Origin of the sequence: Paracoccus sp. SSJ (assembly GCF_030234105.1) — a bacterium.
GTDB lineage: Bacteria > Pseudomonadota > Alphaproteobacteria > Rhodobacterales > Rhodobacteraceae > Paracoccus > Paracoccus denitrificans.
On sequence record NZ_JASSPE010000002.1, the window covers coordinates 218,023 to 273,595 of the forward strand.

52 protein-coding genes and 3 tRNA genes (2 of these 55 running past the window's edge) are annotated in these 55,573 nt (G+C 67.6%); 14 read left to right on the plus strand and 41 right to left on the minus strand.

What is annotated here, in order from left to right; all coding sequences use genetic code 11:
• Positions 1–424, minus strand: partial view of a DMT family transporter gene (locus QPR87_RS03325; RefSeq protein WP_285048310.1) — the start only. The gene continues 491 nt to the left of window position 1, outside the view; 424 of the gene's 915 nt are visible here — the first part of the coding sequence; it begins with the start codon at positions 422–424; its stop codon lies beyond the left edge, outside the window.
• 39 nt (positions 425–463) lie between these two features.
• Positions 464–1,063: a LysE/ArgO family amino acid transporter gene (locus QPR87_RS03330; RefSeq protein ID WP_011748195.1), complete on the minus strand. Its 600-nt coding sequence runs from the start codon at positions 1,061–1,063 to the stop codon at positions 464–466.
• An 81-nt stretch (positions 1,064–1,144) separates the two neighbouring features.
• Between QPR87_RS03330 and QPR87_RS03335 the strand changes: the two genes are divergently transcribed.
• Positions 1,145–2,014 (plus strand): LysR family transcriptional regulator ArgP, encoded by an 870-nt coding sequence (locus QPR87_RS03335; protein WP_285048311.1) that lies wholly within the window; start codon positions 1,145–1,147, stop codon positions 2,012–2,014.
• 39 nt (positions 2,015–2,053) lie between these two features.
• On the opposite strand, the gene QPR87_RS03340 is transcribed toward QPR87_RS03335, so the two are convergent.
• From QPR87_RS03340 to QPR87_RS03380, 9 genes are all read right to left on the minus strand, one after another.
• Positions 2,054–2,794: a YebC/PmpR family DNA-binding transcriptional regulator gene (locus QPR87_RS03340; protein WP_011748197.1), complete on the minus strand. Its 741-nt coding sequence runs from the start codon at positions 2,792–2,794 to the stop codon at positions 2,054–2,056.
• A 64-nt stretch (positions 2,795–2,858) separates the two neighbouring features.
• Positions 2,859–3,140 (minus strand): ribbon-helix-helix domain-containing protein, encoded by a 282-nt coding sequence (locus tag QPR87_RS03345; protein ID WP_350310438.1) that lies wholly within the window; start codon positions 3,138–3,140, stop codon positions 2,859–2,861.
• Positions 3,127–3,336: a DUF4169 family protein gene (locus QPR87_RS03350; RefSeq protein ID WP_285048313.1), complete on the minus strand. Its 210-nt coding sequence runs from the start codon at positions 3,334–3,336 to the stop codon at positions 3,127–3,129. The genes QPR87_RS03345 and QPR87_RS03350 overlap by 14 nt, the downstream gene beginning before the upstream one ends.
• 2 nt (positions 3,337–3,338) lie before the next feature.
• Positions 3,339–4,736 (minus strand): class II fumarate hydratase, encoded by a 1,398-nt coding sequence (gene fumC, locus QPR87_RS03355; RefSeq protein ID WP_104491861.1) that lies wholly within the window; start codon positions 4,734–4,736, stop codon positions 3,339–3,341.
• Between the two features lie 92 nt (positions 4,737–4,828).
• Entirely contained in the window at positions 4,829–5,290 is a 462-nt protein-coding gene (locus tag QPR87_RS03360) for an SspB family protein (RefSeq protein WP_104492282.1), read from the minus strand.
• A 165-nt stretch (positions 5,291–5,455) separates the two neighbouring features.
• Positions 5,456–5,532 (minus strand) — tRNA-Asp (locus QPR87_RS03365).
• 28 nt (positions 5,533–5,560) lie between these two features.
• Positions 5,561–5,637: transfer RNA gene (locus tag QPR87_RS03370), tRNA-Asp, on the minus strand.
• 141 nt (positions 5,638–5,778) lie between these two features.
• On the minus strand, positions 5,779–6,591 hold the full coding sequence (locus QPR87_RS03375) for a PRC-barrel domain-containing protein (RefSeq protein ID WP_285048314.1): 813 nt from the start codon (positions 6,589–6,591) through the stop codon (positions 5,779–5,781).
• Between the two features lie 182 nt (positions 6,592–6,773).
• Positions 6,774–7,883 carry an anhydro-N-acetylmuramic acid kinase gene (locus QPR87_RS03380; RefSeq protein ID WP_285048315.1) on the minus strand — a complete coding sequence of 370 codons (1,110 nt, stop codon included), beginning with the start codon at positions 7,881–7,883 and terminating at the stop codon, positions 6,774–6,776.
• 55 nt (positions 7,884–7,938) lie between these two features.
• On the opposite strand from QPR87_RS03380, the gene tyrS reads away from it, so the two are divergent.
• Positions 7,939–9,183 (plus strand): tyrosine--tRNA ligase, encoded by a 1,245-nt coding sequence (tyrS, locus tag QPR87_RS03385; protein WP_104493915.1) that lies wholly within the window; start codon positions 7,939–7,941, stop codon positions 9,181–9,183.
• A gap of 44 nt (positions 9,184–9,227) precedes the next feature.
• Here the strand turns inward: tyrS and QPR87_RS03390 are convergent, their stop codons facing one another.
• The 4 genes from QPR87_RS03390 to QPR87_RS03405 form a co-directional block, all read right to left on the minus strand.
• Positions 9,228–9,809 (minus strand): DUF2585 domain-containing protein, encoded by a 582-nt coding sequence (locus QPR87_RS03390; RefSeq protein ID WP_285048316.1) that lies wholly within the window; start codon positions 9,807–9,809, stop codon positions 9,228–9,230.
• 34 nt (positions 9,810–9,843) lie between these two features.
• Entirely contained in the window at positions 9,844–10,299 is a 456-nt protein-coding gene (locus tag QPR87_RS03395; RefSeq protein ID WP_011748206.1) for a YaiI/YqxD family protein, read from the minus strand.
• 64 nt (positions 10,300–10,363) lie between these two features.
• The gene (locus tag QPR87_RS03400) at positions 10,364–10,957 is read right to left on the minus strand and encodes a peptidylprolyl isomerase (RefSeq protein ID WP_011748207.1); all 594 of its coding nucleotides are present in this window, start codon (positions 10,955–10,957) and stop codon (positions 10,364–10,366) included.
• Positions 10,947–11,456, minus strand: a complete 510-nt coding sequence (locus QPR87_RS03405; RefSeq protein WP_011748208.1) for a peptidylprolyl isomerase — start codon at positions 11,454–11,456, stop codon at positions 10,947–10,949. The genes QPR87_RS03400 and QPR87_RS03405 overlap by 11 nt, the downstream gene beginning before the upstream one ends.
• Positions 11,457–11,633: 177 nt before the next feature.
• Between QPR87_RS03405 and QPR87_RS03410 the strand changes: the two genes are divergently transcribed.
• Complete coding sequence (locus tag QPR87_RS03410; protein WP_230999662.1) at positions 11,634–12,830, plus strand: phosphoglycerate kinase; 1,197 nt, start codon at positions 11,634–11,636, stop codon at positions 12,828–12,830.
• Positions 12,831–13,070: 240 nt separating this feature from the next.
• Here QPR87_RS03410 and QPR87_RS03415 read toward each other — a convergent pair whose 3' ends face one another.
• Complete coding sequence (locus QPR87_RS03415) at positions 13,071–13,286, minus strand: hypothetical protein (protein WP_011748210.1); 216 nt, start codon at positions 13,284–13,286, stop codon at positions 13,071–13,073.
• Between the two features lie 126 nt (positions 13,287–13,412).
• Here QPR87_RS03415 and QPR87_RS03420 point away from each other — a divergent pair, with 126 nt between their 5' ends.
• A complete protein-coding gene (locus QPR87_RS03420; protein WP_285048320.1) occupies positions 13,413–14,342 on the plus strand; it encodes a class I fructose-bisphosphate aldolase in 930 nt (309 codons plus the stop codon).
• 129 nt (positions 14,343–14,471) lie between these two features.
• Positions 14,472–15,512: a signal recognition particle-docking protein FtsY gene (gene ftsY, locus QPR87_RS03425; protein ID WP_011748212.1), complete on the plus strand. Its 1,041-nt coding sequence runs from the start codon at positions 14,472–14,474 to the stop codon at positions 15,510–15,512.
• Between the two features lie 55 nt (positions 15,513–15,567).
• Here the strand turns inward: ftsY and QPR87_RS03430 are convergent, their stop codons facing one another.
• The 4 genes from QPR87_RS03430 to hisS are packed head-to-tail and all read right to left on the minus strand — an operon-like array spanning position 15,568 to position 19,228.
• Positions 15,568–15,936: a hypothetical protein gene (locus QPR87_RS03430; RefSeq protein ID WP_285048321.1), complete on the minus strand. Its 369-nt coding sequence runs from the start codon at positions 15,934–15,936 to the stop codon at positions 15,568–15,570.
• A gap of 54 nt (positions 15,937–15,990) precedes the next feature.
• Positions 15,991–16,668, minus strand: coding sequence for an ATP phosphoribosyltransferase (gene hisG / locus QPR87_RS03435; protein ID WP_104493920.1), 678 nt, complete (start codon positions 16,666–16,668; stop codon positions 15,991–15,993).
• Positions 16,665–17,747, minus strand: coding sequence for an ATP phosphoribosyltransferase regulatory subunit (locus QPR87_RS03440; protein ID WP_285048323.1), 1,083 nt, complete (start codon positions 17,745–17,747; stop codon positions 16,665–16,667). The genes hisG and QPR87_RS03440 overlap by 4 nt, the downstream gene beginning before the upstream one ends.
• Positions 17,744–19,228: a histidine--tRNA ligase gene (gene hisS / locus QPR87_RS03445; RefSeq protein WP_285048325.1), complete on the minus strand. Its 1,485-nt coding sequence runs from the start codon at positions 19,226–19,228 to the stop codon at positions 17,744–17,746. Before hisS ends, QPR87_RS03440 begins: the two co-directional genes overlap by 4 nt.
• Positions 19,229–19,276: 48 nt before the next feature.
• Between hisS and QPR87_RS03450 the strand changes: the two genes are divergently transcribed.
• A complete protein-coding gene (locus QPR87_RS03450; RefSeq protein WP_011748217.1) occupies positions 19,277–19,492 on the plus strand; it encodes a SlyX family protein in 216 nt (71 codons plus the stop codon).
• A gap of 69 nt (positions 19,493–19,561) precedes the next feature.
• Here QPR87_RS03450 and QPR87_RS03455 read toward each other — a convergent pair whose 3' ends face one another.
• The 4 genes from QPR87_RS03455 to QPR87_RS03470 all read right to left on the minus strand — a co-directional run bounded on the left by QPR87_RS03455 (position 19,562) and on the right by QPR87_RS03470 (position 25,810).
• The gene (locus QPR87_RS03455; protein ID WP_285048326.1) at positions 19,562–20,059 is read right to left on the minus strand and encodes a DUF4177 domain-containing protein; all 498 of its coding nucleotides are present in this window, start codon (positions 20,057–20,059) and stop codon (positions 19,562–19,564) included.
• 100 nt (positions 20,060–20,159) lie between these two features.
• Positions 20,160–20,669 carry a cell wall hydrolase gene (locus QPR87_RS03460; RefSeq protein ID WP_285048327.1) on the minus strand — a complete coding sequence of 170 codons (510 nt, stop codon included), beginning with the start codon at positions 20,667–20,669 and terminating at the stop codon, positions 20,160–20,162.
• 123 nt (positions 20,670–20,792) lie between these two features.
• Positions 20,793–22,307, minus strand: coding sequence for an Asp-tRNA(Asn)/Glu-tRNA(Gln) amidotransferase subunit GatB (gene gatB / locus QPR87_RS03465; RefSeq protein ID WP_285048328.1), 1,515 nt, complete (start codon positions 22,305–22,307; stop codon positions 20,793–20,795).
• 383 nt (positions 22,308–22,690) lie between these two features.
• On the minus strand, positions 22,691–25,810 hold the full coding sequence (locus QPR87_RS03470) for a hypothetical protein (RefSeq protein WP_285048329.1): 3,120 nt from the start codon (positions 25,808–25,810) through the stop codon (positions 22,691–22,693).
• A gap of 209 nt (positions 25,811–26,019) precedes the next feature.
• Here QPR87_RS03470 and QPR87_RS03475 point away from each other — a divergent pair, with 209 nt between their 5' ends.
• A complete protein-coding gene (locus tag QPR87_RS03475; RefSeq protein WP_285048330.1) occupies positions 26,020–26,865 on the plus strand; it encodes an SIMPL domain-containing protein in 846 nt (281 codons plus the stop codon).
• 68 nt (positions 26,866–26,933) lie between these two features.
• Here QPR87_RS03475 and QPR87_RS03480 read toward each other — a convergent pair whose 3' ends face one another.
• From QPR87_RS03480 to metH, 4 genes are all read right to left on the minus strand, one after another.
• Positions 26,934–28,220: an O-acetylhomoserine aminocarboxypropyltransferase/cysteine synthase family protein gene (locus QPR87_RS03480; protein ID WP_285048331.1), complete on the minus strand. Its 1,287-nt coding sequence runs from the start codon at positions 28,218–28,220 to the stop codon at positions 26,934–26,936.
• Between the two features lie 326 nt (positions 28,221–28,546).
• Positions 28,547–28,888 carry a translation initiation factor 2 gene (locus QPR87_RS03485; protein ID WP_230999155.1) on the minus strand — a complete coding sequence of 114 codons (342 nt, stop codon included), beginning with the start codon at positions 28,886–28,888 and terminating at the stop codon, positions 28,547–28,549.
• A gap of 312 nt (positions 28,889–29,200) precedes the next feature.
• Positions 29,201–29,287, minus strand: a tRNA-Leu gene (locus tag QPR87_RS03490).
• Between the two features lie 76 nt (positions 29,288–29,363).
• Entirely contained in the window at positions 29,364–33,116 is a 3,753-nt protein-coding gene (gene metH, locus QPR87_RS03495; RefSeq protein ID WP_285048334.1) for a methionine synthase, read from the minus strand.
• Positions 33,117–33,260: 144 nt separating this feature from the next.
• Between metH and lipB the strand changes: the two genes are divergently transcribed.
• From lipB to QPR87_RS03515, 4 genes are all read left to right on the plus strand, one after another.
• Positions 33,261–33,917, plus strand: coding sequence for a lipoyl(octanoyl) transferase LipB (gene lipB / locus QPR87_RS03500; protein ID WP_285048335.1), 657 nt, complete (start codon positions 33,261–33,263; stop codon positions 33,915–33,917).
• Between the two features lie 142 nt (positions 33,918–34,059).
• Positions 34,060–34,527, plus strand: a complete 468-nt coding sequence (locus tag QPR87_RS03505) for a cytochrome c550 (RefSeq protein WP_011748227.1) — start codon at positions 34,060–34,062, stop codon at positions 34,525–34,527.
• Positions 34,528–34,698: 171 nt separating this feature from the next.
• Complete coding sequence (ctaD, locus tag QPR87_RS03510) at positions 34,699–36,375, plus strand: cytochrome c oxidase subunit I (protein WP_285048337.1); 1,677 nt, start codon at positions 34,699–34,701, stop codon at positions 36,373–36,375.
• Positions 36,376–36,394: 19 nt separating this feature from the next.
• The gene (locus tag QPR87_RS03515) at positions 36,395–36,889 is read left to right on the plus strand and encodes a DUF2244 domain-containing protein (protein ID WP_285048339.1); all 495 of its coding nucleotides are present in this window, start codon (positions 36,395–36,397) and stop codon (positions 36,887–36,889) included.
• 591 nt (positions 36,890–37,480) lie between these two features.
• On the opposite strand, the gene QPR87_RS03520 is transcribed toward QPR87_RS03515, so the two are convergent.
• Both QPR87_RS03520 and QPR87_RS03525 read right to left on the minus strand, forming a co-directional pair.
• The gene (locus QPR87_RS03520; protein WP_285048340.1) at positions 37,481–39,973 is read right to left on the minus strand and encodes a GcvT family protein; all 2,493 of its coding nucleotides are present in this window, start codon (positions 39,971–39,973) and stop codon (positions 37,481–37,483) included.
• A gap of 162 nt (positions 39,974–40,135) precedes the next feature.
• Positions 40,136–41,146: a 2-hydroxyacid dehydrogenase gene (locus QPR87_RS03525; protein ID WP_011748231.1), complete on the minus strand. Its 1,011-nt coding sequence runs from the start codon at positions 41,144–41,146 to the stop codon at positions 40,136–40,138.
• A 91-nt stretch (positions 41,147–41,237) separates the two neighbouring features.
• On the opposite strand from QPR87_RS03525, the gene QPR87_RS03530 reads away from it, so the two are divergent.
• Positions 41,238–41,840 (plus strand): SH3 domain-containing protein, encoded by a 603-nt coding sequence (locus QPR87_RS03530; protein ID WP_011748232.1) that lies wholly within the window; start codon positions 41,238–41,240, stop codon positions 41,838–41,840.
• Between the two features lie 17 nt (positions 41,841–41,857).
• On the opposite strand, the gene QPR87_RS03535 is transcribed toward QPR87_RS03530, so the two are convergent.
• From QPR87_RS03535 to infC, 5 genes are all read right to left on the minus strand, one after another.
• Positions 41,858–42,634 carry a class I SAM-dependent methyltransferase gene (locus tag QPR87_RS03535; RefSeq protein WP_041529905.1) on the minus strand — a complete coding sequence of 259 codons (777 nt, stop codon included), beginning with the start codon at positions 42,632–42,634 and terminating at the stop codon, positions 41,858–41,860.
• A gap of 234 nt (positions 42,635–42,868) precedes the next feature.
• A complete protein-coding gene (locus tag QPR87_RS03540) occupies positions 42,869–44,905 on the minus strand; it encodes a M3 family metallopeptidase (protein WP_285048343.1) in 2,037 nt (678 codons plus the stop codon).
• Between the two features lie 33 nt (positions 44,906–44,938).
• Positions 44,939–45,973 carry a HesA/MoeB/ThiF family protein gene (locus tag QPR87_RS03545; protein ID WP_502921593.1) on the minus strand — a complete coding sequence of 345 codons (1,035 nt, stop codon included), beginning with the start codon at positions 45,971–45,973 and terminating at the stop codon, positions 44,939–44,941.
• Positions 45,974–45,995: 22 nt separating this feature from the next.
• Entirely contained in the window at positions 45,996–46,457 is a 462-nt protein-coding gene (gene dut, locus QPR87_RS03550) for a dUTP diphosphatase (RefSeq protein ID WP_011748236.1), read from the minus strand.
• A gap of 12 nt (positions 46,458–46,469) precedes the next feature.
• Positions 46,470–47,009, minus strand: coding sequence for a translation initiation factor IF-3 (gene infC, locus QPR87_RS03555; RefSeq protein ID WP_041529906.1), 540 nt, complete (start codon positions 47,007–47,009; stop codon positions 46,470–46,472).
• 235 nt (positions 47,010–47,244) lie between these two features.
• Between infC and QPR87_RS03560 the strand changes: the two genes are divergently transcribed.
• Both QPR87_RS03560 and QPR87_RS03565 read left to right on the plus strand, forming a co-directional pair.
• A complete protein-coding gene (locus QPR87_RS03560; RefSeq protein ID WP_285048346.1) occupies positions 47,245–47,883 on the plus strand; it encodes a hypothetical protein in 639 nt (212 codons plus the stop codon).
• On the plus strand, positions 47,880–48,755 hold the full coding sequence (locus tag QPR87_RS03565) for a glycosyltransferase family 2 protein (RefSeq protein ID WP_285048348.1): 876 nt from the start codon (positions 47,880–47,882) through the stop codon (positions 48,753–48,755). The genes QPR87_RS03560 and QPR87_RS03565 overlap by 4 nt, the downstream gene beginning before the upstream one ends.
• Positions 48,756–48,770: 15 nt before the next feature.
• On the opposite strand, the gene QPR87_RS03570 is transcribed toward QPR87_RS03565, so the two are convergent.
• The 6 genes from QPR87_RS03570 to QPR87_RS03595 form a co-directional block, all read right to left on the minus strand.
• Positions 48,771–50,060: a PQQ-dependent sugar dehydrogenase gene (locus QPR87_RS03570; protein ID WP_285048349.1), complete on the minus strand. Its 1,290-nt coding sequence runs from the start codon at positions 50,058–50,060 to the stop codon at positions 48,771–48,773.
• Between the two features lie 140 nt (positions 50,061–50,200).
• Positions 50,201–51,802, minus strand: a complete 1,602-nt coding sequence (gene pgi, locus QPR87_RS03575) for a glucose-6-phosphate isomerase (protein WP_285048350.1) — start codon at positions 51,800–51,802, stop codon at positions 50,201–50,203.
• A 1-nt stretch (position 51,803) separates the two neighbouring features.
• Positions 51,804–52,478 (minus strand): 6-phosphogluconolactonase, encoded by a 675-nt coding sequence (gene pgl, locus QPR87_RS03580; protein WP_104493938.1) that lies wholly within the window; start codon positions 52,476–52,478, stop codon positions 51,804–51,806.
• Positions 52,475–53,926: a glucose-6-phosphate dehydrogenase gene (zwf, locus tag QPR87_RS03585; protein WP_041529908.1), complete on the minus strand. Its 1,452-nt coding sequence runs from the start codon at positions 53,924–53,926 to the stop codon at positions 52,475–52,477. Before zwf ends, pgl begins: the two co-directional genes overlap by 4 nt.
• A gap of 76 nt (positions 53,927–54,002) precedes the next feature.
• The gene (locus QPR87_RS03590; protein WP_285048351.1) at positions 54,003–54,596 is read right to left on the minus strand and encodes an RSP_2648 family PIN domain-containing protein; all 594 of its coding nucleotides are present in this window, start codon (positions 54,594–54,596) and stop codon (positions 54,003–54,005) included.
• On the minus strand, positions 54,593–55,573 hold the 3' portion of the coding sequence (locus QPR87_RS03595) for an RSP_2647 family RNA methyltransferase (RefSeq protein ID WP_285048352.1). 216 nt of this gene lie beyond the right edge of the window; 981 of the gene's 1,197 nt are visible here — the last part of the coding sequence; its start codon lies beyond the right edge, outside the window — the gene reads right to left on this strand; the stop codon is at positions 54,593–54,595. Before QPR87_RS03595 ends, QPR87_RS03590 begins: the two co-directional genes overlap by 4 nt.

Sequence of the window (55,573 nt, forward strand, 5' to 3'; positions counted from 1 at the left end):
TCATCGCGCCCGCCAGCGCCACGGCGATGGCCAGCGCCCGCCGCCACGAGATCCGCTCCCCCATCAGCAGCGTCGCGCCCAGCGTGACCACGATCGGGTTGAGATAGCCGATGGCGGTGACCTCGGCCACGGTAATGCGCGCCATGGCATAGAACCACAGGATCACCGCCAGCACATGCAGCCCGCCGCGCAGCACGAAAAGCGCCCAGATGCGCGGCGCGAATCCCCGCCGCAAGGCCGGCCCCAGCGCCGGGACCAGGAACAGCAAGCCGAAGGCAAAGCGGATGAAGGCGCCCTCGGCCGCCGGCAGCGCCTGCCCCAGCCAGCGCACCGTGCCGTTGACGCCGACAAAGCACAGTCCCGCCGCCAGCATCCACAGGATGCCCGGCAGGTCGTTGCGAAGGATGGGAGTGGCCCTGCTCATGCCGCCAGCCATGCCCTGTCCGCCGGGGCAGCGCAAGGCTCAGCCGTTCAGCACCAGCCCCAGCGCGATCGACCACATGACCAACCCCACCAGCCCGTCCAGCACCCGCCACGCCACGGGCCGCGCGAACAGCGGCGACAGCCAGCGCGCGCCGTAACCCAGCGCAAAGAAGAACAGCACCGAGGCCGAGACCGCGCCGGCGACGAAGCCCGGCTTGTTCTCCCACCCCGCGGAGATCGAGCCGATCAGCACCACCGTGTCCAGCCAGACATGCGGGTTGAGCCAGGTCAGCCCGGCCAGCACCGCCAGCGTCGCACCAAGCCCCGCCGCATTGCCCGCCCCGGCCCGCAGGCTCTCACCGCCCCTCCAGGCGGCACGAAAGGCGCGCGCGCCATAGGCCAGCAGAAAGACCGCGCCGCCCCAGCGCATCGCCGCCAGGAACCAGGGCGCGCCGGCGGCGATGGCCCCTGCACCCAGCACCCCCGCGGTGATCAGAACGGCATCCGAGATCGCGCAAAAGGCGCAGGTCGCCAGCACATGCCGGCGCATGAGCCCCTGTTTCAGCACGAATGCGTTCTGCGCCCCGATGGCGACGATCAGCGACAGGGCGGTGCCAAGGCCGGCGAAATAGGCATGCATGCGGCTCTCCTTTGCGCCGTCTTGCCCGCGCGACACCGTTCAGGCAAATTCAAAATCATTACACTGATTAAGGTTGCCTTAATGCTCGACTACGCCGCCCTCGCCGCCCTGTCCGAAATCATCCGCCGCGGCAGTTTCGAGGCGGCGGCCGCGGCGCTCGGCGTCACCCCCTCGGCCGTGTCGCAACGCATCAAGGGGCTGGAGGAGCGGCTGGGCCAGGTGCTGATCCATCGCGGCCCGCCCGCCAGCGGCACCGAGACCGGGCTGCGGCTGATGCAGCATCTCGACCAGGTGCGACTGCTGGAAACCACGCTCGCCGCCAGCCTGCGCCCCACGGGCGGGCCGGCGGTGCTGCGGTTGGCGGTCAATGCCGACAGCCTGGCGACCTGGTTCCCTCCGGTGATGACGGCGCTGCCGGTGCTCTACGACCTGGTGGTGGACGACCAGGACCATGCCCGGGACTGGCTGCGCCAAGGCCAGGTCTCGGCCGCGATCAGCTCGGACCCAGACCCGGTGCCGGGCTGCGATGCGCTGCCGCTGGGCGCGATGCGCTATCTGGCGCTGGCCACCCCGGATTTCCTCGCCCGGCATTTCCCGGACGGCGTGACCGAAGCCGGCCTGCGCGCCGCCCCTGCGATCACCTTCAACGCCAAGGACGCGCTGCAATCCCGCTGGGCGCAAAAGGCCACCGGCAGGCGCCTGCACCTGCCCGGCCACCTGATCCCGGCCTCGGAACCCTTTGCCCGCGCGGTCGAACTCGGTCTCGGCTGGGGCATGATCCCCGAGAGCATGGCCGCCCCGGCCCTGCACCAGGGCCGCCTGCAACCGCTGGTCCCCGACCTGCCGCTGGACGTTGCGCTGCATTGGCATGTGCAGCGCGCCATGGCCCCTGCCCTCGCCCCCCTGACCGCCGCCATAAGAAAAAGGGCCGCAGCAGAACTGCGACCCTGAACTTTCCGTTTCCCAAATACCCCCGCCGGAGGCGGAAACTCAAAGCTGCGCGGCCACTTCCTCGGGAATGTCGAAATTCCCGGTGACGTTCTGCACGTCGTCATCCTCTTCCAGCGCGTCGATCAGCTTCATCAGCTTCGTGGCCGTCTCCAGGTCGATCTCGGTCGGCGCCTGCGGCTTCCAGATCAGCTTGGCATGTTCGGATTCGCCCAAGGACGCCTCCAGCGCGGTCGAAACCTCGGCCAGGTCGGTGTCCGCGGTATAGATCCAGTGCCCGTCCTCGTCGCTTTCGACATCCTCGGCCCCGGCCTCGATCGCGGCCATCATCACCGTGTCGGCATCGCCGGCATCCGGCTTGTAGAGGATCTCGCCCTTGCGGTCGAACATGAAGCTGACCGAGCCGGTCTGGCCCAGGTCGCCGCCGTATTTGGTGAAATAGCTGCGCACGTTGGACGCCGTGCGGTTGCGGTTGTCGGTCATCGCCTCGACGATGATGGCGATGCCGTTCGGACCGTAGCCCTCGTAACGGATCTCGTCATAGTTCTCGGCATCGCCGCCCTGCGATTTCTTGATGGCGCGGTCGATCACGTCCTTCGGCATCGAGTTCGACTTGGCTTCCTTTACCGCAAGGCGAAGGCGCGGGTTCTTTTCGGGGTCAGGGTCGCCCATCTTGGCGGCGACGGTGATTTCTTTGGCCAGTTTCGAAAACAGCTTCGAGCGCAGCTTGTCCTGCTTGCCCTTGCGATGCTGGATATTGGCCCATTTGGAATGGCCTGCCATGGTATTTCCCGGAATTTGGATATGTGCTGCGGCTTTTAGTCAGCCAGGGCCGGGGCCGCAAGCTTTACGCCCGATTCTTGACGATCTCGGCCAGCACGAAAAGCCGCAAGGCAGTGGCCAGCCCCACCTCGGGCGGACGGGCGGCGTCGATCTCGGCGATCAGGGTCGCGGTGGTGCGGCCCCCTGCCCGGGCCAACTCGCGCAACTCGCGCCAGAATGCATCCTCGAGGCTGACCGAGGTCCGGTGCCCGCCGATGGTGACCGAGCGCTTGATGGGCGCCGACATCGGCGGCAGCGGCAGGGGCAGGGGCAAAGGCCCCGCGGCAGGTGGATCATTCGTCGCCATTCTCGGGATCCTCGCGGCGATGCTGGTCCAGATGGCGGGCGGCACGCGCGGCGGCGTCCTTCTCGGCGAGCTTCTGGGATTTGTTGCGGCCGAACTTCGCCGCATTCTCGTCGCCCTGCTTGCGGGCGGCATCGCGGGCGGCGGTCTTGCGCGCCGCCCGCAGGTTTATGACCTTGCCTGATCCGGCTCCGGCCATGCTCAGTCTTCCGGGCCGATCATCTGCTCGGGGCGAACGATGCGATCGAAGGTCTCGCCATCGACAAAGCCCAGCGCGATCGCTTCCTCGCGCAGCGTGGTGCCGTTCTTGTGCGCGGTCTTGGCCACCTTGGTCGCGTTGTCATAGCCGATGGTCGGCGCCAGCGCCGTCACCAGCATCAGCGATTCCTTCATCAGCTTGTCGATGCGCGGAATGTTCGCCTGGGTGCCCACGACCATGTTGTCGGTGAACGAACCCGCCGCGTCGCCCAGAAGCTGCATGGATTGCAGCACGTTGTAGGACATCATCGGGTTATAGACGTTCAGCTCGAAATGGCCCTGCGAGCCGGCGAAGCCGACGGCGGCATCGTTGCCCATGACATGGGCGCAGACCATGGTCAGCGCCTCGGCCTGGGTAGGGTTCACTTTGCCCGGCATGATCGACGAGCCCGGCTCGTTCTCGGGCAGGATCAACTCGCCCAGGCCCGAGCGCGGACCCGAACCCAACAGGCGCATGTCGTTGGCGATCTTGAAGAGCGAGGCGGCGACGGTCTTCAGCGCGCCCGAGAACATCACCATCGCATCATGCGCGGCCAGCGCCTCGAACTTGTTGGGCGCGGTGACGAAGGGCAGGCCGGTGATCTCGGCGATCTTGGCCGCGATGGCCGTGTCCCAGCCCTTCCTGGTGTTCAGCCCGGTGCCGACCGCCGTGCCGCCCTGCGCGAGTTCATAGATGTCGCCAAGCGCCAGCTTGACCCGCTCGATGCCTTTGGCGACCTGATGGGCATAGCCGCCGAATTCCTGGCCCAGCGTCAGCGGCGTCGCGTCCTGGGTATGGGTGCGGCCGATCTTGATGATGTCCTTGAATTCCTCGGACTTCGCGACCAGCGCCTTGTGCAGCTTTTCCAGCCCCGGCAGCAGCACGTCGCGCGCCTGCATGGCGATGGCGACATGCATCGCGGTCGGGAAGGTGTCGTTCGACGACTGGCCCATGTTCACATGGTCGTTCGGATGGACCGGCGTCTTCGAGCCCATCTCGCCGCCCAGGATCTCGATGGCGCGGTTCGAGATCACCTCGTTGGCGTTCATGTTCGACTGCGTGCCCGAGCCGGTCTGCCAGACCACCAGCGGGAAGTTGTCGTCGAACCTGCCCGCGACGACCTCCGAGGCCGCCTGCACCATGGCCTTGCCGATGGCCGGGTCCAGCTTGCCCGCGGCCATGTTCACCTCGGCCGCGGCCTGCTTGATCGCGCCCAGCGCGCGGATGATCGGCACGGGCTGCCGCTCCCAGCCGATCGGGAAGTTCTGGATCGAGCGCTGGGTCTGGGCGCCCCAATACTTGTCGGCGGGCACCTCCAGCGGGCCGAAGCTGTCGGTCTCGGTGCGGGTGGTCTTGGTCATGGCGTGCTCCCTCACGGTGTCGTGGGGGTTCTAGGCCCGATGGCGGGGATTCGCAATCGGCATGCCGTGGTATGCCATGCGCTAACAGTGCGTCATTTGCGCCATTTGTCCAGACTGACCACCTCGGCGCTGCCCTTGGGGCCGTCCTCGCCCGGCTCCTGGGGCTCGTCCTCCTCCTCTTCGGGCTCGTCCTCGTCTTCCTCGTGGTTCTCGAAGCGCAGCCCGAACTCGACCGACGGGTCCACGAAGGTGCGCAGCGCATCGAAGGGGATATAGAGCGGCTCGGGAGAATTGCCGAAATTCAGCGTGATGTGAAAGCCTTCGGGCGTGACCGAGAGATTCTCGAACCAATGCTGGATGACGATGGTCATTTCCTCGGGATAGCGCTCGCGCAGCCAATCGGCCATCTCGACATCCGAATCGCGGGTGTCGAAGGTGATGAAGAAATGGTGTTCGCCCGGCAGCCCCTCTTCGGCCACCGTCTCCAGCACCTCCGCGATCAGCCGCTGCATGGCCCGGTGCATCATTCCGCCGTAATCTATTCCGCGTGCCATGGCGTCCTCCGTCGTGTTGGGGGCCAGCATAGGGAAATGAAGCGGCTTGAAAAGCCCCTAGCGCCGCCTGGAAGCACGACCGGCAGCCGGCTTCTTCGTTCCCCAAATACTCAAAAAACCGCGCCACAGGCGCGGCTGCAAAGCCGTAATGATCATGGGGAAAGATGGCGCGGTTGACGGGGCTCGAACCCGCGACCCCCGGCGTGACAGGCCGGTACTCTAACCAACTGAGCTACAACCGCGCATCTTTTCGGCGATATATGGTGGTGGTGGCGCGGTTGACGGGGCTCGAACCCGCGACCCCCGGCGTGACAGGCCGGTACTCTAACCAACTGAGCTACAACCGCGCAGACCACTTCCCCGGATCGCCGTCCGGGGTGCGAGGGGGTTTACGCATGGCGGCGGATGGCGTCAAGGCCGATCTTGCGCAAAAAACGCAAGGGCGCCCCGAAAGGCGCCCCCGTCCGGTCCGGCAATGGCCGGAAACCTTATTTCCGCACGGTCTTTTCGTCGAAATCCGGCAGGGCCTCCAGTTCGGCCTTGGTGTAGTTCGTGGCAAAGAACGTGTCGTTGCCGACGGTCACCAGGTGGATGGCATCCACGCCCAGCAGCACCTTCTTGGCGCCGATGCCCAGGAAGCCGCCGATATCGGCGACATAGCCGACGACCTGGCCCGAATCATCCAGCACGATGTCGTTCACCTTGGCGATGTCCTGCCATTCGGCCGGACGCTCCTCGACCGCGGGATCGACCCATTCGGTGGTCGAGGGCTGGTTGGTGGTCCAGATGCGGCGGCTGGTCAGCCAGCTCGACAGCACGCCCGGCTCGGCCTCGGAGATCGCCGGCGGGTTGACGTCGGGCGGCGTGACCGGCGCCTCGGCGGCAGCATCCGCGGCGGCATCGGCAGCGTCGCCTGCCGCATCAGCGGCATCCTCGGCCGCGCCGGCAGCATCCTCGGCAGCGCCCTCGGCCGCTTCGGGCACCGCATCGCCTGCGGGCGCATCGGGGGCGACGCCCATCTCGGCGGCAGCGCCGGCGGCGTCGTTGGCGGCATCGCTGGCCGCATCGGCAGCGTCACCGGCGGCATCGGCCGCGGCGGCGCCGGCTTCCTCGGCAGCCTGGTCGGCGGCCTGTTCCGCCTGATCGGCAGCCTGCTCGGCCTGGTCGGCGGCAGTTTCGGCCGCGGTGGCGGCATCCTCGACCTGTTCGGCCGGAATCTCGGGCGGCGGGGTGGTTTCGGTCTGGGCAAGGACGGGGCTGGCCAGGGCCAGCGTGGTGGCGGCGATGACAAGAGGTTTCATGGACGGTGTCCTTTCCGGTTGTCGTTGTCACGGACGGCGCGATGCCGTCATATGTCCGTCCAACGCCCCTTTCCGCGGCATCGTTCCCATGAAACGGCGTCGAAACAATCACAAGGCGGAAATCCGCCCGTGATCCGGCCGGCTTGGGCCCCGTGCCTGCACTCCGTCTCAGCGCCCCTGTTTCAGCGCCGCGGCGGATGGCTGATCCGCCCGCCGCAGACCGGCCCCGGCGCGCCGGTGGTGCCCGGCCCCGAGGTCGGCAAGCCGCGCAGCACCCGCACCGCCAGCCAGCCGAAAGCCTGCGCCTCGAGCATGTCGCCGTCGAGCCCCGCCTCCTCGACCGGCGCGACACGGGCGGGCAGGCGCTGTGCCAGCGCCGCCATCATCGCGGCATTGTGACGGCCGCCGCCGCAGACCAGGATCAGCTGCGGCGACCGCTGCAACAGCGCAACCCCCGCCGCCACCGCCGCCGCCGCCGCATGGGTCAGCGTCGCCGCCGCATCCTCATCCGAAAGCCCCGCAACCTCGGCCGCAAGGTCGGGGAACGCATCGCGGTCCAGCGATTTCGGCAAGGGCCGGGCGAAATGCGGATGGCGCAGGAAGCGGGCGATGACGCCTTCGTCCGGGCTGCCTTGCAGGGCGAGCCGCCCGCCCTCGTCCCGCGCCGCGCCGCGCCGGGCGCGCATCAGGTCGTTCAGGGGCGCATTGGCCGGGCCGGTGTCGAAGGCGATGCAGGCGCCCGGCGCCTCGGGCGCCCCCGCGGTCGGATCGACCCAGGTCAGGTTGCCCACGCCGCCCAGGTTCAGGAAGGCGACCGGGGCGCGCGGCAAAAGCCCCTGCCCCATCGCCCATTCCGCGCAGGCCCAGTGGAAGAAGGGCGCAAGCGGCGCGCCCTCGCCGCCCTGCCGCACGTCCTCGGAGCGGAAATCCCAGACCACCGGCCGGTCCAGCTTGCGCGCCAGCGCGGCACCGTCACCCGCCTGATGCGTGCCGCGCCCCGCAGGGTCATGGGCCAGCGTCTGACCGTGATAGCCGACCAGCTCCGCCTCGGGGAAGCCCTCGGCCAGCGCGGCATGGGCGGCAACGGAAAGCCCGGCCGCCTCGGCCACGTCCGGTCCGCCCGGCCATTGCCCCAGCGCCGCGTGCAGCAGGCCCGATTCATTGCCGGAATAGGCACGATAGGCGCTGCGGCCGAAACCGGCGATCCGCGTCCCGTCGGTCTCGATCATCGCCGCGTCCACCCCGTCCAGCGAGGTGCCCGACATCATCCCCAGCGCCCGGATCATTCGCATGCTTTCCCTTCCGCCTTTCCCCCGGTATATCCGCGCCAGTCGAAAGGAAAAGCCCATGACCTACCGTGCCAAATCCGATTTCCTGAACGTGATGATCGAACGTGGCTACCTGGCGGACTGCACCGACATGCAGGCGCTGGACGAAGCCCTGACCCTTGGCCCGGTGACAGCATATATCGGCTATGACGCGACGGCGGCCAGCCTGCATGTCGGGCATCTTCTGAACATCATGATGCTGCGCTGGTTCCAGAAGACCGGCAACCGCCCGATCACGCTGATGGGCGGCGGCACCACCAAGGTCGGCGATCCCAGCTTCCGTTCCGAGGAGCGCCCGCTGCTGACCCCGGACAAGATCGACGAGAACATCGCCGGCATGAAGCAGGTCTTTGCCCGCTACCTCGATTACGGGGATCAGGGCGCGATGATGCTGAACAACGCCGAATGGCTGGACAGCCTGAACTACCTGGATTTCCTGCGCGACATCGGCCGGCATTTCAGCGTCAACCGGATGCTGTCCTTTGAATCGGTCAAGTCGCGGCTGGACCGCGAGCAGTCGCTGAGCTTCCTCGAATTCAACTACATGATCCTGCAAGCCTATGACTTCCTTGAGCTTTACCGGCGCTACGGCTGCCGGTTGCAGATGGGCGGCAGCGATCAATGGGGCAATATCGTCAACGGCATCGACCTGACCCGCCGGGTGCTGGATGCCGAGATCTGGGGCCTGACCTCGCCGCTGCTGACCACCTCGGACGGGCGCAAGATGGGCAAGTCGGCGGGCGGCGCGGTCTGGCTGAACGGCGCGATGCTGTCGCCCTATGAGTTCTGGCAGTTCTGGCGCAACACCACCGATGCCGATGTCGGCCGGTTCCTGAAGCTTTACACCGAGTTGCCGGTCGAGGAATGCGACCGCCTCGGCGCGCTTTCGGGGTCCGAGATCAACGCGGCCAAGATCATCCTGGCCAACGAGGTGACGACGCTCCTGCACGGCGCCGATGCCGCCGCGTCGGCCGAGGCCACCGCGCGCGAGGTCTTCGAGCAGGGCGGCGCCGGCGGCGACCTGGAGGTGGTGACCCTCAGTGCCGATGCGCTGGCTTCGGGGCTGACGGTGGTGCAGCTGCTGGCGCAGACCGGCATCACCGCTTCGGGGAAAGAGGCCAAGCGCCTGATCGCCGAGGGCGGTCTGCGGCTGAACAACGAAGCCGTGTCCGATCCGCAGCTTGCCGTCGATGCGGCGCTGATCGGCGACGGACTGAAGGTCTCGGTCGGCAAGAAGAAGCACCGGATGGTGCAACTGGGATAAGCAGGAAGGCCGGGGCGATCCCGGCCTTTTTCACCCAGCCTTTTTCACAACGCCGCCTGCCAGCCGCGCACCGCCTCCAGCGGCCAGAGCAGCATCAGCACGTTCAGCGCCAGCCCGTCGCGGATCAGCCAGGTCGTCAGCGCCTCGAACCCGATGACGATGGCGACCGAGGCCCAGACCGGCAGCCGCGCGGCCAGCACGAAGCCCAGCACCATCGCCAGGATGTCGGAGACCGAATTCAGCACGCTGTCGCCATAGTAATCCAGCGAGATGGTCACCGCACGGTAGCGCTCGATGATCGCGTCCGAGTTCTCGACGATCTCCCATGCGGATTCGACCAGCGTGGCGATGGCCAGCCGCCAGCCGAAGCTCAGCCGGGGCGCGACCAGCCACAGCGCGGCATAGAACAGCAGCCCATGGATGACATGCGAGGGCGTATACCAGTCCGCGATATGCTGCGAACTCTCGGAGCTCATCGTCTCGCCATGCCACAGCTTGACGCTGCCGCATGTGCAGATCGGCTCGCGACCGATCCAGAGCAGCCAGAGAGCCGCCAGGACAATGACAAGGAACGTGGCCCAATAGGGGGCGGATCGACGCGTGAACATGATGCGAGGTGAAATCATCTTTGCGCCGCACTGTCCATGACCTGCCTGCGCCCTAGCCGATCCGCTGCGCCGCCGCCATCACCCGGTCCAGCGATTGCAGGAAGCGCGCCCGCTCGGCCTTGCCGAAGCCCCCGCCCCGGCCCTGGTGGAACGGATCGGCGGCGCGGATGTCCTGCATCAGGTCGCGCGTCGCCAGCCGCGGGCCGATATTGGCCGGCGTCAGCACCTCGCCATCGGGCTGGACGACCTGCGCCCCCGCCTTCAGGCAGCGGTCGGCAAGCGGCAGATCGGTGGTGACCACCACGTCGCCCGGCCCGCAATGCGCCGCGATCCACTGGTCGGCCGCATCCGGCCCCTCGGGCACGATCACCAGCGAGACCAGCGGATTGGCCGGGGGCCGCAACCCGCCGTTGCAGACCAGCACCATCGGCAGCCGCAGCCGCGTGGCGACCCGCTCGGCCTCGGACTTGACGGGGCAGGCATCGGCATCGATGTAGAGCGTGGTCATGCGGAACTCCTTGATGAAAAAGCCCCGCGCGGGCGGGGCTTTCGCGACAGGGATCGGGCCGGGATCACTCCTCGACCGTCACCTTGACCATGTAATCCGGCTCGACCACCGCGCCATTGGCGGCCGGGTCGCCCTTCTTGATCGCGTTGAGCACGTCCCAGCCGTCGACCAGCTGGCCGACAACCGTGTATTGCCCGTCCAGGAAGGTCGCCGGCGCCAGGTCGATGAAGAACTGGCTGTTGGCGCTGTTGGGGTCCTGCGACCGCGCCATGCCCACGGTGCCGGCCTGGAAGCTGACATCGTTGAACTCGGCCCGAAGGTCCGGCATGTTCGAGCCGCCCATGCCCGCCCGCGCGGTATCGCCGCCGTGCTTGCCGAATTCGACATCGCCGGTCTGGGCCATGAAGCCGTCGATCACGCGGTGGAACACCACGCCGTCATAGGCACCGGATTTCGCCAGCGTCACCAGACGCTCGACATGGTTGGGCGCCTTGTCCTTGTAGAGGTCCAGCACGATCCGGCCCTTGGCCGCGCCCTTGGCGTCGGCCACCTCGATCACGAGGTTCGGGCCCGGACCGTCGGTGACGCCCGGCAGTCCCTCGGCCCAGGCGGCGCCGGCGGCCAGCACCAGCGCGGGAACCAGCAGCTTATTCCACATCGGCCGCCACCTTCACCGAGATCATCCGGTCGGGATTCGCCGGCGGCTCGCCGCGGGCGATCTTGTCGACATGCTCCATGCCCTCGATCACCCGGCCGTAGACGGTGTATTGGCCGTTCAGGAAATGGTTGTCCTTGAAGTTGATGAAGAACTGGCTGTTGGCCGAGTTCGGGTTCATCGAACGCGCCGCGCCCAGCGTGCCGCGGTCATGGGGCAGGCGCGAGAACTCGGCCGGCAGGTCCGGCAGGTCCGAGCCGCCGGTGCCGGCGCGGCCCGGGTTGTAGTTGTTTTCCATGTTGGCATGTTCCACGTCGCCGGTCTGGGCCATGAAGCCCTCGATCACGCGGTGGAAGGCCACGTTGTCGTATTTCCCGGCGCGGGCCAGTTCCTTCATGCGCTCGGCGTGCTTGGGCGCCACGTCGGGCAGCAGCTCGATCACCACCGGGCCGTCCTTCAGCTCGATGATGACCGTGTTCTCGGGATCCTTGATCTCGGCCATGGGGGTCTCCTTCTGATGGCTTGGGCAAAGGCATAAGCATTTCGCCCGGACCATACAACGCCCGCCGGCGCCGCGCGTTTCGCCGCAAGCCCGGGTCCGGCGCCGGTTGACGAAAATGTCATGATGCGGGAAAACCCGCCGGGGGACGTGTCAGCCCAACAGGAAAGGGACATGAGCATGGCGGATTTCAACACGATCGACGACCTGGATCTTGACGGCAAGGTGGTGCTTGTCCGCGTGGACGTGAACGTCCCGGTCGAAAACGGCCAGGTCACCGATGCCACGCGGATCGAAAAGATCGTGCCGACCGTCAAGGACATCCAGGGCCGGGGCGGCATCCCGGTGCTGCTGGCGCATTTCGACCGCCCCAAGGGAAAGCGCGTGGACGGCATGAGCCTGAAGGTCGTGCTGCCGGCGCTGGAAAAGGCGCTCGGCCAGCCGGTGAAGTTCTCGGACGAGGCCATCGGCGGCCCCGCCAAGCGCGCCGTGGCCGATCTGGCCAAGGGGGACGTGCTGCTGCTGGAGAACACCCGCTTCTATCCGGGGGAAGAGACGAATGACGCGACCTTCGCCGCTTCGCTGGCCGCGCTGGGGCAGGCCTATGTGAACGACGCCTTTTCGGCCGCGCACCGGGCGCACGCCTCGACCGAGGGGATCGCGCGGCTCCTGCCCGCCGCAGCCGGCCGGCTGATGGAGGCGGAACTGAAGGCGCTGGACGCCGCGCTCGGCAATCCGCAGCGCCCGGTCGTCGCCGTGGTCGGCGGCGCCAAGGTCTCGACCAAGCTCGACCTGCTCGGCAACCTGATCGAGAAGGTGGACCACCTGGTCATCGGCGGCGGCATGGCCAACACCTTCCTGGTCGCCCAGGACATCGAGGTCGGCAAATCGCTGGCCGAGCGCGACATGGCCGATACGGCGCGCGACATCCTGGCCAAGGCGGAAAAGACCGGCTGCACCATCCACCTGCCGGTGGACGTGGTGGTGGCGCGTGAATTCAAGGCCGGCGCCGACAGCGAGACGGTGGCGGCGGATGCCTGCCCGGCCGATGCGATGATCCTCGACGCCGGCCCCGCCACGGTGGCGAAGATCCGCGAGGTTTTCGAAAGCAGCCGCACGCTGATCTGGAACGGCCCGCTCGGCGCCTTCGAAATCCCGCCCTTCGACGCCGCGACCAATGCCGCGGCGCAAGAAGCCGCGCGGCTGACCCGCGAGGGCAAGCTGATCTCGGTCGCCGGCGGCGGCGATACGGTGGCGGCGCTGAACAAGGCCGGCGTCTCGGGCGACTTCACCTTCATCTCGACCGCTGGCGGCGCCTTTCTGGAATGGATGGAGGGCAAGGAACTGCCCGGCGTCGCGGCCTTGCAGAAACGCTGAAACCGCCCGCTGGCGGCGATGCGAAAGGGGCCTTCGCGGCCCCTTTTTGCATCGGCGAAAGCCCTTAGTGCTGCGCAGCCCATCGTCCGGCCAGGGCCGGCAACACGCAAGGCGATCCGCTGCGGATCGGTCTCGTGCGGCCTGGGCGCCGCGCTTCTGGGCGATCTTCGCGACCGCAGCCCGACCGTCACCACGGTCGTGCGACAGGGGACGCAGGCACGTCCCCTGCCAGATGCGGCGTCAATTCCCCTCTGCCGGCGCAGCTTCGCCTGTCGGCGTCGCGGGCGCGGTCACGGCGGGCGGCGCATTGCGCCCGACATCGCGCGAGTCGGTATCGAGGAACAGGATATAGAGAAAGGCCCCGATCGAGACCACGAAGGCCAGCCCCAGCACAAGGAAGAAGGGTCGGTTCTGGCGGATCTGTTCGGGAATGCCGGCAGGATCTTCGTTTGCCATGGGAATTTCCCCCAATTCTGACAGCGGAACAACGCCGAAAGGCCGCCACGGGTTCCGTTAGCGCAATCGCGATTGCCCTTGGCGGCGGGTCTGCTAAGCAGCCCGCATTCAGACATGGAGTTCCCGATGCAGATGACCGATACCGTCCGCAAGATCCTCGCCAATTACGAGGGCGAAGCGCCGGGTGTGAAGGCACAGCTGGCCCGCATGCTGATGACCGGCAAGCTGGCCGGCACCGGCAAGATGATCATCCTGCCCGTGGACCAGGGTTTCGAGCACGGCCCCGCGCGCAGCTTTGCGCCGAACCCCGCCGGCTACGACCCGCATTACCACTACCAGCTGGCCATCGACGCGGGGCTGAACGCCTATGCCGCGCCGCTGGGTATGATCGAGGCGGGCGCCGACACCTTCGCCGGCCAGATCCCGACGATCCTCAAGGTGAACTCGGCCAATTCGCTGATGTCGGACACGGCCGGCAAGAACCAGGCGATCACCGCCTCGGTCGACGACGCGCTGCGGCTGGGCTGCGCAGCCATCGGCTTCACCATCTATCCGGGCTCGGACATGGCGCTCGACATGATCGAGGAGATCGTCGAGATGCGCAAGGAAGCCGCCGCCAAGGGCGTGGCGACCGTGATCTGGTCCTATCCGCGCGGCGAGGCGATCAGCAAGGACGGCGAGACCGCCATCGACATCGCCGCCTATGCCGCCCAGATCGCGGCGCTGATCGGCGCGCATGTCATCAAGATCAAGCTCTCGACCGACCACCTGGAACTGGGCGAGGCGAAAAAGGTCTACGAGGCCAAGGGCATCGACATCTCGACCCAGGCCAAGCGCGTGGAGCATTGCATGCAGTCGGCCTTCAACGGCCGTCGCATCGTGGTGTTCTCGGGCGGTGCGGCCAAGGGCGCGGATGCGGTCTATGACGACGCGCGCGCCATCCGCGACGGCGGCGGCAACGGCTCGATCATCGGCCGCAACAGCTTCCAGCGCTCGCGCGAGGATGCACTGGAAATGCTGCAGAAACTGGTCGACATCTACCTGGGCAAGGCCTGATTGCCGTGGGGCTCTGCCCCACACCCCGGAGTATTTTTCGAACGGTGAAGGGGCGTCCGTTTCGGGGCGCCCTTTTCCTTTCGGGCAAGATTGCCTAGTCTCTCGCGCGACAGACAAAAGGATGGGTGCATGTCGTTTTTCTCGAAGCTGCGCGACCGGCTGACGCGATCCTCGTCCAAGATCGGCTCGGGGCTGGAGGATATCGTCTCGGAAGCCGCAGCCGATGAAAAGCCGGCCTCGCCCGCCCCCGCCGCATCTCAACCCGCAACCGAGCCGGAAGCACGCCCCGGCGTCCTGGGCCGGCTTCTGGGCCGCGCCCCGGCTGTCGCCGAACCGCGGCGCGAGCTTGACGATGCGATGCTGGAAGAGCTTGAGGAGATGCTGATCCAGGCCGACATGGGCGTCGAGACCGCATTGCGCGTCACCGCCAATATCGCCGAGGGCCGCATGGGCCGCCGCGTCTCGGCCACCGAGCTGAAAGAGCTGCTGGCCGATGAGATCGCCCGCATCATGACGCCGGTGGCGAAACCCCTGCCGCTTTACCCCAAGCGGCCGCAAGTGGTGCTGGTGGTGGGGGTGAACGGTTCGGGCAAGACCACGACCATCGGCAAGCTTGCCAGCCAGTTCAAGGCGGCCGGCAAGAAGGTGGTGATCGCCGCCGGCGACACCTTCCGCGCCGCAGCCGTCGAGCAATTGCAGGTCTGGGGCCAGCGCGCCGGGGTGCCGGTGATGACCGCTCCCGAGGGCAGCGACCCCGCCAGCCTTGCCTTCGACGCCATGACCAAGGCCGAGGCAGAGGGCGCCGACCTGTTGATGATCGACACCGCCGGCCGGTTGCAGAACCGCCAGGACCTGATGGAGGAACTGGCCAAGATCGTCCGCGTCATCCGCAAGAAGGACCCTTCGGCCCCGCACAACACCCTGCTGGTGCTGGACGCCACCACCGGCCAGAACGCGCTGAGCCAGGTCGAGATCTTCCGGAAGCTCGCCGATGTCTCGGGTCTTGTCATGACCAAGCTGGACGGGACGGCGCGCGGCGGGGTGCTGGTGGCGCTGGCCGACCGCTTCGGCCTGCCGATCCATGCCATCGGGGTGGGCGAGCAGATCGACGATCTCGACGCCTTCGACGCCCGCGATTTCGCCCGCGCCCTGGTCGGTCTCGGGGACTGAACCCGCCCCTTTTCCGTTTTCCAAATACCCATGCGGCCGCGCAGCCGGCGCGGCGTCACGGCTTGACGAGATGCACGTCCGTCTTGGTGTCCTCGGTCGGCGCGACATTGCCCGCCGGATCGGCCTGCATCTCGACCACATCCTGCGGCGGCGTGAAGGGCGCGGTCAGTTCGGCGGTCCCGGCCTTTTTGTCAAAGATGCAGACATAACGGTCCACCCCGCCATCGGCGAGCGTGGTAATGAGCAGCGCCGCACCATAGCTTTCCGAGCCGAAGGGGTTGATCTCGATGGCGGTCTCGCCCTCTTGCGGAGCGAGTGCGGCGCAGGCGGTCTCGACATCCTTGCGGAACTGTTCCCAGGCCTCCTCGGACGAGGCCAGCGCGGGGCTCGCGGACAAAAGCAGCATCAGGACGGCCAGGCGCATCGTCGTTCTCCATAGCGGTGCGAGGGCACAACGCCCCTGCCCCGCCTCGGGTTTCTAGAGCCCGATCCGCGCCACGAAATCGCGAACCTCGGTCTCGTCCCCGGCTGAAAGCGAGCGCAGGAGCGTCGCCTGCGAGCGCAGGATCGGCTCCTCGCCGATGATCTTGAGATGGTTCGCCCGCAGTGTCTCGCCGGATGAGGTGATGTCGGCGATTGCCTCGGCGGTCAGGTTGGCCACCGTCCCCTCGGTCGCACCCTGGCTGTCGACCAGTTGGTAATCCGCGACCTCCTCGGCCGAGAGCCAGGCCCGCACCAGCCGGTGGTATTTCGTGGCGATGCGCAGGCGAAAGCCGTGCTCGGCGCGGAAATCGCGGGCGATGGTGGCGAAATCGTCCAGGCTGTCGCAATCGCTCCAGCAGGCGGGCACGGCCAGGATCAGGTCGGCATGGCCGAAGCCCATCGGCGCCAGTTCCTCGACATGGCTGCGCCAGCCGGCCAGCTTCTCGCGGATCAGGTCGGTGCCGGTCACGCCCAGGTGGATGCGGCCGGCCATGAGTTCGCGCGGGATCTCGCCCGCCGAAAGCAGCACCAGTGCCACGTTCTCGGCCCCATCGACCCGGCCGGCATATTCGCGATCCGAGCCGGCGCGCGACAGCCGCACGCCGCGGGCGGCAAACCAGTCGAAGCACTGCTCCATCAGCCGCCCCTTGGACGGCACGCCCAGCCGGATCATGCTGCTTTCCCCAAGATCTGGCCCCCCAGCTCGTGGACCAGTCCCGGCCGGATGATGCCGCCCACCGCCGGGATCGAGCGGCCCTGCGCCTGCCCCAGCACCGCCGCCAGCGCATCGTAGCGCCCGCCCGAGGCGACCGGCGGCCAGTCCTCATGCCCCGCGGCGGCAAAACTGAAGGTCATGCCGTCGTAATATTCCATCGTATGGCGGCCATGGCTGGCGTCGAAATGGACGGCACCCACGTCGATGCCGCGCGCGGCCAGCGCCGCCAGGTTGCGCTCCAGCCGGTCAACGGCCTCGGCAATATCGGGGATCTCGGCCACCAGTTCGCGCAGCTGCCGCAGCGCCTCGGGTGCCGGGGCACTGATCGCGAACAACCGTTCCAGCCGCTCGACCCATTGCGGCGCCAGCGGCGCCTCGGCCGCATCGCTGCGCAGCCGGTCGATGCGGGCCTGCATCTCGGCGGGCGAGCGCAGCCCGGTCCAGGGCGCGCCGCTTTCGGGAAAGCTGCGCGCCTCGGCCGGCGTGGCAAAGCGCGCCAGCAGCCGGGCAAAGCGCCGGGGCCGCCAGATGTGATGCAAAAGCGCCGCGCGCCGCGCGCCCGACAGCGGCAGGGCGCGCACCGCATCCATCAGCAGGTCCATGTCGCCCATGCTGGCTTGCAGGTTCAAGGGCGCCAGGATGTCGTGGAACAGCGCAAAGACCTCGGCATCGGCCTCGGGGTCGCGGGCGAAAAGCTCGAAACCCGCCTGCAGGTATTCGTTGTCGCGCGGATGCTCGGGCCGGGTCTCGCCATGGTCCTGCTTGCGGAACACCTCGCCCAGATAGCAATAGCGCGCCGGCTCGGCGCCGTTCGCCATATGCATCTGCACCACCGGCACGGTGAAATCCGGGCGCAGCATCATCTCGCCGCGGATCGGGTCTTGGGTCACATAGGCGCGGGCGCGGATATCCTCGCCGTAGAGGTCCAGCAGCGTCTCGGCCTCCAGCAGGATGTCGGGCGCGACCTCCTGCGCTCCGGCGGCGCGAAAGGCGGCGAGGATCTGTTGGCCGATGGCCTGTTTCTCGCGCTTGCTCATCCCAGGATGCGCCGGACTTCCGCGACCAGGTCGGCGCGGGCCACCTCGGTCTGGGCGGGCTGGGCCTTCCATTCCTCGTGGCTGGCCTCGGCCGCGATCTTCGCGCCCAGGACCAGATCCTTGACCTGCACGACGCCGCGCGCCGCCTCGTCCCCGCCCTGGATGATGGCGACGGGGGCATTGCGCTTGTCGGCATATTTCAACTGGTTGCCGAAGTTCTTGGGATTGCCCAGATAGACCTCGGCCCGGATGTCGGCGGCGCGCAGTTCGGCGGCCATGGCCTGGTAATCGGCCATGCGCTCGCGATCCATGACGGTGACGACGACGGGGCCCTGTTCGGTCCCGCCCATCAGCCCCTTGGCGCGCAGGGCGGCCAGAAGCCGGTCGACACCGATGGAAACCCCGGTCGCGGGCACCTTCTGGCCGGTGAAGCGTTCCACCAGCCCGTCATAGCGCCCGCCGCCGGCGACCGAGCCGAACTGGCGCTTGCGGCCTTTGTCGTCGAGGATCTCGAAGGTCAGTTCGGCCTCGAATACCGGGCCGGTGTAATAGCCCAGGCCCCGCACGATGGAAGGGTCGACGATGGCGCGATCCTCGCCCACGCCCATGGCGGCGAGCATCTGGGCGATCTGCGCCAGTTCCTCGACGCCCTCGGCCCCGGTGGCCGAGGCGCCCACGGCAGCGCGCAGGTTTGCCAGCGTCCCGGCATTGTCCGCGCCTTTCGAGGTCAGGAAGGCCAACACCGGCTCGGCCTGTTCGGGGCTCAGGCCCACGCCCTCGATGAAGGCGCCGGAATCGTCCTTGCGGCCGGTGGTCAGCAATTGCCGCACGCCCTGCTCGCCGACCTTGTCGAACTTGTCGATGGTGCGCAGCACGTCGTCGGCGGGCTTGCCCTCGGCCACGCCCATGGATTCCAGGATGCCGTTCAGCACCTTGCGGTTGTTGATGCGGATCAGGTAGTCGCCGCGCCGGATGCCGGCATGCTCCAGCGCCGCAGCCAGCATGGCGCAGATCTCGGCATCCGCGGCGACCGAAGCCGAGCCCACGGTATCGGCATCGCATTGATAGAACTGGCGGAAGCGGCCGGGGCCGGGCTTTTCGTTGCGCCAGACCGGGCCCATGGCATAGCGGCGATAGGGCGACGGCAGGTCACCCCGGAACTGCGCGGCGACGCGCGCAAGCGGCGCGGTCAGGTCATAGCGCAGCGCCAGCCAGTCGCCGGCCCCGCCGCCGGGAACCTCTGCCTCTTGCCAGGCAAAGACGCCGGCATTGGGGCGGTCCACGTCGGGCAGGAACTTTCCCAGCGCCTCGACCGTTTCGACGGCACTGGTTTCAAGCGGCTCGAAGCCGTGGCGATGATAGATCTGGGCGATGCGGTCGAGCATCTGCTTGCGCTCGGTCACATCCGCGCCGAAATAGTCTCGGAACCCCTTGGGCGTCTCGGCCTTGGGACGGGGCTGTTTCTTCTGATCTTTCGCCATGGTTTGCCTCGGGCTTTTCCATGCGGCGGTCTAACGGATGGAGGATGGATGGACAAGCAGACGCAGGAACGGATCGAACGGCTGGAGGAAGCCGTGGCCTATCTGACGCGCACCGTCGAGGATCTGTCGGGCATCGTGGCCCGGCAGGAAGGCGAGATCGCGCGGCTGGCGCGGCATGTCGGCATGCTGATGGAGCGCGAGGCGGAACGCGAGGCCGAGGCGGGAACGGTTCCGCTGGCGGACCAGCGGCCGCCGCATTGGTAAGGGCCTGAGGGGCGCTGCCCCTCGCCCCCGTGCCGGGGGCTCACCCCGGAGTATTTGGGAACAGAGAAATCAGCGGCTGGCCGGCCCGAGGCGCGGGCCGGTCGGTGCCGGGGCTTGCGGCGCCGTCAGCGGCGGTTCCGAGACCCGGGCACGGGCATTCGGGGCGGTCGGCGGCGCGGCAGGCTTCGGAGCGGCCCGCATCGGCTGGCTGAAGGGGCCGCGCGCAGGTGCCTGGGCTTCGGGTTCCGGCTGGGGTTCGGTCGGGGCGACAGCCGGCTGCGGCTGCGATTGCGATTGCGATTGCGGCAGGGCGTCTTGCGGACGCTCGGGCTGCGCGAGCGCGCGGCGAAAGATCAGCAGGTTGTGATAGACCGTGGTCCGGCTGGTCAGGCCCGAGCGTTCCTCGGCCGGCAGGGTTTCGGCACGGACATATTCCCAGCCGTCGCGGGCCATCTGGTTCAGCGTGTCGGTCAGGGTGGCGGCGAAACGCTCGATCCCGCTGCGCGCGCCCCTGGTCTTTTCGCCGCGGGCCGGGGCGGGGATGACGGTGTATTCGTAGCTGCTCATGCGTGGGCCTTTCCCTTTACGGCGCAGGTTAGGCGAGATGGCCGGCCAAGGGAAGCGTTGCCGCTTGCCTTGGGCGGCGCCTTGCACCCTCCGCCCTGTCCTATCTGCGGGTGATGCCTTCTATGGGGCGCGGCGGGACCGGCTGCGTCACCAGTTCGCGGCGGCGCTTTTCGTAAAAGGCATTGCCGCCCGCGACGAGGACGTAATGCATGTTGTCATAGGAAAACCTGTGGCTGGCGGCATGGAAGAACATCGCGTTGCCGACGAGCGGATGGCGCTCGCCGCGCATGACTGCACGGGCGGCCTCGCGCACCTCCGGCATGGCCTGCGACTTCATCGGCCGCGACATGATGCCAGGCGCAAACTGGCCCTTCTGTCCCACCACGGCGCAGACCGAGTTCGGATATTGGCGCGACTGGACGCGGTTCATCACCACGCTGCCCACCGCGATCATGCCGTCGCGGCTGGAGCGGTGCGATTCGAAGAACATGGCACGTTCCATGCATTCCAGTTCCGAATGCCGGCGGCCGATCCCGCAGCCTGCCACGACCAGCAGGACGAGAAGGAGGGACAGCCCGGTCCCCCATGGCCTTGTGTTCAGGGTTCTCATTTTGCCTGTCCCGACTGCTCGTTGTTTAGGTGATGCTTAGCAACAGGCAGCCCACCGCATCAACCGCCATGTTCCGCATGGCGGTCCGCGGGACGGCGGCGACAGGCGGCAGGGCGCCGGGACTTACCGTCCCAGCTTCCTTGCCACCAGCTCGTTGACCGCCGCCGGGTTTGCCTTGCCGCCGGTGGCCTTGAGCACCTGGCCCACGAACCAGCCGGCGAGCTTGGGGTTCGCGCGCGCCTTTTCCACCTGAGCCGGGTTCGCGGCGATGATCTCGTCCACGGCCTTTTCGATGGCGCCGAGGTCGGTGACCTGCTTCATGCCGCGCGACTCGACGATCTCGGCCGGGTCGCCGCCTTCGGTCCACAGGATCTCGAACAGGTCCTTGGCGATCTTGCCCGAGATCGCGCCCGAGCCGATCAGGTCGATCACGCCGCCAAGCTGGGCGGCCGAAACCGGCGAGGTCTCGACGCTCAGCCCCTCCTTGTTCAGCCGGCCGAACAGCTCGTTGATGACCCAGTTCGCGGCCTGCTTGCCGTCGCGGCCCGAGGCGACCTGCTCGAAATAGTCGGCGCTCTCGACCTCGGCGGTCAGCACGCCGGCATCGTATTCGGAAAGGCCCAGTCCGGTGACGAAACGCGCCTTCTTCTCGTCCGGCAGCTCCGGCATGGCGGCGGCGATATCGTCCACCCAGCCCTGCTCGATCTCCAGGGGCAGCAGGTCGGGATCGGGGAAATAGCGGTAGTCGTGCGCCTCTTCCTTGGAGCGCATCGAGCGGGTCTCGCCCCGGTCGGGATCGTAGAGCCGCGTCTCCTGCACCACCTTGCCGCCATCCTCGATGATGGCGATCTGGCGGCGGGCCTCGTAATCGATGGCCTGCTGGATGAAGCGCAGCGAGTTCATGTTCTTGATCTCGCAGCGGGTGCCGAGATGGCTGAAATCGCCGGTTTCCTGATAGCGCTCATAGGCACCGGGCGCGCAGACCGACACGTTCACGTCGGCGCGCAGGTTGCCGTTCTGCATGTTGCCGTCGCAGGTGCCCAGGTAGCGCATGATCTGGCGCAGCTTGGCGACATAGGCCGCCGCCTCCTCGGGGCCGCGGATGTCGGGGCGGCTGACGATCTCCATCAGCGCGACGCCGGTGCGGTTCAGGTCCACGAAGGACATGTTCGGGTCCATGTCGTGGATCGACTTGCCGGCATCCTGTTCCAGGTGGATGCGCTCGATCCTGACGCGGCGGGCGACGCCGGGGGCCATGTCCACGATCACCTCGCCCTCGCCCACGATGGGATGATAAAGCTGGCTGATCTGGTAGCCCTGCGGCAGGTCCGGATAGAAATAGTTCTTGCGGTCGAAGGCCGAGACCAGGTTGATCGCCGCCTTGAGGCCAAGGCCGGTCTTGACCGCCTGCGCCACGCAGAACTCGTTGATCACCGGCAGCATGCCCGGCATGGCGGCATCGACGAAGGCGACATGGCTGTTCGGCTCGGCCCCGAAGCCGGTCGAGGCGCCCGAGAACAGCTTGGCGTTCGAGGCGACCTGGGCATGGACCTCCAGCCCGATGACCAGTTCCCAGTCCTGTTTCGCACCCTGAATGATCTTCGGTTCCGGGGCGGTATAGGTCAGATGGTCGAGCATGGCATTTCCCTTGGCAAGGCTGCCCCGCCTTCTAGGCGCTTGGCGCGCGGCTCGCAAGGGTCGCGGATCGCGGCTCGGGGGTCGCGGTCAGCGTTCGACGGGACGAGCCAGCCCATGCTAAGGCAGTTCATCGGGCCCGGGAGCGATGGGCGCGACGCCGGGATCATGGGTCAGACGCTCCAGAGCGCCGCCGTGCTCAGGATCTGCATGCGGGCCGGCCCGATCAGGAACGGCATCATCGCCACGCCGGACTCGGCAAAATGCTGCAGCTCCGCCACCTCGGGTTCCGGCAATGCCCAGCGCCGAGCCCAGCCGCACCGACAGCGGCACGGCGATCGCCATTGCCATCAGATAGACGGCGGCGATCAGCAGGAAGGCCCCTGTCAGCGCCCGTCCAGCATCCGCAATTCGTGGGTGCGGCCCGCCTTGACATAGGTCAGTCGCCCGTCGCCGATCGAATTGATGGTGCCGCCGTCGATGCGGTCGCCCAGGCGGACGGTCACCACCTTGCCGTTGCGCAGCCGGATCAGCGCGCGGCTGGCCTTGCCGGCGCCGATGATGCCGATCACCGTGGTGCGGCCCATGTCGAGGCCGCGCGGCTGGGTCGCGGCCTTGGCCACGCTGGCCGAGGTCGAGCCCTTGGGCAGGGCGGCCGTGGCGATCTCGGGCTCGTTGTCGACCTCGGGCGGCTTGTATTCCTGACGCTTGGCACGGGCGGCGCGCTCCTCGGCCTCGGCCTGGGCGCGGGCGCGGGCTTCGGCCTGGGCGCGGGCCTCTGCCTCGGCCTTGGCATCGGCGGCGGCGCGGGCGCGGATGCGCGCCTCGGCCTGGGCCTGCAACTGCTCGTCAAGCTTGCGACGGGCGGCCAGCTCGGCCTCGCTGGGGCCAGCGGCAGCGGCAGCGGCCGGGGGCGCCGGAGTGGCGGCAGCCTCGGGCGCGGCGGGCGGCCGCTCGCCGCGCCGGGGCGGCAGCGGCGACGAGGCCAGCGCCGAAAGCTGCACCCCGCCCGGCGGCGCGGGCGAGGCCGCGACGGCGGCCGAAATGGCCGCTTCGACAGCACCGCCCGAAACCGCAGCGCCGCCACCGGCCGCCGCGGCGGGACGGGCGCGTGGACGGGCCGAACCACGCAAAAGCCCGCCCGGATCCCGGGCGGGCGCGGCAGCGGTTTCGACGCTGTCGGGCTTGTCCGGTGGTGGCGTGGTGGCCGACCTCACTGCGGCATCAATCGCCGATGGATCGGCTGCATCGCTGGCCGTGCCCGGCTTGCGCTGCGGCCGGGCCTGCGCCAGCCTTTCGCCGCGCGGCAAGGGATCGAGCGAGGCCAGTCCACCCCGTCCGATGTCGCGGATGAGGTCGCGCAGATGCTGCTGTTCCGCCGGTGTCAGGCTGTCCGCCTGCGTCCCATCGGTCGGAAGTTCGGGGGTCGAGCCCTCGGGGCGCGACGGCGGTCGCGCCGAACCGCGCAGCCCGGCAGTGCCGGCCGCGGCGGCGGGTTGGGCTTGCACCTGCGCAGGCGCCGCCACAGCAGGAGCCGCCACGGGAGTTGCCGCGGGGGTCGGGGCGGCGCGGCGGCTGCGCTCGGGCGGGCGGGCGCTGCCGACAGGCTGAGCGCGGCGCTGGCTGGCCTCGAAGGGCAGCGGGTCCGCAGGCACGCGCGGCGCGGTATCGGCGCGCGGCACCGAGGTCTGCGGCGTGCTGCGGCGCGGCGCAAGCTGCGGGCGGGCCGAACTGGTCAGCCGCGTGGCAGCGGGTGCAGGCTGCGCGGGCGTTGCGGCAGGCCGGGCCTGCGCTTGGGCTGGTGCAGGGGCCGCAGGCGTCGGCGCGGTCGCGGCAGGCCGGGCAGCGGCTGCGGGTTGCGCCGCTTCGCCGACGGCAGGCGCGCGTTCCCCGTCCTGCACGGATGCAGGGGGCGGAGATGCCGGGGCCGCGGGCACCGAGGCCGAAGGCGGCACCACGGCGGCAGCCACGGCAGCGGCGGCGACAAGGACGCGACGGCGCTCTTCCTCGGTCAGGGCCGAGAGCGGCGCCGGGGCAGATTCGGGCTCGGTCGCCGCGCGTTGCGGCGCGGCAGGCTCCGGCTGGACGGTTTCGGCTTCGGCCGGTGCGGTGGGTTCCGGTGCGGTGGGTTCCGGTGCGGGCGCGGGTTCCGGGGTTTGCGCGGGCACGGGCTCGACAGGCTGCGGGGCCGGTGCCTGCTCGGATGGGGTGACGGCTGCAAGCTGCGCTTCCTGCCGATCCGGGACCAGAAAGGCCCAGATCAGGATCAGCCCGACAACCAGCGCCCCCAGCATGGCGATCAGCCCGGCAAGGCCGCCGCGCTCGCCCGCCCGGCGGGGCTGGACCGGCGCACTGCCCGCCGGACGGGTCTGGCGAGCACCGGCAGCGCGCTCATGCACGGCCCGGGCGCGCGGGTTCAGGCCGATATCCGCTTGCGGCGCGGGGCCCTGGGGCGCCGGATCATGGGCTGCAACGTCATGGGGCGCAGCGGGCACGGCCTGCTCCGAAGCCGCTGCCGTTTCCGCAGCACCCGGAGCCTGGATCGGTGCCGCCGCTTCGACGGCGCCGGCGGCGGGAACGTCATCGGCCCCGGCGACGGCCTCGGCCTCGTCTAGCGGCGCCGCCTGAGCATCGTCGGCCAATGCGGCCGGCGTGTCAGCAGGCGGGGTTTCAGCAGGATGGTTCCCCGATATTTCCCTGGAAACTTCTTCTGTTGCCTCGGAATCCTCGATCATTTCTGCAGAGGGAGCCGGCTCGGATACTGAAACGGCCTCTCCCGGCTCGTCGGTTTCCTTGGCGGCAACCGTCGAGGCGCTCTCCTCGGGGACCGGCTCGACCGGGCTTTCGGCCGCAACCTCTTCCTCCGCCTCGGACTGGTCGCCGTCGAGATCCAGCGCCGGCTGTTCCTCGGGCAATTCCTCCTCGATCAGCAGCCCCGAGGCGGTAACGCCGGCCTGTGCCGGGTCGACCCGCGGGCGGGCGGACGGGGCGGGCTCCAGCACGAAGACCGGCTCGCCCGGATAAAGCCCGGCCTCGGGCACGGCGCAATAGCCCTGCCCGTCAAAGCCGTATTGCCCGGCGAAATCGCGGGCCTCGCGCAGGGTCTGGCGGGCCACGGCGGCGACGCGCACGCTGTCGCCGTCGCCTTCCCAGTCGAAGGCCAGATCCTCGATGGCATAGGGGGTCAGCCCGTCCAGCGCCCGGCCCACCGCATGCTCGCGATCCGCGCCCGGCGCGACGGTCAGCGTCGTATAGAGGATCTGGTCGTCGGGAATGATCAGGGTGACGGGCAGCGTCGACCCGGTCCCGTCGCCCGTCGCCATGGCGCGCAGACGGGCCAGTTCCCCCTGAAAATCGGAGGAAGTGAAATCGACCGAGCCAAGATGCCGCCAGGCCGCCGGTGCACCGCCGCCGCCCTGTCGCCCCGGGCCCCGCTCGCGCCGTTCGAGATGCACGGCGTCCTCGCTGAAGGAGAGGGCGTATTCAGTAACGGAATCAAGCGACATCGACGGGCTTTGCTTTCGGTTCCGGGCGCCCCCGGGCATCCTTGGGCGCATCTTCATGATTGATGCTTCTGAACTAACCCAGAACGCGATGCGTGAAAAGCCGAACACCGGATTGTGAGGCATCCCAAAACGCATTTGCGGCGTTACTGGGGCTCGTGAAGACAACTGCGCAAGGGCACGACCCCGACGCGCCAAGGAGTAAAGACCCGATGCCCCAATTCCGACCCCTGATGGCTGCCGCGACGCTGATCGTTCTGGGCGCAGGCCCGCTGATGGCCCAGCCCGCCCAGACCGACGCCCCGCCGCCGCCCGCGCAGATGGGACATCATGCCATGAAACATGCCGCCCCCTTCGCCAGGCTGACCGTGACCGGCGCCGGCCAGGCCACGACCCAGCCCGACATGGCGACCATCACCCTGGGCGTCACCACCCGGGCCGCCACCGCCGCCGAGGCCATGGCGCAGAATGCCGAGCAGCAGGCCAAGGTCATCGAGACGCTGAAGGCCGAGGGCATCGAGGCGCGCGACATCCAGACCTCGGGGCTGAACCTGTCTCCGGTGATGGATTACTCGGACCAGGGTCAGCCGCCGAAGCTGACCGGCTACGGCGCGCAAAACAGCGTCACCGTGCGGGTGCGCGACATCGCGGGGCTCGGCCCGGTGCTGGACAAGCTGGTCGCCTCGGGCGCCAATGAAATCAGCGGCATCGCATTTTCGCGCGAGGACATGGCCGAGGCCGAGGATCAGGCCCGGACCGAGGCCGTGGCCGAGGCACGCCGCCGGGCCGAGGTGATGGCCGATGCGGCGGGCATGCGGCTTGGCCGGCTGCTGTCGCTGTCGGATGTGCAGATGGGCGGCGGGCCGCGCCCGATGATGGCCATGCGCGCCGAAGCCGCAAGCGCGGCCGATACGCCCATCGAGGCGGGCGAACTGGCCGTCAGCGCCAATGTCACGGCGGTTTTCGCCATGCACCCCGCCGATGCCCCGGAAGGCGGCGAGCCGCCGGCACCCGAGGGCGAGACCACGGACGAACCCGTGGAAGCCCCGGCAAACTGACCCGGCGAACTGACCAGGGGCGCATTGTCAGAGGCGGGCGGCGCAGCGATGCGCCGCCCCTTTTCGTCTCAGGCGGTGGAAGCGGCCAATGCCTGGTCCAGATCGGCGATGATGTCGGCCGCATCCTCGATGCCGATGGACAGCCGCACCACGTCCGGGCCGGCGCCGGCGGCGATCTTTTGCTCGTCGGTCAGCTGGCTGTGGGTGGTCGAGGCGGAATGGATCACCAGCGAACGCGAATCGCCCAGGTTCGCCACATGGCTGAAGAGCTTCAGGTTATCGACCAGCTTCACCGCCGCGTCATAGCCGCCCTTGATCGCAAAGGTGAAAAGCGCCCCCGCCCCCTTGGGATAGACGCGCCGCGCCGTCGCGTTCCAGGGCGATGAGGCCAGCCCCGCATAGGTGACCGAGGTCACGCGCGGGTCGGCCTCCAGCCATTCCGCGACCTTCTGCGCATTCTCGACATGACGCTCCATGCGCAGGCCCAGCGTCTCGATCCCCATCAGCGTGTAATGCGCCGCCTGCGGGTTCATGGTCATGCCCAGGTCGCGCAGCCCGATGGCGATGCCGTGGAAGGTATAGGCCAGCGCGCCGAAGGTCTCGTGGAACTTCAGCCCGTGATAGGCCGGCTCGGGCTCGGACAGGCTGGGGAACTTGCCCGAGACCGACCAGTCGAACTTGCCCGAATCCACGATCACGCCGCCGGTCACCGTGCCGTTGCCGGTCATGTATTTGGTCAGGCTGTGGACGACCAGCGTCGCGCCCATCTCGATGGGCTTGCACAGCCAGGGCGTGGCCAGCGTGTTGTCGACGATCAGCGGCAGGCCGACCTGGTCCGCGACCTTGGCCACGGCCGGAATGTCGGTGACATAGCCGCCGGGATTCGAGATCGATTCGCAGAAGATGGCGCGGGTGTCGTCATCGACAGCCGCCCGCAGCGCATCGAGATCGTCCAGATCGACGAATTTGCACGACCAGCCGAACCGCTTGATGGTCTGGCTGAACTGGGTGATGGTGCCGCCATAAAGCCGGGTCGAGGCGATCACGTTCTTGCCTGGTCCCATCAGCGGGAACAGCGCCATGATCTGCGCCGCATGGCCCGAGGAACAGCAGACCGCCCCCGCCCCGCCCTCGAGCCCGGCCACGCGGGCCTGAAGCGCGGCGACGGTCGGGTTGGTCAGGCGGGAATAGATATAGCCGACCTCCTGCAGGCCAAAGAGCCGCGCGGCATGGGCGGCATCCTGAAAGACATAGGCCGTGGTCTGATAGATCGGCACCTGCCGCGCCCCGGTCGCCGGGTCGGGCGCGCTGCCGGCGTGGATGGCGGTGGTGTCGAAACCCCATTTCTCGGACATGGAAACTCTCCTCTTGTTCGAGGCAGAGACTAGGCGCAAGCTGCGGCGGAAGGGAACAAGAAAGGCGCGGGCCGGCGCCGGAAAGGACGGCGCCATCGTCCCGCAAGGCATTGGCCGAAAGGTATTCTCCCGGCACGGCCTGCAAGCGTCTTTTCCTTCCGCCCAAGCGACCGGCCATGCAGGAGAGATGCGCCGATGGCCTCCGCTCCGGCATTCGCATCCATCCCCAGAACGCCGCGCAGCGGTCCTGCCGGGACGGGGATGGCCCGCCGCCTTGGACGGGGCGGGCCTGGGAACATCAGCAGAGGCTCAGCCGGGCGAGTGGATCAGCGGCATTCAAGCTGCACGTCGACGGGGTTCGGCACCAGTTCCAGCATCGCGCCCGAACCGGCATCGACGCCCGCACCGATGATCCCGCCGACGAGGACGTTGCCGGCCATCGCCGCGCCGCCGCCGCCCGCCACGCGGTTCGTCACGCGGACCTGCTGCGGCTTGCAGCGATCCTTCGTCACCAGGACGTTCAGTTCCGACTTGCGGGGAACCTTGAAACTGCATGGGGTATTGTCGCAGGATTCCCCGTTGCTGAGCTTGACCTGCGCCGCAGCCGGGGTCGAGTTCACGACCAACACGTCCTTGGTCCCGCGGGTGATGGTCGCACAGCCAGCCAATGAAAATGCTGCGCAAAGCGCAAGAATACGTCCGAACATCAAGAAACCTCACACTGAATACCCAGCCGGTCCTATTGTCCATTTTGTATTAGATCAAGAAAGATTTTGGGGTAATTTTAGGCATTTGGCAGAATATGCCTGCGCGATATGGCCGCATCCCCGCATGGGAATCGCATCGCAACGGACAGAGTATCCCGGGTGCCGAACTTCAGCGCCAGGGCGGCCTTTGCCCACCGACCAGCACAGCCCGCAGCATTACCCGCCGGGGTTCCGCGTCACCGCGCTTTCAACTTTTCAAGGGGGGGGTAAGCTTGGTGCGGTCGAGAAGACTCGAACTTCCACTCCGGTTAAGGAACAGCGACCTCAACGCTGCGCGTCTACCAATTCCGCCACGACCGCATCCGTAGCAAGGCGGCTTCTAGACGCTTGCGCGGCGGATGAAAAGGGCATTTTTGCACCCGCCACGCGTTTCTTTTCACTCGGCCGCGACGGCCGCCTGCGGGGTATAGTTCAGGATCGGCGCCAGCCAGCGCTCGACCTGCGACACCGGCATGCCCTTGCGGTCGGCATAGTCCAGAACCTGGTCGTGCTCGACCTTGGCGACACCGAAGTAATAGGCATCGGGATGGCCGATATAGAGGCCCGAGACCGAGGCGCCGGGCCACATCGCCATCGACTCGGTCAACTCGACCCCGGTGGCGGCGGTGGCGTCCAGCAGGCGGAACAGCGTCACCTTTTCGGTATGGTCGGGCTGGGCCGGATAGCCGGGCGCCGGGCGGATGCCCGCATAGGGCTCGGCGATCAGTTCCTCGGGGCTGAAAGCCTCGTCCGCATAGCCCCAGTACTGCCTGCGAACCCGCTCATGCATCATCTCGGCCAGCGCCTCGGCGAAACGGTCGGCCAGGGCCTGCACCAGGATGGCCGAGAAATCGTCATGCGCAGCCTTGAAGCGATCGGCGATCTGCTGCTCCTCGCCGCCGGCCGTGACCACGAAGCCGCCGACATAGTCGCGATGCCCCTCGGGCGCCACGAAATCGGCCAGCGCCACGTTCGGGCGGCCGTCGCGCTTGGTCACCTGCTGGCGCAGCGTGTGCAGGGTGGCCAGTTCCGCCGCCCGATCCTCGGCGGTGAACAGCCGGATATCGTCGCCGACCCGGTTCGCCGGCCAGAAGCCGATGACCGCCCGGGGCTTGAACCATTGCTCATCGATGATGCGCGTGAGCATGGCCTGCGCGTCGGCAAAGAGCTGCCGCGCCACCTCGCCCTGCTTTTCATCATCGAGGATGCGCGGATAGACGCCCTTCAATTCCCAGGTCTGGAAGAACGGGGTCCAGTCGATATAACGGGCGATCTCGGCCAGGTCGAAATCCTCGATCACGCGCGAACCCAGGAACTCGGGCGCCTTGGCCTGGAACCCGGTCCAGTCGATCCTGACCGCATTGTCGCGGGCCGTGGCCAGCGGCAGGCGCTTCTTGTCCGCCTCGGCGCGGGCGTGCTTGTTCGCCACGTCCATGTATTCGCTGCGGATATTCTCGACATAGGCGTTCTTCTGGCCCGAAAGCAGGCTGCCCACCACGCCCACGGCACGGCTGGCATCGGTGACGTAGACCGCCTGCCCGCGGCCATAGCGCGGATGGATCTTGACCGCCGTATGCACGCGCGAGGTCGTGGCGCCGCCGATCAGCAGCGGGATGTCGAAGCCCTCGCGCTCCATTTCCGAGGCGACGTGCACCATCTCGTCCAGCGAGGGGGTGATGAGGCCGGAAAGCCCGATGATGTCCACATTCTCGGCCTTGGCGGTCTCCAGGATCTTCGTCGCGGGCACCATCACGCCCAAGTCGATGATCTCGTAATTGTTGCAGGCCAGCACGACGCCGACGATGTTCTTGCCGATGTCGTGGACATCGCCCTTGACCGTCGCCATCAGCACCTTGCCGGCGCTGGACGAGGCACCGCTGCCGGCCTTTTCGGCCTCCATGTAAGGCAGAAGATGCGCCACGGCCTGCTTCATCACCCGGGCCGACTTCACCACCTGCGGCAGGAACATCTTGCCCGAGCCGAACAGGTCGCCGACCACGTTCATGCCGGCCATCAAGGGGCCTTCGATCACATGCAGCGGGCGTTCGACGGAAAGCCGCGCCTCCTCGGTATCCTCGTCGATATATTCGGTGATGCCGTTGACGAGGGCATGCTCCAGCCGTTTCGCGACCGGCCATGTGCGCCAGGTCAGATCCTTTTCACGAGCCTTGGCCCCGCCTTCGCCGCGGAAACGCTCGGCGATCTCAAGCATGTTCTCGGTCGCGGTGCCGCCGGCCTTGGGCTGGCGGTTCAGCACCACGTCCTCGCAAGCCTCGCGCAGGCCGGCGTCGATCTGGTCATAGACCGCCAGCTGGCCCGCGTTGACGATGCCCATGTCCATCCCCGCCTGGATGGCGTGATAGAGGAACACCGCATGCATCGCCTCGCGCACCGGCTCGTTGCCGCGGAAGCTGAAGCTGAGGTTCGAGACCCCGCCCGAGACATGCACATGCGGCAGGGCCTGGGTAATGCGCCGGGTCGCGCCGATGAAATCGACGCCGTAATTGTCATGCTCTTCGATGCCGGTGGCGACGGCAAAGATGTTCGGGTCGAAGATGATGTCCTCGGGCGGGAAGCCGACCGCGTTCACCAGGAGGTCGTAGGCGCGCGAGCAGATCTCGACCTTGCGGTTCTCGGTATCGGCCTGCCCGGTCTCGTCGAAGGCCATGACCACCACGGCCGCGCCATAACGGCGGCAGAGCCGGGCCTGGTTCAGGAAGCCTTCCTCGCCTTCCTTGAGCGAGATCGAGTTCACGATGGCCTTGCCCTGGACGCATTTCAGCCCGGCCTCAATCACCTCCCATTTCGAGCTGTCGATCATGACCGGCACGCGGGCGATGTCGGGCTCGGCGGCGATCAGGTTCAGGTAGTCGATCATCGCCTGCTTCGAATCGATCAGCCCCTCGTCCATGTTGACGTCGATGATCTGGGCGCCGTTTTCCACCTGGTCGCGGGCCACGTCCAGCGCGGCGGCGTAATCGCCGTTGGTGATAAGCTTGCGGAACCTGGCCGAGCCGGTGACGTTCGTCCGCTCGCCCACGTTGACGAAGGGAATGTCGTCGGTCTTGACGAAGGGCTCCAGTCCCGAAAGGCGCAGGCGCGGCTCGATCTCGGGGATCGCGCGCGGCGGCAGATCGGCCACGGCGCGGGCGATGGCGGCGATATGCTCGGGCGTCGAGCCGCAGCAGCCGCCGACCACGTTCACCAGCCCCTCGCGCGCGAACTCCGCGACCTGCGCCGCCATCTCTTCGGGCGTCTCGTCATACTGGCCCATCTCGTTGGGCAGGCCGGCATTGGGATAGGCGCAGATCAGCGTATCGGCGACCGTGGAAAGCTCGGCCAGGTGCGGGCGCATCGCGGCGGCGCCGAGCGCGCAGTTCAGGCCCACCGTGATCGGCGCGGCATGGCGCATGGAATACCAGAAGGCGGTCGGCGTCTGGCCCGAAAGCGTGCGGCCCGAGAGGTCGGTGATGGTGCCCGAGATCATCACCGGCAGGCGCTGGCCCTTGTCCTGGAACACCTCCTCGCAGGCAAAGATCGCGGCCTTGGCGTTCAGCGTGTCGAAGATCGTCTCGATCAGGATCAGGTCGGCGCCACCGTCGATCAGCCCCCGGATCTGCTCGGCATAGGCGATGCGCAGATCGTCGAAGGTGACGGCGCGATAGCCGGGATTGTTCACGTCGGGACTGATCGAGGCGGTGCGGTTGGTCGGCCCCAGGGCCCCGGCGACCCAGCGCGGGCAGCCGTCCTCGGCCGTGGCGCGGTCCAGGGCCTGCCGCGCGATACGGGCGCCATGGAAATTCAGGTCGTAGACCGCCGCCTCCATGCCGTAATCGGCCTGCGCGATGGTCGTGGACGAGAACGTGTTGGTCTCGACGATATCCGCGCCCGCCTTCGCATAACGGTAATGGATCTCTTCGATCGCCTTGGGCTGGGTCAGGTTCAGCAGGTCGTTGTTGCCCTGCTGCGGATGCTCGCCCGGCGCGGGGGGATGGCAGCCGCAGGCACAGCCCGTACCATGGCCGGCGAAATCCGTCTCGGACAGGCCAAGCTGCTGGATCTGCGTCCCCATCGCCCCGTCGAGGATCAGGATACGGTCGCGCGCAGCCGCGCGCAGGGCGTCGAACACGGGGGAAAGGGGCAAGATCATGGCAGCATCCGGGCGTTGTGAGACCGTCTGTATATAAGCAGACAGTCATTTAGTGAAATTCAACATCCGCACAATGATCTTGCAGCGGATTCATGATCCGCAGGACCACTTGCGGCCTCGCCCGCCCCGGCCTATCTGGCGGACATGACAGAATGGATCACCGCCCCGGGCCTGACCGACTATCAGGAAGCCCTCGCCTTCATGGAGGCGCGCGCAGCCGCCATCGCGGCCGGCGAGGCGGGCGAACTGGTCTGGCTGGTCGAGCATCCGCCGCTTTATACCGCCGGCACCTCGGCCAAGGCGGCCGACCTGCTGGAGGCGCGCTTTCCGGTCCATGCCGTGGGGCGAGGCGGGCAATATACCTATCACGGGCCCGGCCAGCGCGTGGTCTATGTCATGCTGGACCTGAACCGGCGCGGCCGCGACGTGCGCGCCTTCGTCAAGGCGCTGGAGAACTGGGTGATCGACGCGCTGGCCGAGTTCAACCTGCGCGGCGAGATCCGCGACGGCCGCGTCGGCGTCTGGATCGCCCGGCCCGACAAGACGCCCCTGCCCGACGGCTCCATGCGCGAGGACAAGATCGCCGCCATCGGCGTCAAACTGCGTAGGTGGGTCAGCTTCCACGGCATCGCCATCAACGTCGAGCCGGACCTGAACCATTACGCCGGCATCGTGCCCTGCGGCATCTCGGGGCACGGCGTCACCAGCCTGGTCGACATGGGCCTGCCGGTCGGCATGGATGACCTGGACCTGGCCCTGCGCCGCAGCTTCGCACGGAACTTTCCGCCGCTCGCCGGCTGATTTTCGCCCTGCGACATATTCTCCCTCAGCCGTTCTACGACGTTTTTCCTGTATTCTGCCCGCTTGGCACATGATAGCCATGTCAATCGGGAAGCGGAGAGGTCCGTTGCCCGGACATGAGCGATACCCAAGAGGAAACGCGATGAAGATCAGCATCTATGCCACTCTCGCCGCCATCACCCTCGCCCTGCCCGCTGCGGCCCAGGATGGCGACGCCGCCAAAGGCGAGAAAGAATTCAACAAGTGCAAGGCTTGCCACATGATCCAGGCGCCGGACGGCACCGACATCATCAAGGGCGGCAAGACCGGGCCCAACCTTTACGGCGTCGTCGGCCGCAAGATCGCCTCGGAGGAGGGCTTCAAATACGGTGAAGGCATCCTTGAGGTCGCCGAAAAGAACCCCGACCTGACCTGGACCGAGGCCGACCTGATCGAATACGTCACCGACCCCAAGCCTTGGCTGGTCAAGATGACCGACGACAAGGGCGCCAAGACCAAGATGACCTTCAAGATGGGCAAGAACCAGGCCGACGTGGTGGCCTTCCTGGCCCAGAACTCGCCCGATGCGGGCGGCGACGGCGAGGCTGCGGCCGAGGGCGAATCGAACTGATCCCGACGCCTCCGAGATGTCTCGACGGCCCCGCCCCTGCGTGCGACAAAAGCGCGCAGGGGCGCGACTTTTAGTCCTTTCTTCGCATTGCGAGGGGTAGGATTGTGGTCTAGAAACAGGCGAGTCCGTCGGCCTTTGCGCCGGCCAGCCGCATGTCTAGGGAGTCCACGCATGGCAGACGCAGCCGTTCACGGCCACGGTGACCATCATGACACCCGCGGGTTCTTCACCCGCTGGTTCATGTCAACAAACCACAAGGATATCGGTATCCTTTACCTGTTCACGGCCGGCATCGTCGGCCTGATCTCGGTATGCTTCACCGTCTATATGCGGATGGAACTGCAGCATCCGGGCGTGCAATACATGTGCCTGGAAGGCGCGCGTCTCATCGCAGACGCCTCGGCGGAATGCACCCCGAACGGACACCTGTGGAACGTCATGATCACCTATCACGGCGTGCTCATGATGTTCTTCGTCGTCATTCCGGCACTGTTCGGCGGTTTCGGCAACTATTTCATGCCGCTGCATATCGGCGCCCCGGACATGGCCTTCCCGCGGCTGAACAACCTCTCCTACTGGATGTATGTCTGCGGCGTGGCCCTGGGCGTCGCCTCGCTGCTGGCGCCGGGCGGCAACGACCAGATGGGTTCGGGCGTCGGCTGGGTGCTCTACCCGCCGCTCTCGACCACCGAGGCGGGCTATTCCATGGACCTGGCGATCTTTGCCGTCCACGTCTCGGGTGCCTCGTCGATCCTGGGCGCGATCAACATCATCACCACCTTCCTCAACATGCGCGCACCGGGCATGACGCTGTTCAAGGTGCCGCTGTTTGCCTGGTCGGTCTTCATCACCGCCTGGCTGATCCTGCTGTCGCTGCCGGTTCTGGCGGGCGCGATCACCATGCTGCTGATGGACCGCAACTTCGGCACGCAGTTCTTCGATCCGGCCGGCGGCGGCGACCCGGTGCTTTACCAGCACATCCTGTGGTTCTTCGGCCATCCCGAGGTCTATATCATCATCCTGCCGGGCTTCGGCATCATCAGCCACGTCATCTCGACCTTCGCCAGGAAGCCGATCTTCGGCTACCTGCCGATGGTGCTGGCCATGGCGGCGATCGGCATCCTGGGCTTCGTCGTCTGGGCGCACCACATGTACACGGCCGGCATGTCGCTGACCCAGCAGGCCTATTTCATGCTGGCGACCATGACCATCGCGGTGCCCACCGGCATCAAGGTCTTCTCGTGGATCGCGACCATGTGGGGCGGCTCGATCGAGTTCAAGACGCCGATGCTCTGGGCCTTCGGCTTCCTGTTCCTGTTCACCGTCGGCGGCGTGACCGGCGTGGTGCTGAGCCAGGCGCCGCTGGACCGGGTCTATCACGACACCTATTACGTCGTGGCCCACTTCCACTACGTGATGTCGCTGGGCGCGGTGTTCGGCATCTTCGCCGGGGTCTATTACTGGATCGGCAAGATGTCGGGCCGGCAATACCCGGAATGGGCGGGCCAGCTGCATTTCTGGATGATGTTCATCGGCTCGAACCTGATCTTCTTCCCGCAGCACTTCCTGGGCCGCCAGGGCATGCCGCGGCGCTATATCGACTATCCGGTCGAGTTCGCCTATTGGAACAACATCTCGTCGATCGGCGCCTATATCTCCTTCGCGTCCTTCCTGTTCTTCATCGGCATCGTGTTCTACACGCTCTTCGCCGGCAAGCGCGTGAACGTGCCGAACTACTGGAACGAGCATGCCGACACGCTGGAATGGACCCTGCCCTCGCCGCCGCCCGAGCACACCTTCGAGCAGCTGCCCAAGCGCGAGGACTGGGATCGCGCACACGCGCATTGATCTCCGCATTGATCCAACGATGCCCTATGCATGGCACGACGCGGCCCCGGAGAATTCCGGGGCCGTATGCTTTCGGCTTGAGATCTGGCCGCACCGCTCGCTGTCCCGCAAGGGCTTCGTCTGGGTGATCGGCCTGACCGCGACGGGTCTGGCGCTGCCCTTGCTGGCCGTGGTCGGCTCGAAGGTGCTCTGGGGGCTCCTGCCCTTTGCGGCACTGGCGGTCTGGGGGCTGTGGCAGGGCATCGTCCGCAGCTACGGCACGGCGCGCGAGGTCATGCTGCTTGACCGCGACCGGCTGATCCTGACCCGCAGCGACCCTGGACGACCCGATCGCATCTGGCAGACCAACCCCTATTGGGTGCGCCTCGCCCTGCGCCAGAACGGCCCGGTCGAGGATTACCTGGTGCTGACCGACGGAAAGCGCGAGGTCGAGTTGGGCGCATTCCTGGCACCCGAAGAGCGCATGGCACTGCGCGACGACCTGGCACGGCGGCTGGAAGCGTTGCGGGGATAACGATATGTGAACTCCGCGCGCCGCGCCTGACGGATGCCCCGCCCGTCAAGGCCCGGAAAGCGCAGAGCATCGAGCATCTGTCGAAATGGCGGGCCTCGGGTCCATGGGGTGCCAGTTCACCAAGTTGGGCCTGCATACCGGCGACGGTTTCGAAACCCGGATGCGCGAGGGGACAGCGACCTCAAGCCGGATCAATTCACCCTAAACCCCATCTACCAGATGCCGGGACTGAACACCTGGACATGACCCCAAACGACCGCTGGCATGGAACACCAGCCTTGCGGAAGGCTGGCACCCGACCGAGCCCCTGCTTACGTAGACCACCGCATCATCCTTGGGCCAAAGGGAACGGAGAACCGCGACGGGGGAGGCCCCTCTGCTACGCGAGAGAATGCCGCCGACAGCCGCAACCGCGAGAAACTGGGCTTCCATGAGAACTGGAGCACCATGGTCGGACCCGACCCGAACCACGACGCCGGATAACAACCCATCGCAACACCCCGGCCGGCCTGTCCCGACAGGTTCGACCACGGCCATGAAAAAGGCCCGCGCGGTGGCGGGCCTTTCTTCCTGTGGCGGCTGGGGAGGAAATCAGCCGTCCACCCGGATCACCTTGTTCTCGGGGTCGTAGGGGCTGTCCTCGGTCACCACCGCGTCCCACAGCTCGCGCTGCATGCGCACCTTCAGCCTGGTGCCCGGCTCTGCCAGGTCGGGACGGACATAGCCCATGCCGATGGACTTGCCGAAGGCCGCGGACCAGCCGGCCGAAGTCAGGCGCCCGACCTTGGTGCCGTCGGCGGCGTAAAGCGCCTCGCGCCCCCAGGGATCGGCATCGCCCGGCCCGTCGATCAGCAGGGTCACGCATTTGCTGCGGATGCCCTTGTCCAGCATTGCCTGCTTGCCGTTGAACGCCTTGTCCAGATCGACAAAGCGGTCCAGCCCGGCCTCCAGCGGCGTCGCGTCGCGGCCGAGTTCGGTGCCGAAGGCGCGATAGGACTTCTCCTGCCGCAGCCAGTTCTGGGCGCGCGCGCCGACCAGCTTCAGCCCGTGCTTCTCGCCCGCGGCGACCAACTGGTCCCAGAGATAGCGGCCGAACTCGATCGGGTGGTGCAGCTCCCAGCCCAGCTCGCCGGTATAGGCGACGCGGATGGCGCGGACCGGGCACATGCCCAACTCGATATTGCGCATCGAAAGCCAGGGGAAACGCTTGTTGCCCAGCGCCGTCGCGGGATCGGCGTCGCGCACCAGTTCCTTGAGGATGGCGCGGCTGTTCGGGCCGGCGATGGCGAATACGCCCCATTGCGTGGTGATGTCCTGCACGACCACTTGGCCGAATTCGCCCTCCATCTCCTCGGCCATCTTGCGCAGGTGGTCGCCGTCGTAATCCGCCCAGGCACCGGCCGAGATCAGGTAATAGTCGTCCTCGGCCAGCCGCACGATGGTGTATTCGGTCCGCGTCGTGCCGGCCTCGGTCAGTGCATAGGTCAGGTTGATGCGGCCGACCTTGGGCAGCTTGTTGGTGGTGAACCAGTCGAGGAAAGCCGTCGCCCCCTTGCCATGGACGCGATGCTTGGCGAATGCCGAGGCGTCGATCAGCCCGGCGGTGCCCCGGATCGCCTCGGCCTCGGCCTTGGCATATTGCCACCAGCCGCCACGGCGGAAACTGCGCGCGGCATGGTCGTCGAAGCCGGCGGGCGCGTAATAGTTCGGCCGCTCCCATCCGTTCACCTGGCCGAATTGCGCCCCGGCCTCTTTCTGGCGGTCATAGGCGGGCGCGGTGCGCAGCGGACGGCAGGCTTCGCGTTCCTCGTCCGGGTGGTGCAGGACGAAGACATGCTCGTAAGCCTCTTCGTTCTTGCGGGCGGCGTATTCGGTCGTCATCCAGCCGCCGAAGCGACGGGGATCGAGGCTGGCCATGTCGATCTCGGCCTCGCCCTCGGTCATCATCTGGGCAAGGTAGTGACCGACACCCCCGGCGGCGGTGATGCCAAAGCTGAAACCCTCGGCCAGCCACATGTTGCGCAGGCCCGGCGCCGGGCCGACCAGCGGGTTGCCGTCGGGCGTGTAGCAGATCGGACCGTTGAAATCGTCCTTGAGGCCCACGGTTTCCGAGGTGGGAAGCCGGTGGATCATCGACATGTATTCCTCTTCGATCCGTTCCAGGTCCAGCGGGAACAGGTCGGCGCGGAAGCTTTCCGGCACGTCATAGAAGAAGCGCGCCGGGGCATTGCGCTCATAAGGGCCCAGGATCCAGCCGCCGCGTTCCTCGCGCACATACCATTTGGCGTCGGCATCGCGCAGCACCGGGTGTTCCGGGTTGCCCTCGGCGCGCCATTTGACCAGCGCCGGGTCGGGCTCGGTCACGATATACTGGTGCTCGACCGGAATGGCGGGGATCTTGATGCCCAGAAGCCGCGCGGTGCGCTGCGCGTGGTTGCCGGTCGCGGTCACGACATGCTCGGCGCGGATCTCGAACTGCTCGCCCGAGGGGACGAGGTTGCCGCCCTTCTCGACCATCTTCTCGCAGGTGACGATCCATTCCTCGCCGGTCCATTCGTAGCCGTTGACCTGGATCTTGCGCTCGATGGTGGCGCCCGCCATGCGCGCGGCCCGCGCCATGGCCTGGGTCACGTCGGCGGGGTTGATATAGCCGTCGGTCGGATGGAACAGCGCGCCTTTCAGATCCTCGGTGCGGACCAGCGGCCAGCGATCCTTGATCTGCCGGGGCGTCAGGAATTCATGCTCGATGCCCACCGTCTCGGCGGTGGCAGAGTAAAGCATGTATTCGTCCATCCGCGCATCGGTCTGCGCCATGCGCAGGTTGCCGCAGCGGGTAAAACCGGCGTTCAGCCCGGTCTCGGCCTCCAGCCCGGCATACAGCTTGACCGAATAGTCGTGGATATGGCTGGTCGCATAGCCCATGTTGAACAGCGGCAAGAGACCCGCGGCATGCCAGGTCGAGCCTGCCGTCAGCTCGTCCCGCTCGACCAGCATCGTGTCCCAGCCCGCGCGGGCCAGGTGCAGCGCGATGCCGCAGCCGACCGCGCCGCCTCCGACCACAAGGGCCTTCACATGGGTTTTCATCGCAAGCGACTCCTTATTTCGCGCATGGGCTACCTGTCACGATTAGAGCCGGAACAGCGCGCGGCGCCCGCATTTCCCGCGACATGTTCTGGGCAAAAAACGACATGGCGCATTCGGCCAGGACGCCAGACGCAAACGCCCCGGCGAACCGGGGCGTCGGGATCACAGCATCGAGGGCACCACCAGGTCCGGCGGCCGGTGGCCGTCGGCGAAAGTCTTGATGTTGATGATGACTTTCTCGCCCATCTCGACCCGCCCCTCGATGGTGGCCGAACCCATATGCGGCAGCAGCACGACATTGGGCAGCTCGCGCAGGCGGGGGTTGATCTCGTGCCCATGCTCGAAAACGTCCAGGCCGGCACCCGCGATCTCGCCCGCGCGCAGCATCCGGGTCAGCGCGTTCTCGTCGATGACCTCGCCGCGCGAGGTGTTGATCACCACGGCCGAGGGCTTCAGCAGCTTCAACCGCCGCGCATTCAGCAGATGGAAGGTCGAGGGCGTATGCGGCGCGTTCACGCTGACGATATCCATGCGCGCCAGCATCTGGTCCAGGCTTTCCCAGTAGGTCGCCTGCAACTCGGCCTCGACCTCGGGGCGCAGGCGGCGGCGGTTGTGATAATGCACCTGCATGCCGAAGGCGTTCGCCCGCCGCGCCACCGCCTGCCCGATGCGGCCCATGCCCAGGATGCCCAGGCGCCGCCCGCCCAGCCGCCCGCCCAGATGCGCGGTGGGCGACCAGCCCTGCCAGCGGCCGGCCTGCATCTCGGCCATGCCCTCGGGCAGGCGCCGGGTAACACCCAGGATCAGCGCCATGACCACATCGGCCGTGTCCTCGGTCACGACGCCCGGGGTGTTGCTGACCAGGATGCCGCGCTGGCGGGCGGAATGCACGTCGACATGGTCCACCCCCGCGCCGTAATTGGCGATCAGCTTCAGCCGGTCGCCGGCCTGGGCCAGCATGGCGGCGTCGATATGATCGGTGATCGTCGGCACCAGCACATCCGAGACGCGCATGGCGGCGACCAGTTCCTCGCGACTCATCCTGCGGTCTTCGGCGTTCAGGGAAACGTCGAAAAGCTCGGACATCCGGGTCTCGACCGCCTCGGGCAGGCGCCGGGTCACGGTAACTTTAAGGCGCGAGCGGGTCGGATCGGTCGCATGAACGGCTGGCATGGTCGCTCCTCTCTTCCAAAGCCGGGCGGCTTTTGGCAAAGTGCCCGCGATGCGGGGCAGGCACAAGACCCCGAAGAAGCAGGACGGGCAGATGAAGCAAGGACGGGTCTGGCTCGGCGCCGCGATATTGGCGACGGGGACGTGTTTGGGGTCGGCGGCGCTGGCGCAGGCCACCGATCCGGGTGAGACGCTGGATGCAAAGCAGATCCCCGGGCTTTCCGCCGATGCGACAATCAGCCGCCATCAGGACGGCAAGCGCGACCCGAACCGCGGGTCGGTGACCAACCTGCCGCTGCCGCGCTATGTCAGCCTGAAGGGCGGCGAGGGCAATGCCCGGCGCGGCCCCAGCCTGTCTCATCGCATCGACTGGGTGTTCCGCCATGCCGGCATGCCGCTGCGCGTGGTGGCCGAATTCGGCCATTGGCGCCGGGTCGAGGACCAGGACGGCGCCGGCGGCTGGGTGCATTATTCGCTGCTGTCGGGCGTGCGCACCGCCATCGTGACCAAGGACATGCTGGACCTGCTGGCGCGGCCCGAGCCGCGCGCCAGCGTGGTGGCCCGGGCCGAGGCCGGCGCCATCGTCCGGTTGCACGAATGCATCGTCGACTGGTGCCGGGTCTCGGGCGGCGGCGAAAAGGGCTGGGTGCCAAAGACCACGATCTGGGGCGTCGATCCCGACGAGATCCGCGACTGAGGCCCGGCGCCGACCGCTCAGCCGGCCTTGCGGATCACCACATGGCCCAGCGAGACCCGCATCCAGTCAAAGCGCGAGCTGCGCGGCGTGCCGGTGCCGAAATCGGGATGCGTCATGTCCTCGGCCCCGCATTCGTCGATCAGTTCCTTGACGAAGCCGACCATGCCGCGGTCATGGCCGTGAAACCGCCGCCGCACCAGGTTCCAGCGCATCCAGCCGGTCAGCTTGCCCAGCGGATGGATCGCCTGCGCCAGCCCTGATCGATGCAGCCTGTCGAGCAGCCTTTCGCGCGGGGAAAGCCCGGGCGGCCGGGGGCGATAGGATTTGCCGTCGGGATATTGCCGCCAATAGCCGGTGCCCCAATCCTCGATGAAATAATATCCGCCCGGCTTGAGGTGGTTTTCAAAGAGATGCCAGAAACTGATGCGCGACAATTGCCCGACATGCGAGGCATCGTCGATGATGACGTCGAACCCTTGCGGCGCCCGTTCCGCCGCCATCCGGTCCAGAAGCGCCTTGTCCTGCTGTTCGCCGACATAGCAGCGCACCCGGCCGCTTTCGAAACGGGCCTTGCAGGGATTGATATCCAGCCCGGTGATTTCGGCGTTCGGCAGCCAGGATTCCCAATATTTCAGCGAATCGCCGCGCGCTATGCCCAATTCCAGCAATCGCAGCGGCCGCATTCGAAGCGGGCCGATATATTTGTCGTAATTGACGAAATAATGTTGGAGCCCCATCTTGTCGATCGGCACTTCGCCGACGCTTTTCATCGAGGCCGCATTGGAAATCCGCATGCTTTCCCCCTTGGCAGATCGCCGAATATCCTGACCAGACCCGCCTGCGGGAGGATAGGACGCACCCCGCGCACCCATCAAGAAATTCGCGCCGGCCTGTCGGAATATACGGGTCCATGTCGATCCAATCGCGACATGCAGCGCGGCAATGCATCCTTCGGTTGTGAAATCCGCCTGTAAAACCGCCACCCGGCCAGCGAATCGCCGCGAGTCATGCGGCCTTGCGACAGCGGGTCAGTCCGCCTCGGCCAGAAGGCCGCGCCCCTTCAGCAACGCCTCGACGCCAGGCTTTCGTCCCCGGAACTTCAGCCAAAGCTCATCGGCCGGCAGGGAATCGCCCTTGGACAGGATCCATTGCTCCAGCCGCCGCGCGGTTTCGGGATCGAAGGCGTCGCCCTTTTCCATGAAGGCCGCGAATGCGTCGGCATCCATCACCTCGGACCACATATAGCTGTAATAGCCCGAGGAATAACCGTCTCCGGAAAAGACATGCGCAAAATGCGGCGTGGCATGGCGCATGGGAATTGCGGCGGGCGCGCCCAGTTCCGCCAGCACCTCGGCCTGCCGCGCCATGGGATCGGCCGGCGGCTCGCCGCGGTGAAAGGCCAGGTCGACCAAGGCGCTTTCCAGATATTCGGTGGTGGCAAAGCCCTGATCGGCATTGCCCGCCGCCAGGATGCGGTCGCGCAGATCGGCGGGCAGCGGCGCGCCGGTCTCGGCGTGGCGGGCATGGCGGTCCAGCACCTCGGGCCGCTCCAGCCAATGCTCGAAAAGCTGGCTGGGCAATTCGACGAAATCGCGCGCGACCGAGGTGCCCGACATCGAGGGCCAGTTCACATCCGACAGGATATGGTGCAGCGCATGGCCGAATTCGTGGAACAGCGTATGGGCATCGTCCCAGGACAGATAGGCCGGCGCGCCCTCGGCCTCGGGCGGAGTGAAGTTGCAGACATTCACCACGATGGGACGCTGCCCCGCCCCGATCTTGTGCTGCTGCTGCAGGGACGAGCACCATGCCCCCGAGCGCTTGCCGGGCCGGGCGTAGTAATCGCCGACGAACACCGCCATGTGCCGGCCGTTCCGCCTCACCTCCCACGCCCGCGCATCGGGGGACCAGAGCGGCGCGTCGAATGCGCGCATCTCGATCCCGAACAACCGTTGCGCCGTGTCGAAAACCGCGCCCAGCATGGCCTCCAGCGTCAGGTAAGGCTTGACCTCGGCCTCATCCAGGTCGTGTTCGGCCTTGCGCCGCCGCTCGGCATAGAAGCGCCAGTCCCAGGGCTCCAGCGCGCCGTTCACGCCGTTCTCGTGCAGCATCCCGGTCAACTGCGCGGCATCGGCATCGGCCCGGGCCTTGGCGGCGGCCCAGACCTCGGTCAGCAGCGCCTCGACGTTTTCGGCAGTTTTCGCCATCTCGGGCTCCAGCTTGTAGCTGGCGAAATCCGCATAGCCCAGAAGCCGGGCGCGCTCGTGCCGCAATTGTAAGATCTCGGCGGCGATGGGGCGGTTGTCGGTCGTGGCCCCGCCCGCGCCCTGCCCCGAGCCGCGCGCGCACCATGCCCGCCAAGCCGCTTCGCGCAGGGCCCGTTTTTCGGAATATTCCAGGAAAGGCACGATCAGCGAGCGATTCAGCGTCACGATCTGGCCCGAAAGCCCGCGCTCGCGCGCAGCGGCTCGCATGGCGCGCACCAGCCAGTCGGGCAAGCCGGCCAGATCGCTGTCGGCGACGCTCATGGTAAAGTCGCGCTCGTCCGCCAGCACGTTCTGGGCGAATTCGGTCGACAGCACCGCCAGCCGCTCGCGGATCGCGGCCATGCGCTCGCGTGCCGCGCCGGTCAGGCCCGCGCCCGCCCGACGCAGCCCGCGCAAGGTCAGTTCCGTCAGGCGGCGATCTTCGGGCGCCAACTCGTCGGCATCCTGCATCACCGCCTCGACCCGGTCGAACAGCCGCGGGTCCATGCTGACCTTGCTGCCATGCGCGGCCAGTCGCGGGGCGATCCGGCGCTGCAGATCCTCGCGCGCCGGGTTGGAATCGACGCCGGCCAAGGTGAAGAAGATCGCGCAAAGCCGGTTCAGCGGCTCCTCGGCGCTTTCAAGCGCTGCGACGGTGTTGTCGAAGGTCGGCGGGGCGGGACTGGCGGCGATGGCCTCGACCGCCTCTTCGGCCAGTTTCAGGCAGGCGTCGAAGGCCGGGTCGAAATCCTCGTCGCGGATCAGGTCGAAACGCGGCAGGCCCAGCGGGCCGGTCCAATGCGTCAGTTCGGGGTTCATGCGAGCCTCCTTTTCCGGTTGGCCGCGAGTGTTTCAGCCTGCGCGGAAATGTCCAGAGCCACAGGTGGGGCAATCGGCACGTCGCGAGATTTTCATCAGCCGGTTCTCGCCGTAAAGCCCGTCGAAGATCAGCATGCGGCCGCGCAAGGGCTCGCCGGTGCGGGCAATCAGCTTGATCGCCTCCAGCGCCATCAGGCTGCCGATGACGCCGGGCAGCGGGCCGACGACGCCCGCCTCGGCGCAGGCCGGCGCAAGGCCCGGGGCCGGCGCCTCGGGGAAAATGCAGGTCATGCAGGGCGCGCCATGGTGCGGATCCCAGATGGTCACCTGCCCTTCCCATTGCGCGATGGCGCCGGCGACCAGCGGCACGCCAGCCGCGACGCAGGCCGCATTCACCGCACGGCGCGCGGCGAAGCTGTCGGTGCCGTCCAGCACCAGGTCATGTTCGGCGATCAGCGCGGCATCGGCATCGGTGATGCGACGGTTCAGCGCCGCGACCTCGACATGCGGGTTCAGCGCCAGCATGGCATCGCGCGCGGCCTCGGCCTTGGGGCGGCCGTCATCGGCGCTGCGGAATATCACCTGGCGTTGCAGGTTCGACAGGCCGACATGGTCGTCGTCGGCCACCGTGATCCGCCCAACGCCAGCGGCAGCAAGATAAAGGCAGACCGGCGCGCCCAGCCCGCCTGCGCCGACCACCAGCACGCGGGCGCGCCTCAAGGCCGCCTGCCCCGGCCCGCCCAGTTCGCGCAACACGATATGGCGGGCATAGCGGTCAAGCTCGGGGTCAGACAGCGGGCCGGATTGCGCTGACGGCTGCGGGGCCTCCGGCACGGGAACGGCCCGACGATGCAACTGGCGCAGCAGCAGGCGATAGCCCAGCAGCAGCGCCACAACGCCGCCGCCCAGCACCCAGACCCGGGCATCGCCGCCGACCAGACGCGCGACCCCGCTGCCCGGCGCCAGCACCAGCGCGGCAACGGCAGCCAGCCAAAGCGCCGCCACACCCGCCCAGCCGCGCCATGCCGGCCAGCCAAGCAGGCGCGCCGCGACCAGCACGGCAAGCATGATTGCAAGGATCAGCACGGGCTCAGGCCCGCCCGGTCGAGCCGAAGCCGCCCTCGCCGCGCGCGGTCTGCTCCAGCGCCTCGGCCATGACATAGGCCGCGCGAGTCACCGGGGCGACGACGGCCTGGGCGATGCGCTCGCCATGATGGATGGTATAGGGCTGCTGGCTGAGGTTTATCATGATCACGCCCAGCGGCCCGCGATAATCGCTGTCGATGGTCCCCGGCGTGTTGGGCAGCGTCACGCCATGCTTCAGCGCCAGGCTGGAGCGGGGGCGGACCTGCATCTCGTATCCCTCGGGAATCTGCACGCGCAGCCCGGTGGGAACCAGGCGGATCTGGCCGGGATCGAGCACCAGCTCGCCCCCGCCCAGGTCGGCCCGCAGGTCGGCGCCGGCCGAACCGCGGGTCTGGTATTCGGGCAGGGGCAGCGCCGGATCGGCGCCCGGTTCACGCAGAACCAGAATCGTCACCTCGGCCGCCATCTCCAAAGCCCCTTATCTCGGCGAGATCATCATGACCATCTGACGCCCTTCCAGCTTGGGCATCGATTCGACCTTGCCGGCCTCGCCCACGTCGGCGGCGACGCGGTTCAGAAGCTCAAGCCCAAGCTGCTGGTGGGCCATCTCGCGGCCGCGGAAGCGCAGGGTGATCTTGACCTTGTCGCCCTCGGCCAGGAACTTCATGACCGAACGCATCTTGACGTCGTAATCATGGGTATCGGTCCCGGGACGGAACTTGATCTCCTTGATCTCGATGATCTTCTGCTTCTTGCGGGCCTCGGCCTCGCGCTTTTGCTGTTCATACTTGAACTTGCCCAGGTCCATGATCTTGCAGACCGGGGGCGTGGCATTCGGCGAGATTTCGACAAGATCAAGCCCGGCTTCCTGTGCAAGCTCCAGACCGCGGGCGGGTGTCACGACACCTACATTCTCGCCATCCGCACCGATCAGGCGGATTTCGGCGACTCGGATGCGCTCGTTGACGCGGGGGCCGGTGTCACGGGTGGGCGGAGCGTTATGCGGTCTGCGGGCTATGGCTGTCTTCCTTGTATTGCCGGGGCTTTCGGGCGGTTAAATAGTCCTGCGCAGGCGGATTTTCAACCGGATTCGATGAGTCTGGCCAAGGTTTGGCGGCCGTCCCCGCACTTTCGCGCAACGGTTGACGCAGCCATGCGCAGGCATGCGGCACCTGCGTCGCCGGGACGCTTTTCCCCCTTGCCGCGGCATGGCATAGAGGACCCGAGCCGCCGCAGCCCTGACGGAGAAGACGATGCAGAAAATCCTGGCCTTGATCGTGATTCTGGCCCTCGCGCTTGGCGGATTGTGGCTGTGGAGCGGCGGCGACCCGACCCGCCTGGCAGGCAGCACGCCGCCGGCCGAGTCCCCCGCCACGCCCGCAGCACCCGCAGCCGACCAGCCCCCGGCGCAGGAAAGCGCCAACGCGGCGGCCGACGCCGCGGCCGATGCGGCCGCCATCGCGGCGGATGCGGCGGCCGATGCCTCGATCTCGGCCGGACAGGCGGCGGTCGGCGCGGCCGGCTCTGCCGCCGAACAGGCCGAGGCGGCGGCCGAAGCCGCCATCGCCGCCGCCGACCGCGCCGCGGATGCAGCGGCGGCGGCCAATGCCACGCCCGAGCAGGCCGAGGCAGCCGCCATTGCCGCCAGCACCGCCGCCCGCGAAGCCGCAACCGCCACGCGCCAGGCCGGCGAGGCCGCCAGCCAGGCGGTCGGGATCGACGCCGCCCTGACCCCGCAGGGGTTCGACGCGGGCAAGGTGCGCACCATGATCGAGCAATCGGGCCTTTCCGCCGAACGCAAGGCCGGGCTGATCGCGCTGCTCGACAACGCGGCCCTGGACCCGGCGGCACTGGCGCAGGCGCTGGACCAGATCAAGGCAGCCCTGCCATGAGCTTTCCCAGCCTCGCCGATTTCCTGAAGAACGCGCGCGACCGGCTGGACAAGGGACCCATCGCGCTGGTGCTGATCGAGGACGAGGCCGCGGTTCAGCAGACGCTGGCGCATCACCTGACCGCCGGGTTCAAGCTGATCCTCGCGCTCTCGCCCGAGCCGCTGCCGGCCCATGCCCTGCCCGAGGACGGCGCGAAGCGAATCGTCAACCTGCGCCACGATTCGCGCCGCGGCCGGGCGCATGTCGATGCGGTCAATGCGGTGATCGAGGCCGCGCCCGCCGATACCTGGCTTTATTACGGCTACAATGCGGAATTCCTGTTCTATCCCTTCTCGGAAAGCCGCACCGTGGGCGAGATGCTGACCTTTCACGCCGAGGAGCGGCGGCGGGCGATGCTGACCTATGTCATCGACCTCTATGCCCCGGATCTGGAGCGTTTTCCCGATGCGGTCAGCCTGAACGAGGCGATGTTCGACCGCACCGGCTATTACGCGCTTGGCCGCATGGACCGCGACGGCCGCTACAAGGAACGCCAGCTGGACTTCCATGGCGGGCTGCGCTGGCGCTTCGAGGAGCACCTGCCGCAGGATCGCCGCCGCATCGACCGCATCGCGCTGTTCCGCAGCCAGCCGGGGCTGCGGCTCCTGCCCGATCACCGCTTCAATGTCGAGGAATACAACACCTATGCCTGTCCCTGGCACAACAACCTGACCGCGGCCGTCGCCTCGTTCCGGGTGGCCAAGGCGCTGGCCAGGAATCCCGGCTCGCGCGGGCATATCCGCAGCTTTCGCTGGCGTAACTCGCACCCTTTCCAGTGGAATGCGCAGCAGTTGATGGATTTCGGGCTGATGGAGCCGGGCCAGTGGTTCTGAAGCGGCCGGACGCGGTCAGGCGGCACTGACCCGCCAGATCACGTCGCCCACGTCATCGGCCATCAGGAGCGACCTGCCATCCGGGCCAATGGTCACGCCGACGGGGCGGCCATGGGAGTATTTCTCGTCCTCGGACAGAAAACCCGACAGGATGTCGCGCGGCGGACCCGAGGGGCGACCATCCCGGAAGGGCACGAAGATCAGCTTGTAGCCCGAAAGCGTCGAGCGGTTCCACGAGCCGTGCTGGCCGATCGCCATGCCGTCGGGAAAGCCCGGCAGCGTGCCCTCGGGCATCCAGCACAGGCCCAGCGAGGCGGTATGGCCGCCCAGGGCATAGTCCGGGGCGATGGCACGGGCGACCTCGGCCGGGTCCTGCGGCACGCGGTCGTCGACGATCCGCCCCCAGTAGCAATAGGGCCAGCCGTAGAAGCCGCCCTCCTGCACCGAGGTCAGGTAATCGGGCGGCGTCTCGTCGCCCAGCCCGTCGCGTTCGTTCACCACGGTCCAGAGCGCGCCGGTCGAGGGCTCCCAGGCCATGCCGACCGGATTGCGCAGACCCGAGGCGAAGATGCGAGCCTGGCCGGTTTCCAGGTCCAGTTCCCAGATCGCGGCACGGCCCTGTTCCGCCTCCATGCCGTCGTCGGCGATATTGGTCAGCGAGCCGACACCGCAGTAAAGCCGCTTGCGGTCGGGCGAGACGATCAGGCTGCGCGTCCAATGCCCGCCGGGCTTGAACTCGACAAGCCTGCGGCCCAGCCCGTCGAGCCGCGTCGCGCCGGGCGCATAGGGAAAGGCGACGATGCCGTCGGTATTGCCGACATAGAAGGTGTCGCCGACCAGGGCCATGCCGAAGGGCTGGCGCTGGTCTTCGAGGAAGACCTCGCGCGTTTCGGCCACGCCGTCGCCATCACGGTCGCGCAACAGCGTGATGCGGTTGGCGCTGGTCCCCAGCGCGCGGGCGCGGCGCATGGTGGCCTGGGCGGCGCGGTCGAGCAGCGATCGCGGCGGGCTTGCCTCTTGCAGGGCCTCGGCCACCAGCACGTCGCCATTGGGAAGCACCTCGATCCAGCGCGGATGGCGCAATTCGCGGGCGAAGGCATCGACGCGCAGGCCGGGTGCGGCCTTGGGCAATTGCCCCGGCGCCCAGCCGCGGGCGGTGGGCATCTTCAGGGTCATGATGCCCTGTTTCTTCGCCTCGGGGATGGCGGGGCTGGACCCGAATGCCGGCGTCCGGGGGGCGCCCATCCGGCGCATCAGCACCATTGCCCCACCGACAATGGCCGTTGCCTTGGCCAGAAGATCCATGGCTTTCCTTCCTCACTGCGCGGGCCAAGGCTAGTCGGGATGCGGAGCGGGTCAATCCCGGAATCTGCAGCGGGATGGGGTAAATCGGCGGGGATGGCGCCGGTGGCACCGTCCCATGAGTATTTTGGGAACGAAGAAGTTCAGCGGCGCGCTTCGCGGATCAGTGCCGCGAGATGTTCGGTCGAGGGGTCGTGGCCGGGGGCGGGCTCGCCCTCGAGCAGCGGGGCCACCTTCAGCGCCAGTTCCTTGCCGAGTTCGACCCCCCATTGGTCGAAGCTGTTGATGCCCAGGATCACGCCCTCGGCAAAGACGCGATGCTCGTAGAGCGCGACGATCTGGCCCAGCGTATAGGGGTCGAGTTCGGGGATCAGCAGCGTGGTCGAGGGGCGGTTGCCCGGAAAGACCCGATGGCGGGCCTGGCGGTCCAGTTCCGCGCCGGTCAGGCCCTTGGCGCGCATGATCTCGCGCGCCTCGTCAAGCGAGCGGCCGCGCATCAGCGCCTCGGATTGCGCCAGGCAATTGGCGATCAGGAGCAGGTGGTGATGCGCGAGGTCGGGTTCGCGGCCGCGCGCGGCGATGATGAATTCGCATGGCACCACCGCCGTGCCCTGGTGGATCAGCTGATAGAAGGCGTGCTGGCCGTTGGTGCCCGGCTCGCCCCAGACCACCGGGCCAGAGGGCAGGGTCAGGTCGCTGCCGTCCATGGCGACGCGCTTGCCGTTCGATTCCATCTCCAGCTGCTGCAGATAGGCCGGCAGGCAGGCAAGGCGGTTGTCATAGGGCAGCACGGCGCGGGTGCCGTAGCCGCAGACCTGGTTATGCCAGATGCCGACCAGCGCCAGGATCACCGGCAAGTTCCCCGCCAGGGGCGCCTCGCGGAAATGGCGGTCCATGGCCGCGCCGCCGGCAAGGAAGCGGTCGAAATTCCCGGGTCCGATGGCGATCATCAGCGAAAGGCCGATGGGCCCCCACATGGAATAGCGCCCCCCTACCCAATCCTCGAAGCCGAAGACGCGGGCCTCGTCGATGCCCCATTCGGCGGTGCGCTCGGTGGCCGAGGAAAGCGCAGCGAATTGCGCCGCCGGATCGGCGACCGACGCCGCCATCCAGTCCAGCGCCGTCCGGGCGTTGGTCATGGTCTCGATGGTGGTGAAGGTCTTGGAGGCGACGATCACCAGCGTCGTCGCCGGATCGAGCCCCTTGAGCGTATCGGCGATGTCCGCCCCGTCCACGTTCGAGACGAAATGCACCCGCGGCCCGTCATGCCAGGGCGAAAGCGCCCGCGTGGCCATGGCCGGGCCAAGGTCCGAGCCGCCGATGCCGATATTGACGACATCGGTGATGCGGCCGCCCTGCCCCGCAAAGCTGCCGTCGCGGATGGCGGCGGCGAATGCGCTCATCCGCTCATGCGTGCGGCGCAGCTCTGGCATCACGTCGCGGCCGTCCAGCATGATGCTGCCGTCCAGGTTGCGCAGCGCGGTATGCAGCACGGCGCGATCCTCGGTCTCGTTGATGCGCGCACCGCCGAACATGGCCTCGCGACGTCCGGGGACGGGCGCGGCCAGTTCCAGCAGCAGGTCGCGCGCGCCGGTGTCGATGGTTGTCTTGGACCAGTCCAGCACCAGCCCTTCGGCACTGGTCGAAAAGGCTGTGGCGCGGGCCGGATCGGCGTCAAACAGCGCCTCGATCCGCAGCGCCCCCTGGGATTTGCGGTGGTCTTGCAGTCGGCTCCAGATGGTCATGTCACTCTGCCCAATGCACGGTGATGTCGCCAAGGAAAGCGCGGATCGGCGCCTCGGTCGGATCGAGGCCCTGCGCACGCTCGAAAGCCTCGCGCTTGTCGGCGCCGGCGATCAGCAGATGGGTGTTGATCGCACCGCGCAGCGCCGAGGCGGTCAGGGTGATCCTGGGCTCGTCCTTGACGCTGTTGACAGCCATTACCGGCGGGGCGTCGGGCGCCAGCGCCAGCACGGTTTCCGAGGCGGCAGGGAACAGGCTTGCGGTATGCATGTCGGTGCCCATGCCCAGCAGCAGCACGGTCAGCGGCAGATGCGGGGCGATGGCCTCGGCCAGCGCCGGCACCGCATCCTCGGGGCGTTCGTCGCCGGTATAGAGGTCGATATAGCGAGCCGCCGCCGCCTTGTCCTTGAGCAGGTGGCGGCGCAGGAGCCGGCCGTTCGAGCGCAGATGCTCGCCATCCACCCAGCGCTCGTCGTTGAGCAGCACCGCGACGCGCGGCCAGTCGACCTCGCTGCCCGAGAGATAGTCGTAGAGCGGCGCCGGCGTGGTGCCGCCCGGCACGCAAAGGCTGGCGCTGTCGTTCACCCGCAAATGCTGCGACAGCTGCCCCGCCAAGCGGTCGGCCAGGGACAGAAACAGCATCTCGCGGTCGGGATATTCGATGAATTCCAGGGTCATGGCCGGATCTCCCTCCAGCGACGGTTGTCGCGATGCAGCAGGCGCAGCGCCTCCTCGGGGCCGCTGGAGCCGGGGTCGTAGGGCTCGGGCCGCTTCGAGCCGGCCTCCCAGGCCCCGATGATCGGGTCGGTCCAGGCCCAGGCGGCCTCGACCTCGTCGCCGCGCATGAACAGGGTCTGGTTGCCGCGGATCACGTCCATGATCAACCGCTCATAGGCGTCGGGCATGTCGGAGCCCTCGGCCCCCAGCGCATCGGCAAAGCTCATGTCCAGCGGCACCTGCACCAGGCGCATGCCGCCCGGTCCCGGCTCCTTGATCATCACGGTCAGGTGCATGCCCTCGTTCGGCTGCAGCTTGATGACCAGTTGGTTCGCCTTATGCGTGCCGCCGTCGTCGAAGATCGAATGCGGCGGCTCCTTGAAGGTGACGACGATCTCGCTGGTGCGCGCACGCAGTCGCTTGCCGGTGCGCAGATAGAAGGGTGTGCCGGTCCAGCGCCAGTTGGCGATCCGCACCTTCAGCGCCACGAAGCTTTCGGTGCGCGAGAGCGGGTTTTCGGCATCCTCCAGATAGCCGGGGCCGTCGGGGCCGGCCACATACTGGCCGCGCACGATGTCCTCGGCCGCGAGCGGCTCGAGCGCGCGGATCACCTTGAGCTTTTCGTCGCGCACCGCATCGGGATCGAAATGATAGGGCGGCTCCATGGCGATCAGGCACAGAAGCTGCATCAGGTGATTCTGCACCATGTCCCGCATGGCGCCGGAATGGTCGTAATATTCGCCACGTCCGCCGACGCCCACCGTCTCGGCCACGGTGATTTGGACATGGTCCACATATTGCGCGTTCCACAGCGGCTCGAACAGGATGTTTGCAAAGCGCACCGCCATCAGGTTCTGGACGGTTTCCTTGCCGAGGTAATGGTCGATCCGGTAGATCTGGTTTTCGTCGAAATGCCGGGCCAGCGTCGCATTCAGCGCGCGCGCGGTGGCAAGGTCGCGGCCAAAGGGCTTTTCGACGACGATGCGGCTGTCCGCATCGGCGATGCCATTGGCCGCCAGCCGCTCGGCGATATCGCCGAAAAGCGCCGGCGCGACCGAGAAATAGAAGGCATGCACCACCCCCGGACGCACCCGCGCCTTGAGCTCGGCCCAGCCGTCGGTGCCGCGTGCGTCGATGGCGACATAGCCCAGCATGTCCAGAAAGGCCGAAAGCTGCGCCGGGTCCTGGCCGGGGCCGATGAACTCCTCGATCGCGGCCCGCATCTCGGCGCGGAAGGCATCGTCGTCCTGACGGGTGCGGGCCGCGCCGATGATGCGTGCGCTGTCCGGCACCTGCCCGGCCACGAAACGCCGGTAAAGCCCGGGCACGATCTTGCGCCTGGCCAGGTCGCCGGTTGCACCAAAGATCACCAGGTCGAAATCCTCAACCGGAATGATGCGTGAAACCATCGCTGCCTCCTCATCGCTGATCTGCCGATTAGCCGATGTTAGCGGTAACATCAAGTCCTTCACACCCATCCTCATCTCAGTCTTGTTCCCGCGGGGGGATGATAGCGGTTCCAGGCGACGGAAATGTCGCGGTTTCGGGGGCCTCCAGCCGCGCGACGGCCTTAGCCAGGCGCGGCAGGCGGGCGCGCCGCATCAGCTCCTTGCGAGACATGGCGCCGCCGGCGGCCCGGGCGCGCGCCTCGGTGGCCTCGATCGCGGCCAGTACGGCTTCGGGCGCCCGCAGATAAAGGTCGCGCAGGAATTCGTCGGGATGGATCGCCCTGAGCCCGACCGAGGCCAGCGTGCCGCGCGGAAAGTCGCGCAGATTCGCGGTGACGATGGCCTCGGCACCCGCCGCCAGTGCGCATTCGACCACATGCCGGTCGGCCGGATCGGGCAGGTCGAGGCCGCTTGCCCCCTGCCCCGGCGCGGCCAGCGCCTGCGGAAAGCGCGACTCCAGCAGCGCGATCTCGACCCCGGCCGCGGCACCCTGCCGGGTTGCGGCATGGCGCCATTCGTCCAGGATGCGACGCGACCAGACCGGCTGGAACAGCCCCGCCGCCGCCGCGTCGATCAGGATTTCCCGCAGCACGGTCGGAAACAGCACGCAGGCGTCCAGAACCGCCCTCATCCGTCCAGCCGGAAGAACAGCGCCTTGAGATAGCCGGTCTCGGCCAGTTGCGGCAGCGTGGGATGGTCAGGGCCAGCCTGCCCGGTATGCAGCAGTTGCATCCGCCGCCCGCCCCGGCCGATGCCGCGGGCGCTGGCATTGCGGAATGCGGTCAGGTCGGCGGCATGGCTGCAGGAACACAGGCCCAGATAGCCGCCCGGCGCGACCAGCGGCGCGGCCAGCTTCGCCACCCGCTCATAGGCGCGCAAGCCCGCTTCCAGCGCAGGTTTCGAGGGCGCGAAGGCCGGCGGGTCGCAGATCACCAGGTCGAACTGCGCGCCCTCGGCAGCCAATGCCTCCATCTGCTCGAAGGCATCGCCCTGGCGGGTGGTCAGCCGCGCCTCGGCGCCCATGGCGCGCGCGCCGCCCCGCGCCAGTTCCAGCGCGGCGGCCGAGCCGTCGACGCAGGTGGCATGGGTGGCGCCGGCCGCCAAGGCGGCAAGGCCGAAGCCCCCGACATGCGAGAACACGTCCAGCACGCGCTGGCCCTGCGCCAGCCGCTGCGCAAAGGCATGATTCGGACGCTGGTCGTAGAACAGCCCGGTCTTTTGCCCCTGCGTCAGATCGGCCAGGTAGATCGCACCGTTCATCGGCACCTCGACGGGACCGTCGACCGCACCGGACAGGATCTCGGTCCGCTCGTCCAGACCCTCCAGCGCTCGCGCCCGGCCCTGCCCGTTCAGGATGACGGTCGAGACGCCCGTGACCTCGCGCAGCGCCGCGGCGATGTCCTCGACCATGCGCTCGGCCCAGGCGGCGTTGGGCTGGATCACCGCGGCATCGCCGAAACGGTCGATGATGGTGCCGGGCAGCCCGTCGGCCTCGGCATGGATAAGCCGGTAGAACGGTGCATCGAACAGCCGCGCCCGCAGCGCCAGTGCCCGTTGCAGTCGCGCGGCGATCCAGTCGCGGGTGATCTGCGCCTGCGGGTCGGGGTC

Excerpts from the sequence above, each read along its gene's own strand:
- QPR87_RS03335 (WP_285048311.1), top strand. The coding sequence starts at position 1,145 with ATGCTCGACTACGCCGCCCTCGCCGCCCTGTCCGAAATCATCCGCCGC.
- QPR87_RS03380 (WP_285048315.1), bottom strand. The coding sequence starts at position 7,883 with ATGCGAATGATCCGGGCGCTGGGGATGATGTCGGGCACCTCGCTGGAC.
- QPR87_RS03565 (WP_285048348.1), top strand. The coding sequence starts at position 47,880 with ATGAGCTTTCCCAGCCTCGCCGATTTCCTGAAGAACGCGCGCGACCGG.
- QPR87_RS03375 (WP_285048314.1), bottom strand. The coding sequence starts at position 6,591 with ATGAAACCTCTTGTCATCGCCGCCACCACGCTGGCCCTGGCCAGCCCC.
- QPR87_RS03330 (WP_011748195.1), bottom strand. The coding sequence starts at position 1,063 with ATGCATGCCTATTTCGCCGGCCTTGGCACCGCCCTGTCGCTGATCGTC.
- QPR87_RS03570 (WP_285048349.1), bottom strand. The coding sequence starts at position 50,060 with ATGGATCTTCTGGCCAAGGCAACGGCCATTGTCGGTGGGGCAATGGTG.
- QPR87_RS03410 (WP_230999662.1), top strand. The coding sequence starts at position 11,634 with ATGGCGGATTTCAACACGATCGACGACCTGGATCTTGACGGCAAGGTG.
- QPR87_RS03545 (WP_502921593.1), bottom strand. The coding sequence starts at position 45,973 with ATGCTTGCCGTGCTGGTCGCGGCGCGCCTGCTTGGCTGGCCGGCATGG.
- hisS (WP_285048325.1), bottom strand. The coding sequence starts at position 19,228 with ATGGCGAAAGATCAGAAGAAACAGCCCCGTCCCAAGGCCGAGACGCCC.
- QPR87_RS03350 (WP_285048313.1), bottom strand. The coding sequence starts at position 3,336 with ATGGCCGGAGCCGGATCAGGCAAGGTCATAAACCTGCGGGCGGCGCGC.
- QPR87_RS03525 (WP_011748231.1), bottom strand. The coding sequence starts at position 41,146 with ATGCCAGCCGTTCATGCGACCGATCCGACCCGCTCGCGCCTTAAAGTT.
- QPR87_RS03415 (WP_011748210.1), bottom strand. The coding sequence starts at position 13,286 with ATGGCAAACGAAGATCCTGCCGGCATTCCCGAACAGATCCGCCAGAAC.
- QPR87_RS03430 (WP_285048321.1), bottom strand. The coding sequence starts at position 15,936 with ATGCGCCTGGCCGTCCTGATGCTGCTTTTGTCCGCGAGCCCCGCGCTG.
- QPR87_RS03480 (WP_285048331.1), bottom strand. The coding sequence starts at position 28,220 with ATGTCCGAGAAATGGGGTTTCGACACCACCGCCATCCACGCCGGCAGC.
- QPR87_RS03395 (WP_011748206.1), bottom strand. The coding sequence starts at position 10,299 with ATGACCACGCTCTACATCGATGCCGATGCCTGCCCCGTCAAGTCCGAG.
- QPR87_RS03475 (WP_285048330.1), top strand. The coding sequence starts at position 26,020 with ATGCCCCAATTCCGACCCCTGATGGCTGCCGCGACGCTGATCGTTCTG.
- ftsY (WP_011748212.1), top strand. The coding sequence starts at position 14,472 with ATGTCGTTTTTCTCGAAGCTGCGCGACCGGCTGACGCGATCCTCGTCC.
- QPR87_RS03405 (WP_011748208.1), bottom strand. The coding sequence starts at position 11,456 with ATGGCCGAGATCAAGGATCCCGAGAACACGGTCATCATCGAGCTGAAG.
- QPR87_RS03400 (WP_011748207.1), bottom strand. The coding sequence starts at position 10,957 with ATGTGGAATAAGCTGCTGGTTCCCGCGCTGGTGCTGGCCGCCGGCGCC.
- QPR87_RS03450 (WP_011748217.1), top strand. The coding sequence starts at position 19,277 with ATGGACAAGCAGACGCAGGAACGGATCGAACGGCTGGAGGAAGCCGTG.
- QPR87_RS03520 (WP_285048340.1), bottom strand. The coding sequence starts at position 39,973 with ATGAAAACCCATGTGAAGGCCCTTGTGGTCGGAGGCGGCGCGGTCGGC.
- hisG (WP_104493920.1), bottom strand. The coding sequence starts at position 16,668 with ATGATCCGGCTGGGCGTGCCGTCCAAGGGGCGGCTGATGGAGCAGTGC.
- QPR87_RS03345 (WP_350310438.1), bottom strand. The coding sequence starts at position 3,140 with ATGGCGACGAATGATCCACCTGCCGCGGGGCCTTTGCCCCTGCCCCTG.
- QPR87_RS03440 (WP_285048323.1), bottom strand. The coding sequence starts at position 17,747 with ATGAGCAAGCGCGAGAAACAGGCCATCGGCCAACAGATCCTCGCCGCC.
- zwf (WP_041529908.1), bottom strand. The coding sequence starts at position 53,926 with ATGGTTTCACGCATCATTCCGGTTGAGGATTTCGACCTGGTGATCTTT.
- pgi (WP_285048350.1), bottom strand. The coding sequence starts at position 51,802 with ATGACCATCTGGAGCCGACTGCAAGACCACCGCAAATCCCAGGGGGCG.
- QPR87_RS03560 (WP_285048346.1), top strand. The coding sequence starts at position 47,245 with ATGCAGAAAATCCTGGCCTTGATCGTGATTCTGGCCCTCGCGCTTGGC.
- QPR87_RS03420 (WP_285048320.1), top strand. The coding sequence starts at position 13,413 with ATGCAGATGACCGATACCGTCCGCAAGATCCTCGCCAATTACGAGGGC.
- QPR87_RS03540 (WP_285048343.1), bottom strand. The coding sequence starts at position 44,905 with ATGAACCCCGAACTGACGCATTGGACCGGCCCGCTGGGCCTGCCGCGT.
- gatB (WP_285048328.1), bottom strand. The coding sequence starts at position 22,307 with ATGCTCGACCATCTGACCTATACCGCCCCGGAACCGAAGATCATTCAG.
- ctaD (WP_285048337.1), top strand. The coding sequence starts at position 34,699 with ATGGCAGACGCAGCCGTTCACGGCCACGGTGACCATCATGACACCCGC.
- QPR87_RS03455 (WP_285048326.1), bottom strand. The coding sequence starts at position 20,059 with ATGAGCAGCTACGAATACACCGTCATCCCCGCCCCGGCCCGCGGCGAA.
- dut (WP_011748236.1), bottom strand. The coding sequence starts at position 46,457 with ATGGCGGCCGAGGTGACGATTCTGGTTCTGCGTGAACCGGGCGCCGAT.
- QPR87_RS03340 (WP_011748197.1), bottom strand. The coding sequence starts at position 2,794 with ATGGCAGGCCATTCCAAATGGGCCAATATCCAGCATCGCAAGGGCAAG.
- QPR87_RS03505 (WP_011748227.1), top strand. The coding sequence starts at position 34,060 with ATGAAGATCAGCATCTATGCCACTCTCGCCGCCATCACCCTCGCCCTG.
- fumC (WP_104491861.1), bottom strand. The coding sequence starts at position 4,736 with ATGACCAAGACCACCCGCACCGAGACCGACAGCTTCGGCCCGCTGGAG.
- QPR87_RS03460 (WP_285048327.1), bottom strand. The coding sequence starts at position 20,669 with ATGAGAACCCTGAACACAAGGCCATGGGGGACCGGGCTGTCCCTCCTT.
- QPR87_RS03470 (WP_285048329.1), bottom strand. The coding sequence starts at position 25,810 with ATGTCGCTTGATTCCGTTACTGAATACGCCCTCTCCTTCAGCGAGGAC.
- lipB (WP_285048335.1), top strand. The coding sequence starts at position 33,261 with ATGACAGAATGGATCACCGCCCCGGGCCTGACCGACTATCAGGAAGCC.
- QPR87_RS03530 (WP_011748232.1), top strand. The coding sequence starts at position 41,238 with ATGAAGCAAGGACGGGTCTGGCTCGGCGCCGCGATATTGGCGACGGGG.
- QPR87_RS03390 (WP_285048316.1), bottom strand. The coding sequence starts at position 9,809 with ATGATTTCACCTCGCATCATGTTCACGCGTCGATCCGCCCCCTATTGG.
- metH (WP_285048334.1), bottom strand. The coding sequence starts at position 33,116 with ATGATCTTGCCCCTTTCCCCCGTGTTCGACGCCCTGCGCGCGGCTGCG.
- QPR87_RS03535 (WP_041529905.1), bottom strand. The coding sequence starts at position 42,634 with ATGCGGATTTCCAATGCGGCCTCGATGAAAAGCGTCGGCGAAGTGCCG.
- QPR87_RS03360 (WP_104492282.1), bottom strand. The coding sequence starts at position 5,290 with ATGGCACGCGGAATAGATTACGGCGGAATGATGCACCGGGCCATGCAG.
- tyrS (WP_104493915.1), top strand. The coding sequence starts at position 7,939 with ATGACCTACCGTGCCAAATCCGATTTCCTGAACGTGATGATCGAACGT.
- QPR87_RS03515 (WP_285048339.1), top strand. The coding sequence starts at position 36,395 with ATGCCCTATGCATGGCACGACGCGGCCCCGGAGAATTCCGGGGCCGTA.
- QPR87_RS03590 (WP_285048351.1), bottom strand. The coding sequence starts at position 54,596 with ATGAGGGCGGTTCTGGACGCCTGCGTGCTGTTTCCGACCGTGCTGCGG.
- pgl (WP_104493938.1), bottom strand. The coding sequence starts at position 52,478 with ATGACCCTGGAATTCATCGAATATCCCGACCGCGAGATGCTGTTTCTG.